Source organism: Pantoea stewartii subsp. stewartii (assembly GCF_008801695.1).
Taxonomy (GTDB): domain Bacteria; phylum Pseudomonadota; class Gammaproteobacteria; order Enterobacterales; family Enterobacteriaceae; genus Pantoea; species Pantoea stewartii.
On sequence record NZ_VZPF01000016.1, the window covers coordinates 1 to 57,671 of the forward strand.

General features: G+C 54.8%; 55 protein-coding genes, 2 tRNA genes and 3 pseudogenes (1 of these 60 running past the window's edge). 18 read left to right on the top strand and 42 right to left on the bottom strand.

From position 1 onward, the window contains the following. The 5 genes from F7Q90_RS06155 to zitB all read left to right on the top strand — a co-directional run. A partial coding sequence (locus tag F7Q90_RS06155) for a transposase domain-containing protein (RefSeq protein ID WP_151160719.1) occupies positions 1-97 on the top strand: 97 nt, incomplete at its 5' end. Between the two features lie 112 nt (positions 98-209). Then, positions 210-563 (top strand): YbgS-like family protein, encoded by a 354-nt coding sequence (locus F7Q90_RS06160; RefSeq protein WP_006118479.1) that lies wholly within the window; start codon positions 210-212, stop codon positions 561-563. Between the two features lie 101 nt (positions 564-664). After that, positions 665-1,249, top strand: coding sequence for a LuxR C-terminal-related transcriptional regulator (locus F7Q90_RS06165; RefSeq protein WP_006118477.1), 585 nt, complete (start codon positions 665-667; stop codon positions 1,247-1,249). Next, on the top strand, positions 1,231-4,302 hold the full coding sequence (locus tag F7Q90_RS06170; RefSeq protein WP_006118476.1) for a hybrid sensor histidine kinase/response regulator: 3,072 nt from the start codon (positions 1,231-1,233) through the stop codon (positions 4,300-4,302). Before F7Q90_RS06165 ends, F7Q90_RS06170 begins: the two co-directional genes overlap by 19 nt. Next, entirely contained in the window at positions 4,280-5,302 is a 1,023-nt protein-coding gene (zitB, locus tag F7Q90_RS06175) for a CDF family zinc transporter ZitB (RefSeq protein WP_006118475.1), read from the top strand. The genes F7Q90_RS06170 and zitB overlap by 23 nt, the downstream gene beginning before the upstream one ends. A gap of 13 nt (positions 5,303-5,315) precedes the next feature. Here zitB and pnuC read toward each other — a convergent pair. From pnuC to F7Q90_RS06190, 3 genes and pseudogenes are all read right to left on the bottom strand, one after another. After that, positions 5,316-6,017, bottom strand: a pseudogene (pnuC, locus tag F7Q90_RS06180) (nicotinamide riboside transporter PnuC); the annotation flags it as partial. Between the two features lie 25 nt (positions 6,018-6,042). Next, a complete protein-coding gene (gene nadA / locus F7Q90_RS06185) occupies positions 6,043-7,104 on the bottom strand; it encodes a quinolinate synthase NadA (RefSeq protein ID WP_006118473.1) in 1,062 nt (353 codons plus the stop codon). A 130-nt stretch (positions 7,105-7,234) separates the two neighbouring features. Continuing rightward, positions 7,235-7,744, bottom strand: coding sequence for a methylated-DNA--[protein]-cysteine S-methyltransferase (locus tag F7Q90_RS06190; RefSeq protein ID WP_006118472.1), 510 nt, complete (start codon positions 7,742-7,744; stop codon positions 7,235-7,237). A gap of 158 nt (positions 7,745-7,902) precedes the next feature. On the opposite strand from F7Q90_RS06190, the gene F7Q90_RS06195 reads away from it, so the two are divergent. The 3 genes from F7Q90_RS06195 to F7Q90_RS06200 all read left to right on the top strand — a co-directional run bounded on the left by F7Q90_RS06195 (position 7,903) and on the right by F7Q90_RS06200 (position 11,310). After that, entirely contained in the window at positions 7,903-9,363 is a 1,461-nt protein-coding gene (locus F7Q90_RS06195) for an AlkA N-terminal domain-containing protein (RefSeq protein ID WP_006118471.1), read from the top strand. Between the two features lie 111 nt (positions 9,364-9,474). Then, positions 9,475-9,777: a hypothetical protein gene (locus tag F7Q90_RS27810; protein ID WP_377776149.1), complete on the top strand. Its 303-nt coding sequence runs from the start codon at positions 9,475-9,477 to the stop codon at positions 9,775-9,777. Positions 9,778-9,825: 48 nt separating this feature from the next. Next, positions 9,826-11,310, top strand: a complete 1,485-nt coding sequence (locus tag F7Q90_RS06200; protein ID WP_394350272.1) for a methyl-accepting chemotaxis protein — start codon at positions 9,826-9,828, stop codon at positions 11,308-11,310. Between the two features lie 311 nt (positions 11,311-11,621). On the opposite strand, the gene F7Q90_RS06205 is transcribed toward F7Q90_RS06200, so the two are convergent. The 21 genes from F7Q90_RS06205 to sdhC all read right to left on the bottom strand — a co-directional run bounded on the left by F7Q90_RS06205 (position 11,622) and on the right by sdhC (position 31,300). Beyond that, positions 11,622-11,697, bottom strand: a tRNA-Lys gene (locus F7Q90_RS06205). Between the two features lie 54 nt (positions 11,698-11,751). Further along, positions 11,752-11,827, bottom strand: a tRNA-Lys gene (locus F7Q90_RS06210). A 166-nt stretch (positions 11,828-11,993) separates the two neighbouring features. Beyond that, positions 11,994-12,800: a cell division protein CpoB gene (gene cpoB / locus F7Q90_RS06215; RefSeq protein WP_006118470.1), complete on the bottom strand. Its 807-nt coding sequence runs from the start codon at positions 12,798-12,800 to the stop codon at positions 11,994-11,996. A gap of 9 nt (positions 12,801-12,809) precedes the next feature. After that, positions 12,810-13,331, bottom strand: a complete 522-nt coding sequence (gene pal, locus F7Q90_RS06220; protein ID WP_006118469.1) for a peptidoglycan-associated lipoprotein Pal — start codon at positions 13,329-13,331, stop codon at positions 12,810-12,812. Positions 13,332-13,383: 52 nt separating this feature from the next. Then, positions 13,384-14,679 carry a Tol-Pal system beta propeller repeat protein TolB gene (tolB, locus tag F7Q90_RS06225; RefSeq protein ID WP_006118468.1) on the bottom strand — a complete coding sequence of 432 codons (1,296 nt, stop codon included), beginning with the start codon at positions 14,677-14,679 and terminating at the stop codon, positions 13,384-13,386. A 115-nt stretch (positions 14,680-14,794) separates the two neighbouring features. After that, positions 14,795-16,090, bottom strand: coding sequence for a cell envelope integrity protein TolA (gene tolA / locus F7Q90_RS06230; protein WP_006118467.1), 1,296 nt, complete (start codon positions 16,088-16,090; stop codon positions 14,795-14,797). 26 nt (positions 16,091-16,116) lie between these two features. Continuing rightward, positions 16,117-16,545: a colicin uptake protein TolR gene (gene tolR / locus F7Q90_RS06235; RefSeq protein ID WP_006118466.1), complete on the bottom strand. Its 429-nt coding sequence runs from the start codon at positions 16,543-16,545 to the stop codon at positions 16,117-16,119. Positions 16,546-16,558: 13 nt separating this feature from the next. Then, complete coding sequence (gene tolQ / locus F7Q90_RS06240) at positions 16,559-17,245, bottom strand: Tol-Pal system protein TolQ (RefSeq protein WP_006118465.1); 687 nt, start codon at positions 17,243-17,245, stop codon at positions 16,559-16,561. After that, positions 17,242-17,646 (bottom strand): tol-pal system-associated acyl-CoA thioesterase, encoded by a 405-nt coding sequence (gene ybgC / locus F7Q90_RS06245; protein ID WP_006118464.1) that lies wholly within the window; start codon positions 17,644-17,646, stop codon positions 17,242-17,244. Before ybgC ends, tolQ begins: the two co-directional genes overlap by 4 nt. Before the next feature lie 181 nt (positions 17,647-17,827). Then, complete coding sequence (gene ybgE / locus F7Q90_RS06250; protein ID WP_006118463.1) at positions 17,828-18,121, bottom strand: cyd operon protein YbgE; 294 nt, start codon at positions 18,119-18,121, stop codon at positions 17,828-17,830. Beyond that, positions 18,121-18,234: a cytochrome bd-I oxidase subunit CydX gene (gene cydX, locus F7Q90_RS06255; RefSeq protein WP_006118462.1), complete on the bottom strand. Its 114-nt coding sequence runs from the start codon at positions 18,232-18,234 to the stop codon at positions 18,121-18,123. Before cydX ends, ybgE begins: the two co-directional genes overlap by 1 nt. A 15-nt stretch (positions 18,235-18,249) precedes the next feature. After that, entirely contained in the window at positions 18,250-19,389 is a 1,140-nt protein-coding gene (gene cydB, locus F7Q90_RS06260; RefSeq protein ID WP_006118461.1) for a cytochrome d ubiquinol oxidase subunit II, read from the bottom strand. A gap of 11 nt (positions 19,390-19,400) precedes the next feature. Further along, a complete protein-coding gene (gene cydA / locus F7Q90_RS06265) occupies positions 19,401-20,972 on the bottom strand; it encodes a cytochrome ubiquinol oxidase subunit I (protein WP_006118460.1) in 1,572 nt (523 codons plus the stop codon). 742 nt (positions 20,973-21,714) lie between these two features. Then, positions 21,715-22,590 carry a succinate--CoA ligase subunit alpha gene (gene sucD, locus F7Q90_RS06270; protein WP_006118459.1) on the bottom strand — a complete coding sequence of 292 codons (876 nt, stop codon included), beginning with the start codon at positions 22,588-22,590 and terminating at the stop codon, positions 21,715-21,717. Beyond that, the gene (gene sucC / locus F7Q90_RS06275) at positions 22,590-23,756 is read right to left on the bottom strand and encodes an ADP-forming succinate--CoA ligase subunit beta (protein WP_006118458.1); all 1,167 of its coding nucleotides are present in this window, start codon (positions 23,754-23,756) and stop codon (positions 22,590-22,592) included. Before sucC ends, sucD begins: the two co-directional genes overlap by 1 nt. Before the next feature lie 68 nt (positions 23,757-23,824). Continuing rightward, a complete protein-coding gene (odhB, locus tag F7Q90_RS06280; RefSeq protein ID WP_006118457.1) occupies positions 23,825-25,048 on the bottom strand; it encodes a 2-oxoglutarate dehydrogenase complex dihydrolipoyllysine-residue succinyltransferase in 1,224 nt (407 codons plus the stop codon). Positions 25,049-25,063: 15 nt separating this feature from the next. Beyond that, on the bottom strand, positions 25,064-27,871 hold the full coding sequence (gene sucA, locus F7Q90_RS06285) for a 2-oxoglutarate dehydrogenase E1 component (RefSeq protein WP_006118456.1): 2,808 nt from the start codon (positions 27,869-27,871) through the stop codon (positions 25,064-25,066). Positions 27,872-28,071: 200 nt separating this feature from the next. Beyond that, a complete protein-coding gene (locus F7Q90_RS06290) occupies positions 28,072-28,788 on the bottom strand; it encodes a succinate dehydrogenase iron-sulfur subunit (protein ID WP_006118455.1) in 717 nt (238 codons plus the stop codon). Positions 28,789-28,802: 14 nt separating this feature from the next. Further along, a complete protein-coding gene (sdhA, locus tag F7Q90_RS06295; protein WP_006118454.1) occupies positions 28,803-30,569 on the bottom strand; it encodes a succinate dehydrogenase flavoprotein subunit in 1,767 nt (588 codons plus the stop codon). Next, positions 30,570-30,917, bottom strand: a complete 348-nt coding sequence (gene sdhD, locus F7Q90_RS06300) for a succinate dehydrogenase membrane anchor subunit (RefSeq protein WP_006118453.1) — start codon at positions 30,915-30,917, stop codon at positions 30,570-30,572. Continuing rightward, positions 30,911-31,300: a succinate dehydrogenase cytochrome b556 subunit gene (sdhC, locus tag F7Q90_RS06305; protein WP_033739345.1), complete on the bottom strand. Its 390-nt coding sequence runs from the start codon at positions 31,298-31,300 to the stop codon at positions 30,911-30,913. The genes sdhD and sdhC overlap by 7 nt, the downstream gene beginning before the upstream one ends. 625 nt (positions 31,301-31,925) lie before the next feature. On the opposite strand from sdhC, the gene F7Q90_RS06310 reads away from it, so the two are divergent. Beyond that, positions 31,926-33,209, top strand: a complete 1,284-nt coding sequence (locus F7Q90_RS06310; RefSeq protein WP_006118451.1) for a citrate synthase — start codon at positions 31,926-31,928, stop codon at positions 33,207-33,209. Positions 33,210-33,289: 80 nt separating this feature from the next. Here F7Q90_RS06310 and F7Q90_RS06315 read toward each other — a convergent pair whose 3' ends face one another. From F7Q90_RS06315 to F7Q90_RS06370, 12 genes are all read right to left on the bottom strand, one after another. Next, a complete protein-coding gene (locus F7Q90_RS06315; RefSeq protein ID WP_006118450.1) occupies positions 33,290-33,877 on the bottom strand; it encodes a GNAT family N-acetyltransferase in 588 nt (195 codons plus the stop codon). A gap of 94 nt (positions 33,878-33,971) precedes the next feature. Continuing rightward, positions 33,972-34,760, bottom strand: coding sequence for an endonuclease VIII (nei, locus tag F7Q90_RS06320; protein WP_006118449.1), 789 nt, complete (start codon positions 34,758-34,760; stop codon positions 33,972-33,974). A gap of 11 nt (positions 34,761-34,771) precedes the next feature. Then, the gene (gene pcp / locus F7Q90_RS06325) at positions 34,772-35,419 is read right to left on the bottom strand and encodes a pyroglutamyl-peptidase I (RefSeq protein ID WP_006118448.1); all 648 of its coding nucleotides are present in this window, start codon (positions 35,417-35,419) and stop codon (positions 34,772-34,774) included. Positions 35,420-35,425: 6 nt separating this feature from the next. Beyond that, entirely contained in the window at positions 35,426-36,442 is a 1,017-nt protein-coding gene (locus F7Q90_RS06330) for a DUF979 domain-containing protein (protein ID WP_006118447.1), read from the bottom strand. Further along, positions 36,439-37,170: a DUF969 domain-containing protein gene (locus F7Q90_RS06335; RefSeq protein ID WP_006118446.1), complete on the bottom strand. Its 732-nt coding sequence runs from the start codon at positions 37,168-37,170 to the stop codon at positions 36,439-36,441. Before F7Q90_RS06335 ends, F7Q90_RS06330 begins: the two co-directional genes overlap by 4 nt. Positions 37,171-37,227: 57 nt before the next feature. Then, entirely contained in the window at positions 37,228-37,965 is a 738-nt protein-coding gene (gene pxpA / locus F7Q90_RS06340; protein WP_006118445.1) for a 5-oxoprolinase subunit PxpA, read from the bottom strand. Beyond that, a complete protein-coding gene (gene pxpC / locus F7Q90_RS06345) occupies positions 37,955-38,887 on the bottom strand; it encodes a 5-oxoprolinase subunit PxpC (protein ID WP_006118444.1) in 933 nt (310 codons plus the stop codon). Before pxpC ends, pxpA begins: the two co-directional genes overlap by 11 nt. Continuing rightward, complete coding sequence (pxpB, locus tag F7Q90_RS06350) at positions 38,881-39,537, bottom strand: 5-oxoprolinase subunit PxpB (protein WP_006118443.1); 657 nt, start codon at positions 39,535-39,537, stop codon at positions 38,881-38,883. Before pxpB ends, pxpC begins: the two co-directional genes overlap by 7 nt. Positions 39,538-39,692: 155 nt before the next feature. Then, entirely contained in the window at positions 39,693-40,436 is a 744-nt protein-coding gene (locus F7Q90_RS06355; RefSeq protein WP_006118442.1) for a type 2 GTP cyclohydrolase I, read from the bottom strand. A gap of 17 nt (positions 40,437-40,453) precedes the next feature. Further along, on the bottom strand, positions 40,454-41,881 hold the full coding sequence (gene phrB, locus F7Q90_RS06360; RefSeq protein ID WP_006118441.1) for a deoxyribodipyrimidine photo-lyase: 1,428 nt from the start codon (positions 41,879-41,881) through the stop codon (positions 40,454-40,456). A gap of 12 nt (positions 41,882-41,893) precedes the next feature. Continuing rightward, positions 41,894-42,853 carry a YbgA family protein gene (locus F7Q90_RS06365; protein WP_006118440.1) on the bottom strand — a complete coding sequence of 320 codons (960 nt, stop codon included), beginning with the start codon at positions 42,851-42,853 and terminating at the stop codon, positions 41,894-41,896. 133 nt (positions 42,854-42,986) lie between these two features. Continuing rightward, on the bottom strand, positions 42,987-43,457 hold the full coding sequence (locus F7Q90_RS06370; RefSeq protein WP_006118439.1) for a MarR family winged helix-turn-helix transcriptional regulator: 471 nt from the start codon (positions 43,455-43,457) through the stop codon (positions 42,987-42,989). Between the two features lie 58 nt (positions 43,458-43,515). Here F7Q90_RS06370 and F7Q90_RS06375 point away from each other — a divergent pair, with 58 nt between their 5' ends. Next, positions 43,516-43,986, top strand: coding sequence for a carboxymuconolactone decarboxylase family protein (locus tag F7Q90_RS06375; RefSeq protein ID WP_006118438.1), 471 nt, complete (start codon positions 43,516-43,518; stop codon positions 43,984-43,986). 370 nt (positions 43,987-44,356) lie between these two features. Here F7Q90_RS06375 and F7Q90_RS06380 read toward each other — a convergent pair. Further along, positions 44,357-44,557 (bottom strand): annotated as a pseudogene (locus F7Q90_RS06380) (YbfA family protein). Positions 44,558-44,813: 256 nt separating this feature from the next. On the opposite strand from F7Q90_RS06380, the gene kdpE reads away from it, so the two are divergent. Then, positions 44,814-45,488, top strand: a complete 675-nt coding sequence (kdpE, locus tag F7Q90_RS06385; protein ID WP_006118436.1) for a two-component system response regulator KdpE — start codon at positions 44,814-44,816, stop codon at positions 45,486-45,488. Between the two features lie 40 nt (positions 45,489-45,528). Here kdpE and pgm read toward each other — a convergent pair whose 3' ends face one another. Together pgm and seqA are read right to left on the bottom strand one after the other, a co-directional pair. After that, positions 45,529-47,169 carry a phosphoglucomutase (alpha-D-glucose-1,6-bisphosphate-dependent) gene (gene pgm, locus F7Q90_RS06390; RefSeq protein WP_006118435.1) on the bottom strand — a complete coding sequence of 547 codons (1,641 nt, stop codon included), beginning with the start codon at positions 47,167-47,169 and terminating at the stop codon, positions 45,529-45,531. A 25-nt stretch (positions 47,170-47,194) separates the two neighbouring features. Beyond that, the gene (gene seqA, locus F7Q90_RS06395; protein ID WP_006118434.1) at positions 47,195-47,746 is read right to left on the bottom strand and encodes a replication initiation negative regulator SeqA; all 552 of its coding nucleotides are present in this window, start codon (positions 47,744-47,746) and stop codon (positions 47,195-47,197) included. A gap of 250 nt (positions 47,747-47,996) precedes the next feature. Between seqA and ybfF the strand changes: the two genes are divergently transcribed. From ybfF to fur, 4 genes are all read left to right on the top strand, one after another. Next, positions 47,997-48,761, top strand: a complete 765-nt coding sequence (ybfF, locus tag F7Q90_RS06400; RefSeq protein WP_006118433.1) for an esterase — start codon at positions 47,997-47,999, stop codon at positions 48,759-48,761. A 162-nt stretch (positions 48,762-48,923) separates the two neighbouring features. Then, a complete protein-coding gene (gene ybfE, locus F7Q90_RS06405; protein WP_006118432.1) occupies positions 48,924-49,199 on the top strand; it encodes a LexA regulated protein in 276 nt (91 codons plus the stop codon). Between the two features lie 131 nt (positions 49,200-49,330). Further along, on the top strand, positions 49,331-49,861 hold the full coding sequence (fldA, locus tag F7Q90_RS06410) for a flavodoxin FldA (RefSeq protein WP_006118431.1): 531 nt from the start codon (positions 49,331-49,333) through the stop codon (positions 49,859-49,861). A 337-nt stretch (positions 49,862-50,198) separates the two neighbouring features. After that, entirely contained in the window at positions 50,199-50,642 is a 444-nt protein-coding gene (gene fur / locus F7Q90_RS06415; protein ID WP_006118430.1) for a ferric iron uptake transcriptional regulator, read from the top strand. Positions 50,643-50,701: 59 nt separating this feature from the next. Here fur and F7Q90_RS06420 read toward each other — a convergent pair. From F7Q90_RS06420 to nagE, 3 genes and pseudogenes are all read right to left on the bottom strand, one after another. Continuing rightward, a pseudogene (locus F7Q90_RS06420) lies at positions 50,702-51,098 on the bottom strand (hypothetical protein). A 231-nt stretch (positions 51,099-51,329) separates the two neighbouring features. Then, entirely contained in the window at positions 51,330-52,997 is a 1,668-nt protein-coding gene (glnS, locus tag F7Q90_RS06425) for a glutamine--tRNA ligase (protein WP_006118428.1), read from the bottom strand. Between the two features lie 151 nt (positions 52,998-53,148). Then, positions 53,149-55,182 carry an N-acetylglucosamine-specific PTS transporter subunit IIBC gene (gene nagE, locus F7Q90_RS06430; RefSeq protein ID WP_006118427.1) on the bottom strand — a complete coding sequence of 678 codons (2,034 nt, stop codon included), beginning with the start codon at positions 55,180-55,182 and terminating at the stop codon, positions 53,149-53,151. A 317-nt stretch (positions 55,183-55,499) separates the two neighbouring features. Between nagE and nagB the strand changes: the two genes are divergently transcribed. The 3 genes in view from nagB to nagC are tightly spaced (at most 60 nt apart) and all read left to right on the top strand, a layout consistent with a single transcriptional unit that may run on beyond the window. Beyond that, the gene (gene nagB, locus F7Q90_RS06435) at positions 55,500-56,300 is read left to right on the top strand and encodes a glucosamine-6-phosphate deaminase (RefSeq protein ID WP_006118426.1); all 801 of its coding nucleotides are present in this window, start codon (positions 55,500-55,502) and stop codon (positions 56,298-56,300) included. Positions 56,301-56,360: 60 nt separating this feature from the next. After that, entirely contained in the window at positions 56,361-57,509 is a 1,149-nt protein-coding gene (gene nagA / locus F7Q90_RS06440; RefSeq protein WP_006118425.1) for an N-acetylglucosamine-6-phosphate deacetylase, read from the top strand. Positions 57,510-57,516: 7 nt separating this feature from the next. After that, on the top strand, positions 57,517-57,671 hold the 5' end (the start) of the coding sequence (gene nagC / locus F7Q90_RS06445; RefSeq protein ID WP_006118424.1) for a DNA-binding transcriptional regulator NagC. It continues 1,066 nt past the right edge of the window; only the first 155 of its 1,221 coding nucleotides appear in the window; the start codon lies at positions 57,517-57,519; its stop codon lies off the right edge, out of view.

Genomic DNA, 57,671 nt, shown 5'->3' on the forward strand with positions numbered 1-57,671 from the left:
GACGTGGTTGCGTTACGTCATCGGTCATATACAGGACTGGCCGGTGAACCGGGTCCGCGATCTGCTGCCATGGAAGGTCGAGCTTCCCTCTGCCTGAACGTCAATACGGTCTGAATGCGACGCTTACTTTTATTTCGCTCAGGTCGCTTTTTGTCTGAAACCTGACAGCGGGTTAGAGACAGCAAATATCATTGATTAACGGGAGCATAATGATGAATAAGTTTGCACTAATTTTTCTGACGGCAGCGATGACTCTGGGCAGCGGCGCAGCAATGGCTGCCAACGGAAACTCTAACCAGGCTGCAGCAGCAGGTGCCGTTGCGGGCGGGGCGAATGAGAACCTGCCACCGAATAAAGTCGATAACAGCAAAATTAACAATACCGGTACTGAGATGTCGTCTCCAACCCGAGACAGCACCTCCAGCAGCAAGCATATGACCGCGAACGAAATTGATCAGAACAGCCAGTGTAAAGATGGCAAATGTCCTGATATCAACAAAAAAGTGCACACCAAAAAAGGTGGCGGCCACGTCAATACCAAAACTGACGGCACGACGCAGTAAAGTATACTGTGTGCATTATGAGGAGAGCCGCGGCTCTCCTTTATTTTATCCCGCTGCGACTTCCGCTATGCTGAGCCTGTGAAATTTACAGGGAAATGTTCATGGCCTCACTGCTTCTGATTGACGATCATCCACTGGTTGAAGTGGCGCTGGACGCGGCACTCTCGCAATCGCCTGTCCCCATTCAGCTTATTTCGGCCAGCAGCGAGCACGCCGCTCGCCCTTATCTCCAGCTTCCTCCGGATATCATTGTGCTGGATATCGGCCTGCCCGATGGCGACGGACTGGAGATTCTGCGCCGCCTGAAAGTGCACTTACCCGATTGTCCTGTACTGATCTATTCTGCCCAGCAAAGCAGCCACTACATCCGGCGTGCGCAGGCGCTGGGGGCGGCGGGTTATGTGGTGAAAAGCCAGCGGATGGCGCATTTACTCAGTGCCATTCTTGCCGTACTGGGCGGCCAGTCAGCCTTTCCTGAAGGCCACAGCAGCGAACCCGAATTACCGTTAACCAGTAAAGAGCGCCAGGTGCTGGCGTTGCTGGCCAGCGGCCTGTCCAACCTGCAAATTGCCGAACAGTTGCATATCAGTAATAAAACCGTCAGTACGCATAAAAAGAATATTCTGGAAAAAACCGGCGCGCGTTCTGTTGTCGAGCTGGCCGATCTGTGGAAAGCACAGCAGTGATACGCTGGTTACTTCTCCTGCTCCTGCTGGCGCCGTTGGCCCAGGCCGACGTGCGTCCGGTCAGCAGTATCAATCTGCCTATGATGATGCCGGTAAAAGGTGCAGAGCTGATGCAGGGCAAAGTGGTGCGTGTGGGCCTGCTGGATGAGAATACGGCGCCCTGGGCCATGCATGTGGGCAACGATCTGTACGGGATTGACGCCGATTATCTGGCGGCGCTGCACCAGTTAACCGGGGCGCAGTTCTCCCTTCACCTCTATGCCACCCAGCCGGCTCTGCTGAGCGCCCTGCAGGCGGGGCAGATTGATTTTGCGTTAGGCATGCTGGCCCCGCCCTTTCCCGCGGGCGCCGTTGCCAGCGACAGCTGGTTTAGCAGCCCGTTACGTATTTACCGTAATCAGCAGAACCAGCGTGCCGTCATGTTTAACAGTGATAATGCACAACTGGCGATCAGCGAGCAAACCCTGGCACAGCTTCCGCCTGCGCTGGCTGCCCGCCACCACTGGCGCACCTACGGCAGCGATCTTCAGGCGCTCTACACGCTGCTCAATCAGCAAAACGACTATGTGGTCGCCGATGAAACCAGCGCGGGATTTTTGCTGAGTCAGCTACAGCAGGGACAAATTTACCAAATCGCGTCGGGGATTGATGCCGGGCAACTGACTCTGCGCGCGGTTTCCCGCGATCCCGCGCTGATTGCGTGGCTGAATCAGAGCCTGCGCCAGTTACCCGCAGAGTTGATGAGCACGTTACAGGCGCGCTGGAGCAGCAGCCTGCCGCGGTATCAGGACACACAAACGCTGATGCTGAGCGCCAGCGAGCGGGAATGGATAGCAGCCCATCCCCAGGTTACCTACGCCGCTGAAGCCGATAACTATCCCTGGAGCTATCGCGACAGCAACGGCACGCCCCGCGGTTACGGTATCGATCTGCTCAATGCGGTCGCACAGAGCACCGGTTTACGTTTTACGCCGCACTGGGTCAGTAATCCGCAACAGGCGGCCACGCTGCTGGCACAGCATCAGGTGATGTTACAGCTGATGCAACCGCTTAACGGTGAAACCCAAAGCACCAGCCTGCCCGTCTGGCGGGCACTCTGGGGTATTTACAGCCGCCAGCCCGCAGCCGGCTCCCACTGGAGCGATCTGGCAGGCAAACGTATTGGTATCCTGCAGGATGATCTGGCCCAGCGCCTCGTTCCTGACACCATCCCGGTTCAACGCTTTGCGGATCGCAACAGCCTGTACGACGCGCTGGCTACCGGTCAGATTGACGCGCTGGTCGATAACGTCCTGTCTGCGCGCTGGCGCATTGCCAGCCGTAACGATCCCCACATTCATCTGGCTTTCGCGGCCAGCGATATCGCCTGGCCTGTGGCCATCGGAGTGGCACCTGATGAGCCTGTTCTGCGTGGGCTGCTGGATCGCGCGTTACAGCAGATTCCCGTCGATACGCAAAACCAGATGCGCGATCGCTGGTCAATGCCGCCCCAGCCCGGCAGCGTGGGCGCGATGCGCGTGCTGCCCGTCGCGGTGTTGGCGGCGGCAGGCGTTGCCATTGTCGTGTTACTGCTGTTACTGGCCCGGCGTTACTGGCAGCAACGGCGGGATCGCCAACAGCGCGAACAGGCGGAACACGCGAATGCCATGAAGAGCCAGTTTTTAGCGACGGTCAGCCATGAGCTGCGAACGCCGATGCAGGCGATCCTGGGGCTACTGGAGCTGGAAAAACAGCAAAGCAGCCGTGAAAACCTGCAGCTTCTGTACCAGAGCGCGCAGTCCCTGATGACGTTGCTGAATGATTTGCAGGATCACGCGCGCATTGAAAACAACAGTTTCACCCTGTCGCCCCGCCCGCTGGCCCTGGCACCCTGGCTGGCGCAGCAGCGCCATTTCTATCATCCGCTGATGCGGCCGGATGGCCCGCATTTACAGGTAGAGGCCCTGACGCCGCTGCCTGACGCGGTGATGCTGGATGCGGACCGCCTGCAGCAGATCGTCAACAACTTAGTGACCAATGCCTTTAAATTCACCCGGCACGGCCTGATCCGCCTGACGCTGTCGGCTACAGACAAATTGCAGTTAACCGTCAGCGACAACGGCAGCGGGATTCCCCCTGAAGAACAGCCCAGACTGTTCGATCCCTGGTACCAGGCCCCGTCGGGCAAAGCGCTTTCCGTTCAGGGCAGTGGCCTGGGGCTGTTTATTTGTCGGGAAATGGTGCAGCGCATGGGCGGTGAGATTCACCTGCATTCTCAGCCCGGCAAAGGCACCGAGGTCACACTTATCCTGCCGCTGATTCCCTGCAATAGCGTCACTGAGGGCGATCCGGCCACGCTGCCAGGTTTTCCGCAACTGCGCGTGGCCGTAGTGGATGATCATCCGACAAACCTGATCGTGATGCAGCAGCAGCTGGCGCGCTTTGCGATTCAGGCGGACTGTTTTGAGCAGGGCCGTGACCTGTTGCTGGCCGATGCCCGGCGCCCTTACGACCTGCTGTTTATCGATCAGATGATGCCGCGCCCGGACGGTATGCTCCTGCTGCGCGTGTTGCGTCGTCGCCAGCGTCAGCGAGGCGGAAGGCCGTTGCGGGTGCTGTGCTCTGCTGATGCGCAGTTACTGAATGTACAGACTGAGCCGCATGAACGGGTGCTGATTAAACCGGTACAGCTACAGGATATCAGCGACCTGCTGACCGCCTTCCATGACGATCCGCTGGCCGCGCTGGATAACAACCTGTGGACACTGGCGCAGCAAAACGAGAACTATCTTAGCCGACTGGGCAAAACCTTACGTGATACCGTGGAGAAAGACATGGCACAACTGCGCGCGGCCATTGCCAGCGGTGACGAAAGACAGTTAGCCGAGTCCGCGCATCGCCTGAAAGGAAGCTGGCTGCTGATTGGCATTGATGAGGGCGTAGCGCTTTGTCAGCAGTTGTCCGATCGCGCCAGACAGCATCACAACATCTCAGCAGAGTGGCAATTGCTGATATCATTGACCGAAAGATTACTACATAAACTGGACACGTATGGCACACACGCACTCTCATAGCGGTCAGGACACTAACCGTACGCGGCTGATGGCCGCGTTTGCCGTGACGGCACTCTTTATGGTGGCAGAAGTGATTGGCGGCTGGCTGTCGGGCTCGCTGGCGCTGCTGGCCGATGCCGGTCACATGCTGACCGATACCGCCGCCCTGTTAATGGCCTTACTGGCGGTTCAGTTTGCCAAACGCAAACCCAATGAACGTCATACCTTTGGCCTGCTACGTCTGACCACGCTGGCCGCGTTTGTAAACGCCCTCGCCTTAATCGGCATCACAATTTTGATTGTCTGGGAAGCGGTGGAACGGTTTACCCATCCGCAACCCGTCACAGGCGGCCTGATGCTCGGCATTGCGATTGCCGGCTTGCTGGCGAATATCCTGTCTTTCTGGTTGCTGCATCACGGCAGTGAAGAAAAGAACCTGAATGTGCGGGCGGCTGCGCTGCACGTCATGGGGGATTTGCTTGGCTCGGTGGGCGCGATTGTCGCCGCGGTGATTATTCTGTTTACCAACTGGACGCCCATTGACCCCATCTTATCCATCGTCGTGTCGATGCTGGTGCTGCGTAGCGCCTGGTCGCTGCTGCGGGAAAGTTTACATGAGTTGCTGGAAGGCGCGCCTGCGTCGCTGGATGTGAAGAAACTGCGGCGCGATCTGAAGCGAAATATTCCCGAGGTGCGCGATGTTCATCATTTACATGTCTGGCAGGTGGGCGAGCAACCGATCTTAACGCTGCACGTCCAGGTCATTCCACCGCGCGATCATGATGGCCTGCTGCGCCGCATCCACACGTACCTGCATGACCATTATCAGATTGAGCATGCTACGGTACAGATGGAGTTTCAGCCCTGCGTGGGCCCTGACTGTGAGCTGAACGGACAGGTCATTGAAGAGGGCCATCATCATGGCGGGCATTCGGATCATGCTGCTGAAACGTCCCATCAGCACAGTGATCATTCACCTCACCACAGTGACCACGTTCATCATCACAGCCATCATCACTAAGCCGAGAGCGCAGCGAACCCTGTTTGCGTGCGCTGATGATCCACATGCGTGAGCCGTTCAGCGCAATTAACGTCAGAATGGCGTACTCCAGCGACATCGCATACACCCCCTGACGGGCAAACACCATCACACTGATCACGTTGATGACCACCCACAAAAGCCAGTTTTCAACATACTTCCGCGTCATCAGCACCATTGCCACAATCGACAGCACCATCAGGCAGGCATCCCAGAAAGGGAAGGCGTCCGGCTGCAACGCCGGCATCGCCACCGTAAAACCCAGTGCATTCATCAGGGCCACCGCGGTACGGGTGAGAAAGGCAAACACCGGATCGATGTAGATCGTCATCAGCCCCACCGCTATAACGCAAACCGCCGCCCAGCCAATGGCCTTGGGCAGCGGGAGCCAGCGAATCGTTAACGCCGCCTGGTTATCAATGGTTTGTCGGCTCCAGGCGTACCAGCCATAAACGTTGGCCGCAAAAAAGAACAGCTGTAACAGTAGGCTGGCATAGAGCTGAATCTGAAAAAATATCACCGCAAACAGCGTCACGTTTATCAGGCCGAACGCGTAGTTAGCGATTTTCTCCAGGCTGGCCAGCCAGATACATAACAGGCCCGCCAGGGTGCCAACGGCTTCAATCCAGGACAGATCGTACCCGGTCGCGCCCAACGGGATGTGAACTAAAATGTTTTGCGTGCTAAAAAAATCCATATCAGGCACCTGTCAACGACGCGGATTACGCGTTTCCTTTCACGTTATGTTTGAGGTCTGCTGCAAAGGATAGCATACGGTTTAGCGGCACCAGCGCGGCCTCGCGCAGCGCCGCGTCTACGTGGATCTCATGAGCCCGCCCACCCGACGTCAGCGCCTCGGCAATGGCCTGCAGTCCGTTCATCGCCATCCAGGGACAGTGCGCACAGCTTCGGCAGGTTGCGCCCTCACCGGCGGTGGGGGCTTCCAGCAATATTTTGTCAGGAACCGCCTGCTGCATCTTGTAAAAGATGCCGCGATCGGTGGCGACGATCATCTGCGGATGTGGCAAGGTTTTTGCCGCCTGAATCAGCTGGCTGGTTGAGCCTACCGCATCGGCCAGATCCACAATCGCCTGCGGCGATTCGGGATGAACCAGCACTGCCGCATCCGGATACAGCGCTTTCATCCGCTGCAGCGCCTGAGTTTTGAATTCGTCGTGGACGATGCAGGCGCCCTGCCAGCATAACACGTCGGCCCCGCTTTTTTGCGTAACATAGCGCCCGAGATGCCGATCCGGTGCCCAGATGATTTTTTCCCCCAGGCTGTCCAGATGTTCAATCAGTTCGACGGCAATGCTGGAGGTGACAACCCAGTCGGCGCGCGCTTTTACCGCTGCAGAAGTATTGGCGTATACCACCACCGTCCGGTCAGGATGCGCATCACAGAAGGCCGTAAACGCCTCAATCGGGCAGCCCAGATCCAGCGAGCATTCGGCCTCCAGCGTCGGCATCAACACGGTTTTTTCCGGGCTGAGAATTTTGGCGGTTTCGCCCATAAAGCGCACGCCGGCCACCAGCAGCGTAGTGGCGGGATGCTGGCTGCCAAAACGCGCCATTTCGAGCGAGTCAGAGACGCAACCGCCGGTTTCTTCGGCTAAGGCCTGGATGTCCGGATCCGTGTAATAGTGCGCCACCATCACGGCGTTACGGGCTTTCAGCAGGGCTTTAATTTTTTCCCGGTAAAGCGTTTTTTGCTCGTCACTCAGCCGGGCGGGCTTAGGAGGAAAAGGATACACCGCATGTTCAGGATCAAAGATTGCGCTCATGACACCGCTCTCGTTCTGTAAAATTAACGAAAATAGCCATTTCTGGCTTAACAGGACGTAAATACCGCCACCGTGTTTTATATGCTAAACACGATAGCGAAAAAGCAGCAGCCTGTCGCGTTTTATTTGGTCATGACGATGCAGAAAGCCCCACCAGGCCGGGCTGAGGGGCTTCCAGTTGAAGCAAAAAGGCTTTGACCGTCAGGCCACCGGCAAATCCCGTCAGTTTTCCATTGGCCCCAATGACCCGATGACACGGTGCCACAATGGACAACGGATTTCTGCCGTTAGCAGCACCGACGGCACGTACCGCTGCCGGATGCCCAATCTGCTCGGCGATCTGGCGGTAACTGCGGGTTTCGCCAAACGGAATAGAAAGTAGCGCCTGCCAGACTTTTTTCTGAAATGCTGTGCCGTCCATATCCAGCGGTAAGTCAAAAACGCGGCGAGTGCCGGCAAAGTACTCACGTAACTGCGTTTCGGTTTCGCGTAAAACAGGATGATTATCGTCGCGCTCACGCGGCGACAACCGGGGATGTCTGCGCACTTCGTCCTGCCATAAAATGGCCGCCAGACCGCGATCGCTGGCGATCAGCGTTAGTTCGCCCACCGGCGTTATCACAGGTTTGCAGTAATACATGCTGTTCCCTCCATCACATTGCTGTCTGGCATTATCGCATTTTCGCCACGCGAAACTGGCTGTTTTCGGTCATTACAATAAACTGTTGTGCTGTCCGAAAACAGCCAGTCAATACCTCATGCCCGCGCTACGCTGTCGCTCTTTGCCGGAGAAAAACCATGTTTGATTCAGATACCGCTTACCAGGCACTGACCTCGCGTGATACGCGCTTCGATGGTGTGTTTTTTGTCGGCGTGACCTCAACCGGCATTTACTGTCGCCCGATTTGCCCGGTGAAAGCGCCAATGCAGAAAAACTGTCTGTTCTTCAACAGCGCTGAGGCGGCAGAGAAAGCGCATTTTCGCCCTTGTCTGCGCTGTCGTCCGGAGCTGGCACCCGGCAACGCCCCCGTGGACAACGCCCACCGCGTGGCCGACCGACTGGTGCAGCGCATTGAAGAGGGCTTGCTGGAAGCCCACAGCGGCCTGGATGCGATTGCTGCAGAGTTTGGCATCAGCGCCCGTCAGCTGCGGCGCATTGTGCAGCAGGAGCTGGGCGTCACGCCACTGGAGCTTAAACAGATACGTCGTATGCTGCTGGCTAAGCAGCTTCTGACCGAAACCACGCTGCCGGTAACCGAGATCGCTTACGCCAGTGGATTTGGCAGCTTACGGCGCTTCAATGACGTGTTTCAGGCGCGCTATCGCATGACGCCGGGCGCACTGCGCAAAAGCAGCAACCTGTCGCCGCAACCTGCAACGGACACAATGCGGTTACGCCTCAGCTATCGTCCACCTTACGACTGGCAGGCGATGCTGGACTTTTTACGCCTGCGGTTAATGAACGACATTGAAGCCGTTGATGGTGAAACCTACCGCCGGACGGTGGCGCTGGGCGAATACCGGGGTTGGGTCAGCATTTCGCATCTTCCGGCAAAGCAGGCGCTTCAGGTTGAATTCACCCGCTCTCTCACGCCTGTGCTGCCTGCCCTGCTGCGTCGGCTGCGTGACCTGTTTGACCTGAATGCTCAGCCACAGCGCATTGCCGAACACCTGCAACAGGATCCCCTGCTGGCGCAAAGTATTCAGGATTACCCCGGCCTGCGTGTCCCCGGAGCATTTGACAGTGTCGAAATGGGCGTACGCGCCATCCTGGGCCAGCAGGTCACCGTTAAAGCCGCCACGACGCTCAGCAGCCGCTTTGCTCAGGCATTTGGTGAACCCTGCACCACGCCGTTCCCTGATCTGTCGCGCTATTCTGCGCAACCCCAGCGCATTGCCCAGGCTACGGTCGATGAGATTGCCCGCCTGGGCATTGTCAGTGCGCGCGTCAGAGCGATTCTGGCCTTTGCGGCCGCCTGTAACGAGGGCAGCCTGCGTTTCAATGCGACGCTTTCGCCTGACGACATCATGGCGCGCCTGGTGGCCTTACCGGGCATTGGCCCCTGGACCGCCCACTACATTGCCATGCGGGCGCTGCGCTGGCCGGACGCCTTCCCGAAAGAGGATATCGCCGTGCGCAATAATCTGGGGGGATTAACACCCAAAGCGGCAGACGCGCGCTCACAGGTATGGCGTCCCTGGCGCAGCTACGCCGTGATGCATATCTGGAAAAGCCTGTCACCGGCCAGTGCGAAGTAAGCAGCCCGTTGTCCTGAAAAGAAATATCACGCCTCGCCTCTAAACTCCTGGCCTGCTCAACCGATAACCAATTTGGCTTAACATCGTTGACATGGGCAGGAGGCAGAGGTCATGGGGTTGCGGTTAGAAAATACAAAAATTTCGCACAAACTCAGTTTAGGATTTGGACTCGTTTTGCTGTTGGTGGTGGGATCGGGCTCGGTAAGCATCGCGCGTTTTAAAACTATCCATGACGTTTATGAACAGAGCAACCTGATTTACGACATTAATATTGACGTGTTTCAGGCTAAGGTTAACCGGTTGAAACTGCTGTATGGCGATGAGAAAGCGGGTAAAGTGATGGCGGATTATATCGCCCATGCCGCTCAGCTGACGCATGATGCCCAACAGTACCGATGGCTGCCCGAGGAGTAAACACAGCTCCAGGAGATCGCCAGCCAGCTCAGCCACTTTCAGGCCAGCATCAGCGCAATGACCCAGGCCATGCAGTCTCTGGCAGAAACGGGTAAGCAGCTCGATCAGCGCAACATGCAGAGCCAGTCAACGCTGTACGAAGCGTTGATTAAAACCCAGATGACCGATGCCAGTGCACTGTTTCAGCAACTGCTTGCAATCAGCCAGTTGCGCGATCAGCTTCAGTTACTCCGTTATGATCCCGCTCATGCCAGCGCGATTCAGTCTCAGCTCACACCGCAGGTCAACGCCATCCAGACCGCTCTCACCACTCTGTTACCGCAATTACCTCCCGATGCTCAGACGCAGCTCAACGCGCTGTGGAATGCAACCCTTGAGGTTAAGCAACTCAGTGAACGTTACGCGGCAGGCTTTCTGGCCCTCAGTCAGGCGGAGAACGCGGTGAAGGTCGATGGCGATAAGAGCAGTGCTATCCTCAAAACGCTTCTGCAGCAGATGAAGGTAGAAAACAGCGACCTGACCAGGAGTTCTGTTAACCTGACGCTGTTGACGGTTGGCCTTGCTGTGCTGCTGGGCATGTTGATTGCCTGGCTGATTGGCCGACAGATTACTCATCCCGTCAGAAAGAATTTATGGCTGGCGGAGCGCATTGCTAAGGGCGATTTAAGCGCCGATATCAAACCGGCGGGCCGTGATGAGCTGGGCAAACTGGCTGGCGCGATGGGCGCGATGAATCAGCGTCTGCGGACAATGATTCTGGAGGTCCGCGACAGCATGCTCACGCTGTCGCAGGCGGCGAGCAGTATTAACAGCGACAACCACACGCTCTCGTCCCGCACAGAACAGCAGTCCGCCGCCGTGGTGCAGACGGCTGCCAGCATGGAACAGTTAACCGTTACGGTGAAGCACAACGCAGATAACGCGCGCCACGCCAGCCAGATTGCTGCTGAAGCGTCTAAAACGGCGGAGCAAGGCGGTGCCGCCGTCACGGAAGTCGTGCAAACCATGGGCGATATTTCTGCCAGCTCGAAGAAAATCGCCGAGATCACGGCCGTTATCGACAGTATTGCTTTCCAGACCAATATCCTGGCTCTGAATGCCGCCGTGGAAGCGGCACGCGCTGGCGAGCATGGCCGGGGGTTTGCGGTCGTCGCCAGCGAAGTACGTAGCCTTTCGCAGCGCAGTGCGCAGGCGGCGAAGGATATCGATCAACTGATCAGCGCATCGGTCAGCCAAATCGCGGAAGGCAATAACCGCGTTGCGCGCGCGGGCGAGAGAATGGGACAGGTGGTTCAGGCGATTTCCCGTGTGAATGACATCGTGGGTGAGATCTCTTCCGCCTCGGATGAGCAAAGCCGTGGCATTGAGCAGATTGCGCGTGCGGTCTCAGAACTGGACAGCACCACCCAGCAAAACGCCTCGCTGGTCTCTGCCTCTGCCCTTTCAGCCACCGCGCTGGAAGATCAGGCGCGCCGACTTGAAACGCTGGTCAAACAGTTTAGCCTGGAACCCGGTCAGACAGCCGCACGCTAATCCGGCTGACGTATTACGCCCTATAAGCGCCTGTCGGGCGCTTTTTTTATGGCAGATGATTAGATCCGCCTGCGTGACGCCCGCTCGACGGCACGCTGCCGGACAGGAACAGTGCGGACGCGGGGTGTTGGGCCCTGACGGGAGTACGACAGATTTTGCGGGCCCCGTGGGCCTCGCCCTGCGGGTGATGCTGACGCATCAGCCTGAATCGCAACGCGATTCAGTCGAACCTGCTGCAGGTTCTCATCATGCACGCTTGACTGTACTGCCCCATAAACGAAAAGCGCGCCCGTGGGCGCGCTTTTCTGTATTGGTGGGTCGTGCAGGATTCGAACCTGCGACCAATTGATTAAAAGTCAACTGCTCTACCAACTGAGCTAACGACCCGCTCGGGGCTTACAACCGCTCAAACACATGTATGCATGCTGCCTGAGAATAAGATGGTGGGTCGTGCAGGATTCGAACCTGCGACCAATTGATTAAAAGTCAACTGCTCTACCAACTGAGCTAACGACCCATCTTCAGGCTTGCCAGACACATTTGCAATGTGTCCCGGCAACGGCGGCATATATTACTGATTTACCGAGGTAGCGCAACCCTTATTTTCTGTTAAGGGGTTCAATTGCCTACCTTTCATGCGGCAAGACCAGAAATCCATCGATATCCGGTCAAACCTGCACAAATTACATACCAGACAAGCGTTTTTGTGCCTGCTTAGCAGATTCGGTGTTCGGGTAAAGTTTGATCACCTGCTGATAAACGGCTTTGGCTTTTGCCGTGTCGTTTTTCTCTTGCATGATCACGCCAACCTTAAACAACGCTTCAGCCGCCTTGGGGGATTTTGGATACTGCTTCACCACCGTGGCGTAATAATACGCTGCGTCGTCTTTTTTACCTTTGTTATAAAACAGCTGCCCCAGCCAGTAATTGGCATTCGGCTGATACGTCGAGTCCGGGTAACGCTTCACCCACGCCTGCAGCGCAGTGATGGCCTGATCGTACTGTTTTTTCTCCAGAATGAGCGCAACAGCAGCATTGTAATCGCTGTTAGCATCGCCACTCTGAACAGGCGCACTGCTGCCGGCCGCGGCCGCACCTGCATCGTTGCCCGCTGTCGCAGCGCCCGTAGCCGCATTGTCACCGGCACCCGCGGCAGGCTGACTGGCATTGCTGCTGTTATTGCTGCTCAGACTGTCGATCTGTTGATAGATCTGCTTCTGGCGCTCAATAACCTGATTCAGCTGATAGGTATTTTGCTGGATTTCCCCACGCAATGAGTCGATATCCCGCTGGTTATCACTCATCTGCTGCTGCAGTTGCTGCATCAGCTGTGCCTGGGCATTGGAGATTCTTTCGAGACTGGTGACACGGTCTTCGACCGAGCCGGAGCCAACGCTACTGATTGACGCTTGGGCATGAGCGGCCCAGGGGGCCGCTACGCCAATCAGTAACGACAGACTCAACAGGTGATGTCTGAAGTTACTAACCATGTGATTCTCTTAGTAGACCAGTACGGCACGACGGTTTTTAGCGTAAGCCGCTTCGTCGTGGCCCAGAACAGCTGGTTTCTCTTTACCGTAAGATACGATAGACATCTGATCCGCAGACACGCCTTTACCTTGCAGGTACATCTTAACGGCGTTAGCACGACGCTCGCCCAGGGCGATGTTGTACTCTGGCGTACCGCGCTCATCCGCATGACCTTCAATGGTCACTTTGTAAGACGGGTTGCTACGCAGGAAGTTAGCGTGCTGATCCAGCATCTGAGCGTAGTCAGGCTGAACATCGTATTTGTCCAGACCGAAGTAAACGATGTTGTTCTGTTGCAGCTGTTGCATCTGCAGACGCGCCTGCTCATCAGAAGACATGTTGCCGTTGTTCATACCAGAGTTAGCACCGTAAGCGCCGTCAGCACCTGCGCCAGACTGGTCGTTGTTGTTATTTTTGTGTGAGCTACACGCCGCAACTGCCATGATTGGCAGAGCCAGCATTAAACCCTTCAGTACTTTGTTCAGTTGCATTTGAAAATTCCCATTATTGTTTATTTTTTTGTAATGTCAGAAAGCTCAGACATTACAGGTACGGCGACCAGGCAGGAAATTTGACCTGTCCATCAGTTGCCGGAAGACGCGCTTTGAAACGACCGTCGGTTGAAACCAACTGCAACACAGAACCCATGCCCTGAGTCGAGCTGTAGATTACCATGGTGCCGTTTGGAGCCAGGCTCGGCGTTTCATCCAGGAACGTGTCCGTTAACGTTTGAACGGCTCCCGTTACCAGATCCTGTTTGGCGACGTGTTGAGCACCGCCACTGGTGCTAATCATCACCATTGATTTTCCATCACTGGCTACATCCGCATCCTGGTTCTGAGCGCCTTCCCAGGTAATGCGCTGTGATGCACCACCATTGATGCTGATTTTGTAGATCTGCGGCGCACCGGCCTGGTCAGAGGTATACGCCAGCGTCTGGCTGTCCGGGAACCAGGTTGGTTCAGTGCTGTTATAGCGACCATCTGTAATCTGACGAATCTGCCCGGAGGCCAGGTCCATAACATAGAGATTCAGACTACCGGTTTTAGACAGGGCGAAGGCCAGCTTGGTGCCGTCCGGTGAGAAGGCTGGCGCACCATTGTGACGCGGGAATGAAGCGACCTGACGAACAGAGCCGTTAGACAAGGTCTGAATCACCAGCGCTGACTTGCCGCTTTCAAAGGTTACATACGCCAGTTTGCTGCCATCGGGCGACCAGGCAGGCGACATCAGCGGTTGCGGTGAACGGTGCACGACAAACTGGTTGTAACCGTCGTAATCGGCAACGCGCAGTTCATACGGGAACTGACCGCCGTTGGTCTGTACCACATAGGCGATACGGGTACGGAACGCCCCTTTAATGCCAGTCAGTTTCTGGAACGCCTCATCACTGACGGTGTGCGCCGCATAGCGCAGCCACTGTTTTGTAATTTTATAGGAGTTTTGCGCCAGCACGGTGCCTGGTGCACCTGCGGTATCCACCAGCTGGTAGGACACCTGATAGCTGCCATCAGCATTCGGCTGAATCTGTCCAACAACCACGGCATCAATACCCAGTGCGCTCCATGCAGCAGGCTGCACTTCCTGAGCACTGGTCGGCTGCTGCGGCAGACGTGAACGATCAAGCGGGTTAAATTTACCGCTGTTACGCAGGTCAGCTGCGACGATACCACCGATATCTTCCGGTGCCGCGCCTGGGCCAGACCATTTAAACGGAATCACACCGATAGGGCGCGCGCTGTTGACGCCCTGGGTGATTTCAATGCGAACCTCTGCATGCAGCACCGCTGCCCACAGCAGGATAAAAAAGCCTAACGTTACGCGAAGAGCTTGCTTCATTTTATCTCCCTTATCTGAACCTGAGTCCGCGATAATTGGCACTGTTCCTGAAAACCACGAGTACAACTAGAGTACGGCAAGCTAACCATAGATCAACCTGCCGCAGGTTACTGCATTATTGCGGTCTGAAACGCATCGGGGCGTTTTTAAACACTTCGTACACCGCTTGTGAAGGCGGTTTCGGAATATGTGCCTGCTTCGCCGCCGCAATGGCGGCCTGGCACAGCGCCGGATCGCCGCCTTCTGATTTAACGTCAATCAGCATGCCATCAGGAGCAAGTTTAATACGTAAGTCACAGCTTTTGCCGCTATACAGGTCCGCATCGTAGAAACGGCTCTGAATTGCGCTGGTGATCTGCCCAAGATACGCATTCACATCTGCGCCAGAAGCACCCGCCTTCTTCTGATTACCCTGCCCTGCTGCTCCACCCGACGCGCCGCTTTTCGGTGCATTCTTACCGGACGCTAAGCCGCCCAGCAGGTCATCGACGTCGCTGTCATTGGCGGCATCAGCGGCCGCTTTCGCTTTCGCCTCGGCTTTTGCCTTCGCATCCGCTTTTGCTTTGGCAGCAGCTTCCGCTTTCGCTTTGGCGGCGGCGTCCGCTTTTTCTTTGGCGGCCTTTTCTTTCGCTGCGGCGGCTGCTTTCTCTTTCGCTTCCTGGGCGGCTGCGGCTTTCGCTTCCGCTGCGGCTTTGGCTTCAGCCGCTTTCGCTTCTTTCGCGGCTTCCGCTTTAGCCTGTTTCGCCGCTTCGGCCTTAGCTTGTTTTGCGGCTTCGGCAGCCTCAGCTTTCGCCTGCTGCTCGGCCTGCTTCTTCGCTTCTGCGGCTGCGGCTTTCGCCTCTTGCTCAGCCTGCTTCTTCGCCTCTGCTGCGGCCTTCTTCGCCTCTTCCTGCGCCTTCATCTTTGCGTCTGCCGCGGCTTTCGCCTGTGCATCCGCTTCCGCTTTCGCATCGGCTTTGGCTTTCGCCGCGGCCGCTTCGGCGGCTTTCTGTTGCGCCTCGGCCTGTTTCGCTGCGGCTTCGGCTGCCTTCTGCTGTTCAGCCTGCGCTTTCGCCTGCTGTTTCGCGTCTTCCTGTGCCTGCAGTCGCTCTTTTTCCAGCTCTTTCAGCCGCTGCTGTTCAGCCGCTTGTTTCTGCTGAAGCTCTTCGGCCTGCTGCTGGGCCTGTTTCTGGCGCTGCTGCTCCGCACGCTGACTGTCGCTTTGCTGATTCTGCTGACGGTTATACTGTTCAACCACCGCACCGGGATCGACCATGACCGCTTCTATATCGCTACCGCCACCGCCGCCGCTGGCCTCAATGTGCTCATTAAACGAGCTCCATATCAGCAGGGCGATCAGCACGATATGCAGAATCACCGAAATGATTATCGCGCGCTTTAACTTTTCGTTTTGCTCGGTTGCCTTCGACACACTCGTTTCCCAAAAACGGTTCGACTTTAAATCGGCTGCGTCATCAAACCGACAGATTTAACCCCTGCCTGATGCAGCAGGTTCAGCGCCTTGATGATTTCATCATAAGGTACCTCTTTGGCACCACCGATCAAAAAGACGGTTTTCGGATTGGCTTCCAGACGACGTTGCGCTTCGCTAATCACCTGTTCTGGCGGCAACTGCGGCAAACGATCGTGATCGACGACCATGCTGTATTGTCCCACGCCGGACACTTCAACAATCACGGGTGGGTTATCATCACTGGAAACCGTCTTAGAATCTGTTGCATCGGGCAAATCCACTTCCACGCTTTGCGTGATGATGGGGGCCGTTGCCATAAAGATCAGCAGCAGCACCAGCAAAACGTCCAGCAGTGGAACGATGTTAATTTCCGACTTTAGCTCGCGGCGACCGCGACCACGCACTCGGGCCATCATTTACCTCTGTTTACTTAGCGCTGTCGCTGGAGAAAGCCTGACGATGCAGGATAGCCGTAAACTCTTCCATAAAGTTGTCGTAGCCCTGCTCCAGTTTATTGACGCGCTGGTTCAGTCGGTTGTACGCCATTACGGCAGGAATCGCAGCAAACAGACCGATCGCGGTGGCGATCAATGCTTCTGCAATCCCCGGTGCCACCATCTGCAGGGTGGCCTGTTTGACCGCCCCCAGGGCAATAAACGCATGCATAATCCCCCAGACCGTACCAAACAGACCGATATAAGGACTGATTGAGCCCACCGTGCCCAGGAAAGGAATGTGGTTTTCCAGCGCTTCAAGTTCGCGATTCATGGAAATGCGCATGGCCCTGCTCGCGCCTTCAACAGCCGCTTCAGGCGCATGATTATTCGCGCGATGTAAACGGGCAAACTCTTTGAAGCCGGCGTAGAAGATTTGCTCGGCACCCGCCAGCTCTTCACGACGTCCCTGACTTTCCTGATAGAGGCGAGACAGTTCAACGCCGGACCAGAATTTGTCTTCAAAGGCTTCAGCTTCCCTTCCCGCCGCATTCAGAATTCGCGTGCGCTGGATGATGATTGCCCAGGAGGCAATCGAAAAGCCGATCAAAATCAACATGATAAGTTTGACCAGAAGGCTCGCCTTCAGGAACAAATCAAGAACGTTCATGTCAGTCACTGCTTGAACTCCGCGACAATAGACTTGGGAAGCGCAATCGGCTTCATTAGGTGTGGGTTGATGCAGGCAATCAGGACCTCTGCCTCATTGAGCACTTTGCCTTCTGCGTTCACGATACGCTGGGAGAATGTCATCGTCGCCCGCGTCATTGATGTCACTTCGCTCTGGATCTCCAGAAGGTCATCAAGACGTGCCGCCGAAAGATAGTCCACCGTCATGCGCCGTACCACAAAAGCAACCTGCTGTTCTAACAGCGCCTGCTGATTGAAATGGTGCTGACGCAGCATTTCGGTACGTGCTCGTTCATAAAAAGCGATATAGCTGGCGTGATAAACCACACCACCGGCATCGGTATCTTCATAGTAGACCCGAACCGGCCAGCGAAACAGCGTTGTACTCACTCTACATCCCGGCCTCGTTTTAAACGTTGCTACTATACGCAAGACAATTAGGGTTGGGAATGGGCTGTCAGAGCCAGGAGAAAATAATTATCAGTTGGTTACAACCGGACGTCATTAATGGAGGTTTCTTGACCAGACGCTGAAGTAAACTCACGCGCCTGGGGTGAAGGGTGACAGGTCGTCAGCGATAAAAATGACTCAGCGCCCAGAAGAGTACCAGTAAGGCGGGCAATGGCGCAAAGAACGCACGCCAGCGTAAACGGCGCGGACGGAATCCGCTGCCGTGAATAACCCCCGTGCAGACCGCCCAAATCAGTACGATGCCCTGCCATAGCAGGATGCCTTCCGGGCGGGTTGCATAGCGCGCGGGGTCCCATAACAGGCAGCCGGCCAGCCATAAGGCGAGTATCAGAGAAAGGGCCCGGAGCGGGCCCTTATCCATCAGGCGATAACCTGTCTGAATGCCTGTGCGCATTACGACTGGCGTTCCGCGTCGGCGCTGTCTTCGATATGTTCTATCGCCAGCGCGGTGATGATGCCAAAGGCACAGGCCAGCAGGGTGCCGAGAATCCAGGCAAAATACCACATATGTCGTCTCCTTTATTAATAGAGTGCGTTACTGTTGCGCTCAACATGTTCTTTAGTGATACGACCAAACATTTTCCAGTAACACCAACTGGTATAGAGCAGAATAACCGGCACAAAAATTATCGCCGCGAAGGTCATTATTTCCAGCGTCAGCAAACTGGAGGTGGCGTCCCACATGGTCAGGCTGGTGCCGGGAACGGTACTGGACGGCATAATGAACGGAAACATCGCGATGCCGGCGGTCATAATGACGCAGGCCAGCGTCAGCGATGAGCAGAGAAACGCCAAGCCGCCCTTCTCTCCGCGCGAACACATTACGGTCAGTAAGGGCAACACCACGCCCAGAAGCGGGAATAACCACAACACAGGATGCTGCTGGAAATTCACCATCCAGGCCCCCGCTTCGCGCACCACGGTTTTCCCCAGGGGATTAGAAGCAGCGAAGTGATCAAGCGTGCTGGTCACCACATAGCCGTCAATACCGTACCTTACCCAGACGCCAGCCAGCGCGAAACACGCCATCATCACTAGCGCGGCAATCTGCGCCGTGATGCGTGAACGCAGGTGCAGTTCGCCCGTGGTGCGCATTTGCAGATAGGTCGCACCCTGCGTCAGTATCATGGCAACGCTCACCACACCGGCCAGTAGCGCAAAGGGGTTCAGCAACTGGAAAAAGTTTCCGGTGTAATACAGCCGCATGTACTCGTCGGCATGAAAAGGCACGCCCTGCAGCAGATTGCCAAAGGCGACGCCGATCACCAGCGGCGGGACAAAGCTGCCGATAAAAATGCCCCAGTCCCAGGCACCGCGCCAGCGTGCATCTTCGATTTTTGAGCGATAGTCAAAGCCTACCGGACGGAAGTACAACGAGGCCAGCACCAGAATCATCGCCACGTAGAAGCCGGAAAACGCGGCGGCGTACACCATCGGCCAGGCGGCAAACAGTGCGCCACCGGCGGTGATCAACCAGACCTGATTGCCGTCCCAGTGCGGCGCGATAGAATTGATCATCACACGACGCTCGGTATCGGTCCGGCCTAATACGTGCGTCAGCATCCCGACGCCCATATCGAAACCATCGGTGACGGCAAAGCCCACCAGCAGAATGCCGATTAGCAGCCACCAGACAAAGCGCAGAACTTCATAATCAAACATGGGGCTTCTCCTTATCCACGCACCGGCTGAGCGTTTTTAACGATCTGTTCATGGTGATAGCGCCCTGTTTTCAGGCTGCTGGGCCCCAGACGCGCGAACTTAAACATCAGGTACATCTCGGCCACCAGAAACAGGGTATACAGTCCGCAAATCAGTATCATTGAGAACAGGACATCGCCCACGGTCAGCGTGGAGTTCGCAATCGCGGTGGGCAGGACTTCCCCAATCGCCCAGGGCTGACGACCGTACTCCGCCACAAACCAGCCCGCTTCTACCGCAATCCACGGCAGCGGAATGCCGTACAGTGCGGCTTTGAGTAACCAGCGCTGTTGACCAATGCGATTTCGAATCACACTCCAGAATGACAGTGCAATGACGCCGAGCAGCAGCACGCCGCAAAGCACCATGATACGGAACGCAAAGTAGAGCGGTGCGACGCGAGGAATCGAATCCTGCGTGGCCTGTTTAATCTGCGCTTCACTGGCATCCGACACGTTCGCGGTATAGCGTTTTAACAGCAGACCATAACCCAGGTCTTTTTTGCTGTGGTTAAAGGCATCGCGGACGGCCGGATCGGTATTGCCCTGTCGCAGTTCATCCAGCAGCGCGTAAGCCTTCATACCGTTACGAATTCGCACTTCGTGTTGCGCCAGCAGTTCTTTTAGTCCGGTCACCGGCGTATCGGTCGACCGCGTGGCAATGAGCCCTAAGAGATAAGGGATCTGGATCGCATACTTGTTGTGCTGTGCTGACTGATCGGGCACGCCAAAGAGCGTAAAGGCGGCCGGTGCCGGTTGGGTTTCCCATTCCGCTTCAATAGCGGCCAGCTTGGTTTTCTGTACGTCGCCCATCTCGTAACCGGATTCGTCACCCAGCACAATCACCGACAGCACCGCCGCCATGCCGAAACTGGCCGCGATAGCAAAAGAGCGTTTTGCAAACGCCATGTCACGGCCTTTCAGTAAATACCAGGCGCTGATCCCTAAAATAAACATGGCTCCTGTGGTATAGCCTGCCGCCACGGTATGCACGAATTTCACCTGCGCAACCGGGTTTAATACCAGCTCAGAGAAGCTCACCATCTCCATGCGCATGGTTTCAAAGTTAAACTCAGAGGCGATGGGGTTTTGCATCCAGCCATTCGCTACCAGAATCCACAGTGCCGACATATTCGAACCGATTGCGACCAGCCAGGTCACCGCCAGATGCTGCACTTTACCCAAGCGATCCCAGCCGAAAAAGAACAGGCCCACAAAGGTGGATTCCAGGAAGAAAGCCATTAAGCCTTCAATAGCGAGCGGCGCACCAAAAATATCGCCAACATAATGAGAATAATAAGACCAGTTGGTGCCGAACTGAAATTCCATTGTCAGTCCGGTGGCCACGCCCAGGGCAAAGTTAATACCAAACAACTTGCCCCAGAACTTCGTCATATCTTTATAGATTTGTTTACCACTCAGGACGTATACCGTTTCCATGATGGCCAGTAAAAACGCCATACCGAGCGTTAATGGCACAAACAGGAAATGGTACATCGCCGTTAAGGCAAACTGTAAACGCGACAGTTCGACGATATCTAGCATAAAAACTCCTTGCTCCTCGCATGAACGCCTGAGCCGTGTGGGCCGAATAAGCGTCAGGAACGACTGATTATTGATTCCAGTTTTATCATCGGCAGGTCATAACGCTGTGCGGCCTGAGATGAGGGAGTAGCGGTTAATCTAACCTGGTTAAACATCAACGCAGCGGCGTGGTTCAAACGCTTAACGGGGGATAAATAAAAATTGATGCTTTCCCGTATTTGAACAAACGTTTGTTTATTTTTTTAAAAGGCTGGATTGATGCAGCGCAATTTAAGCGCTTAACGGTAGGCTTTGCTAGCGGTAAAGTTTGTTATATATAAGGGGAAGTTGATCTGGAATAATGAAGCAAAGATAGAAATATGTTCTTAAGCGTTCTTTGTTAAAAAATTGTCTCTTATTAATTTTTAATTATAAAGAAATTTAACTTTGCTCCCTTTTTAATAACTTAACGATCCGCGACGACGATGCGGTGGGCTGAATTCATCATAGCAAATAAACGGGGCAATACTTAAATTAATTTAATGGTTATTTTACGTTCTTATTCAATATCTAAAAACGGGCCTGAGGGCAGCGTATTTTTTAAGTGAGTGACAGGCAATCATCCTGCCTGCAATCCGCCCTGCCCGTCCGGCCAGCGCCCTTTTTTCACTACCCACGTTCGTGACCGGCCTTGTGGCTGTGCGGCAATGTTTTGCCAGCCATAAAAAAAGCCACCCGAAGGTGGCTTTTTCAGTGGATGCGATTACTTCGCTGGCAGAACGGCTTTAACAGCATCACCGATGTCAGCCAGGCTGCGTACGGTTTTCACGCCCGCCGCTTCCAGTGCAGCAAACTTCTCGTCTGCCGTACCTTTACCGCCGGCGATGATGGCGCCTGCATGGCCCATACGTTTGCCTTTCGGCGCGGTCACGCCTGCGATGTAGCCCACAACCGGCTTGGTCACGTGATCTTTGATAAAGGCAGCCGCTTCTTCTTCCGCGCTGCCCCCGATTTCACCGATCATAACGATCGCTTCAGTCTGTGGATCGTCCTGGAACATTTTCAGGATGTCGATGAAGTTAGAACCCGGGATCGGGTCACCACCAATACCGACACAGGTAGACTGGCCGTAACCGATATCGGTAGTCTGCTTAACGGCTTCATACGTCAGCGTACCTGAACGCGATACGATACCGACGCGGCCTGGCTGATGAATGTGGCCCGGCATGATACCGATCTTACATTCGCCTGGGGTGATCACACCCGGGCAGTTTGGCCCGATCATGCGAACGCCCGCTTCATCCAGCTTCATTTTCACGGTCAGCATATCCAGCGTCGGGATGCCTTCGGTGATGGTGATGATCAGCTTGATGCCGGCATCGATCGCTTCCAGGATACCGTCTTTACAGAACGGAGCCGGAACGTAGATGACGGTTGCCGTTGCGCCAGTGGCTTCAACCGCTTCACGCACGGTGTTAAACACCGGCAGGCCCAGATGAGTGGTGCCGCCTTTGCCTGGCGTCACACCGCCGACCAGCTGCGTGCCGTAAGCCAGCGCCTGCTCAGAGTGGAACGTCCCTTGTCCGCCGGTGAAACCCTGGCAAATGACTTTGGTGTTTTTGTCGATCAAAATGGACATTATTTACCCTCCGCAGCAGCAACAACACGCTGTGCCGCGTCTGTCAGACTGGTTGCTGCAATGATGTTCAGACCACTGTCCGCCAGTTTCTTAGCGCCCAGCTCAGCGTTGTTACCTTCCAGACGTACCACAACCGGTACGTTCACACCCACTTCTGCCACTGCACCGATGATGCCGTCTGCGATCAGGTCGCAACGCACGATGCCGCCGAAGATGTTAACGAAAACCGCTTTCACGGCATCGTCAGACAGGATGATTTTGAAGGCTTCCGTTACGCGCTCTTTAGTCGCGCCACCTCCGACATCCAGGAAGTTTGCTGGCTGACCGCCGTGGTGCTTAACGATGTCCATGGTGCCCATCGCCAGGCCTGCGCCGTTAACCATACAACCGATGTTGCCTTCCAGCGCAACATAGTTCAGTTCCCACTGCGTTGCGTGTGCTTCACGTGGGTCTTCCTGGCTTGGATCGCGCATTTCACGCAGCTCTGGCTGACGGAACAGGGCATTGCCATCGGCACCCAGTTTGCCATCCAGACAGATCAGATCGCCCTGTTTGGTGATGACCAGCGGGTTGATCTCAACCATCGCCAGGTCACGTTCCAGGAACATGGTCGCCAGACCCATGAAAATTTTGGTGAACTGGCTGACTTGCTTGCCGGTCAGGCCCAGTTTGAACGCCAACTCACGGCCCTGATAAGGCTGAGGACCGGTCAGCGGATCAAGCGCCATTTTGTGGATCAGGTGCGGGGTTTCTTCCGCCACTTTCTCGATTTCCACGCCACCTTCGGTTGACGCCATGAAGATCACGCGACGCGTTGCACGGTCTACCACGGCACCCAGATACAGCTCCTGATCGATGTCGGTCGCCGCTTCAACCAGAATCTGGTTTACCGGCTGGCCATTGGCGTCAGTTTGGTAGGTCACCAGACGTTTACCCAGCCAGTTTTCAGCGAAAGCACGGATGTCTTCTTTACTGTTAACTACCTTCACACCGCCCGCTTTACCGCGGCCACCGGCATGAACCTGACATTTAACTACCCACGGGCCTGCACCGATTTTCGATGCCGCTTCTTCTGCTTCACGTGGTGTAGTACAGGCGTAGCCGGTCGGTGCTGGCATGCCATACCGTGCAAACAGCTGTTTAGCCTGGTATTCGTGTAAGTTCATGATGTTCTATCCATTCAGATCTGAAAAGAGTATTGAGGTTGGGCACGCAGCGCGTGCCCAGTGATGAATCAGACATCCAGCAGCAGACGCGCCGGATCTTCCAGCATCTCTTTCACTGCGACCAGATAGCCGACAGATTCACGACCATCGATCAAACGGTGATCATAAGAGAGCGCCAGGTACATCATTGGCAGGATCACAACCTGACCATTCACCGCCATAGGACGATCTTTAATGGCGTGCATGCCCAGGATTGCGCTCTGTGGCGGGTTGATGATTGGCGTTGACATCAGTGAACCAAACACACCACCGTTGGTGATGGTGAAGTTACCGCCCGTCAGATCGTCAACCGTCAGCTTGCCGTCACGGCCTTTTACTGCCAGTTCTTTAATTTTCTTCTCGATGTCAGCCATGCTCAGCGCATCCACATCACGCAGAACAGGGGTCACCAGGCCGCGTGGGGTAGAAACGGCGATGCTGACATCAAAGTAGTTGTGGTAAACCACGTCTTCGCCATCAATTGAGGCGTTGACTTCAGGGTAACGCTTCAGCGCTTCCACCACGGCTTTAATGTAGAACGACATAAAGCCCAGACGCACACCGTGACGCTTCTCGAACGCTTCGCCGTACTGCTTACGCAGATCCATAATCGGCTTCATGTTGATTTCGTTGAAGGTTGTCAACATGGCGGTGCTGTTCTTGGCTTCCAGCAGACGTTCCGCCACGCGCTTACGCAGGCGCGTCATTGGCACACGTTTTTCGCTGCGGTTAGCCACAGGCTGCTGGGCAGGCTGCGCGTCAGATGCCGGTGCCGCGGCTTTGTCTGCCTGCGGTTTGTTCGCCAGATGTTTTTCAACATCTTCGCGCGTTAAACGTCCACCCACGCCGGTGCCTTTGATCTGTGAGGCATCAAGGTTGTGTTCGGCAATCAGACGACGAATCGCCGGGCTCAGCGCATCGTTGCTCTCTTCTTCCAGAGAAGCGGTCTGACGCTGGGCTGGTGTGGATTCGTTGCTGTCGACTTTCGCACTGCTTTCTTTGCCAGCGCTGTTGCCTTCTTTCAGGCGGCCGAGAATCTGACGAGAGGTAACGGTTGCCCCTTCCTCTTCCAGTACGGCTTCCAGCACGCCGTCCGCAGACGCCGGCACTTCCAGAACCACTTTGTCGGTTTCAATTTCGACGATGACTTCATCGCGACTGACTGCATCGCCTGGTTTCTTGTGCCAGGTTGCTACTGTGGCATCTGCAACCGATTCAGGCAGGTCGGGAACGAGAATATCTACGCTACTCATTATCTTTCCTTTTAATTAATTGACGTTCAGTGCGTCATTAACCAGGTCTTGCTGCTGTTGTTGATGTACGGACATATAACCCACGGCCGGTGAAGCCGATGCCGGGCGACCTGCATAACGCAGCGTTGCACCAAACGGTACCACATCACGGAAATGGTGCTGGCTACAGTACCAGGCACCCTGGTTCAGTGGCTCTTCCTGACACCAGACAAAATCCTGTACGTGGGAATACGCTTTTAACGCTTCCTGTACCGCCTGATGCGGGAACGGGTAAAGTTGTTCGATACGCACGATAGCGACATCGGTTTTTTCGTCTTTACGACGCTGTTCCAGCAGATCGTAGTAGACCTTACCGGAGCACAGCACGACGCGCTTGATGCCTTGCGGATCCAGATCGTCAATTTCGCCAATCGCTGGCTGGAAGCTGCCGTTTGCCAGTTCATCCAGCGAGGAAATCGCCAGAGGATGACGCAACAGCGACTTCGGTGACATCACTACCAGCGGACGGCGCATACCGCGCAGCGCCTGACGACGCAGCATGTGGTAAACCTGAGCCGGTGTTGAGGGTACGCAGACCTGCATGTTCTGCTCAGCGCAGAGCTGCAGATAACGTTCCAGACGGGCGGAGGAGTGCTCAGGGCCCTGACCTTCATAGCCGTGTGGCAGCAGCATCACCAGGCCACACATACGGCCCCATTTTTGCTCGCCGGAGCTGATGAACTGGTCAATCACCACCTGCGCACCGTTAGCAAAATCGCCGAACTGCGCTTCCCAAATGGTCAGCACGCGCGGCTCTGCGGTGGCATAACCGTATTCAAAGGCCAGCACGGCTTCTTCAGACAGGACGGAGTCCCAGACTTTGAATTCACCTTGACTGTTATGAATATGGTGTAGTGGCGTGTAGGTTGAACCGTTGGTCTGATTGTGGATTACGGCATGACGGTGGAAGAAGGTGCCACGGCCGGAGTCTTCACCCGACAAACGTACCGGAATGCCTTCATCGACCAGCGTGGCGTACGCCAGATTTTCAGCCCCGCCCCAGTCAAACGCTTTCTCGCCTTCGGCCATTAGCTTACGATCATTATAGATCTTGGCGACGCGAGACTGGACTTCAATCTCTTCAGGGATCTGGCTGATACGCAGCGCCAGCTCCTTCAGACGCTTCATGTCCACCTGAGCCGGATAGGGTTCATCCCACTCGTGATTCAGATACGGTGACCACGTGAAGGAGTGCAGGCTCATCGGACGCCATTCTGGCACCACGCATTCGCCGGCATCCAGCGCATCACGGTACAGATTGACCATCTCGGTGGCATCTTCCTGCGACGCGACACCTTCGCTTTCCAGACGATCGGCGTAGATTTTACGCGGTGTGGGATGCTTTTTGATTTTCTGGTACATCAACGGCTGCGTGGCGCTTGGCTCATCCGCTTCGTTGTGACCATGGCGGCGATAGCACACCAAATCGATAAACACATCGCGTTTAAAGGTATTGCGATAGTCCAGCGCCAGTCGGGTCACAAAGGCCACCGCTTCCGGATCGTCCGCATTGACGTGGAAAATCGGTGCCAGCACCATTTTACCAATGTCAGTACAGTACGGTGTAGAACGCGCGTCTTTCGGATTCGAGGTGGTGAAACCCACCTGGTTGTTGATCACGATACGCACGGTGCCACCGACTTCATAGCCGCGGGCCTGAGACATGTTCAGGGTTTCCTGCACCACGCCCTGACCAATGACCGCCGCATCACCGTGAATAGTGATGGGCAGCACTTTGTTGCTGACCGGTTCAGCCAGACGATCCAGACGGGCACGCACCGACCCCATGACCACCGGGCTGACAATTTCCAGGTGAGACGGGTTAAAGGCCAGCGCCAGGTGTACCAGACCGCCTTCGGTTTCGATATCCGATGAGAAGCCCATGTGATATTTCACATCACCGGTGCCCAGGTGTTCTTTATGTTTGCCTGAGAACTCGTCGAACAGATCCTGTGGCTTTTTACCCAGCACGTTAATCAGAACGTTGAGACGGCCACGGTGCGCCATCCCCAGCACCACTTCGCGGGTGCCGCTTTTACCTGCATGACGAATCATCTCACGCAGCATAGGCACCAGTGCATCACCGCCTTCCAGCGAGAAGCGTTTGGCACCCGGGAATTTTGCGCCCAGATATTTTTCAAGGCCTTCTGCCGCAGTCAGCTCTTTCAGGAAACCTTTTTTCTCTTCACCGCTGAACGAACAGTGGCCAGCACCGGATTCGAGACGCTGCTGAATCCAGCGTTTCTCTTCGGTGTTGTTGATGTGCATGTACTCTGCACCAATCGAACCACAGTAAGTCTGCTTCAGCGCCTCGAACAGATCGGCCAGCTTCATGGTTTCTTTGCCAATAGCAAAAGAACCTACGTTAAAGCTTTCCTGAAAATCGGCGTCGGTCAGATCGTGAAAAGCAGGGTCGAGATCGGCAACACGGTCCTGTTTCCACAGGCCAAGCGGATCCAGGTTTGCTTCCTGATGGCCGCGAAAACGAAACGCGTTGATCAGTTGCAGCACTTTCACTTGCTTGGAGTTGGTTGCCGGATCGGTGACTGAGGAGGTGTAACGAGATGCGTCTTTCGCCAGGCGACGGAAATATTCGCGGGTCGCGGAGTGGAACTGCTCGGGTTTCACTCCCGTGCCTGGTAACTGTTGGAACATCGAGCGCCACACTGCATCCACAGAGTCAGGATCGGTCAGGAAATCCTCATAGAGTTGCTCTATGTAAGACTGATTCGCGCCGGCCAGCCAGGAGGAGTCCAGCCAGGGCTTCATCGCGCTGTTCTGCATTGTGATCCCTTAAGCAATGTTATGCTTTATTGAGGTTTCATTTGTTGCCGCTTTCGCGGTTTGCCGTAGTGAGTTCAGCGATACGAGCACTGTGCGCAGCGCGCGCCCGGCCCGTAAGGGAACCTTTGTAAACGTGGTCGGAACCGCGTTTAAAGAGGCTTCCGTAAAACACCGGGAACCTGAGGTTCCCGGCTGTATCACTATGCCCCACGTTGCAGCAGCATCGACTTGATATGGCCGATGGCGCGCGTGGGGTTAAGACCTTTAGGACACACGCTGACACAGTTCATGATGCTGTGGCAGCGGAACACGCTGAATGCATCGCTCAGATTATCCAGACGCGCATCGGTTTCGGTGTCGCGACTGTCAATAATGAAGCGGTATGCCGCCAGCAGACCCGCAGGCCCGATGAACTTATCGGGATTCCACCAGAACGACGGGCATGAGGTTGAGCAACAGGCGCAGAGAATACACTCATACAGGCCGTCCAGATGCTCACGCTCGCCCGGCGTCTGCAGATGCTCACGCGCAGGTGGGTTTTCACCGTTGTTTAACAAGAAAGGCTTAATTTTCTCATACTGAGTATAAAACTGACTCATGTCTACCACGAGGTCGCGCACCACAGGCAGGCCAGGCAGAGGACGAATCACAATCTTCTGCTTACCGTTGCCTAAGGCGGAAACCGGCGTAATGCAGGCCAGGCCGTTTTTACCGTTCATGTTCAGGCCATCTGATCCGCACACGCCTTCACGGCACGAGCGACGGAAAGCCAGCGTAGGATCCTTTTCTTTTAAACGGATCAACGCGTCCAGCAGCATCATGTCACGGCCATCTTCCGCTTCCAGGCTGTAATCCTGCATGCGCGGTTTATCATCGACGTCCGGGTTATAACGATAGATCGAAAATTCTAGTCTCATGATGATCTCCGCAATTAATAGGTACGCGCTTTTGGCGGGAAGGCCGCACGCAGTTTCGGTTGCATGTTCACCTCACGGCGCGTCATGCTTTCCGTTTGCGGAACATAGAGGCTATGGCACAGCCAGTTCGCATCATCACGTTCCGGATAGTCGAAGCGGCTGTGTGCACCACGGCTTTCTGTACGGAAGTTAGCCGCAACCGCTGTGGCATAGGCGGTTTCCATCAGGTTATCCAGCTCAAGGCACTCGATACGCTGTGTATTGAAGTCGGGTGAACGGTCATCCAGACGCGCAGACTTCAGGCGCTCACGAATCACTTTCAGCTCTTCAAGACCTTCACGCATGGCATCACCTTCGCGGAAGACCGAGAAGTTGTTCTGCATGCAGCGTTGCAACGCTTTACGGATTTCAACCGGATCTTCACCCGTGGTGTTGTTCTCCCAGCGATTGAAGCGCGCCATGGCAGCATCGATGTTTTCCTGACTGGCTTCGCGCAGTTCACCCTGCTCTTCCAGACATTCAAGCAGATGAACACCCGCCGCGCGACCAAAGACCACCAGGTCCAGCAATGAGTTTCCGCCCAGACGGTTCGCGCCGTGAACAGATACGCAGGCGATTTCACCCACAGCGAACAGGCCCGGAATCACTTCATCTTCGCCCTGCGCATTCACGCGCAGCGCCTGGCCGGTCACTTTGGTCGGTACGCCGCCCATCATGTAGTGACAGGTTGGGATAACAGGAATCGGCTCTTTAATCGGGTCAACGTGCGCAAAGGTACGGGACAGTTCCAGGATTCCCGGCAGACGTGACTCCAGCACTTCGGCACCCAGATGGTCAAGTTTCAGCTTGATGTGCGGGCCCCATGGACCATCACAGCCTCGGCCTTCACGAATTTCCACCATCATAGAACGGGCCACCACGTCACGACCTGCCAGGTCTTTGGCGTTTGGCGCATAGCGCTCCATGAAGCGTTCACCGTGTTTGTTCAGCAGATAGCCGCCTTCACCGCGGCAGCCCTCGGTGACCAGCACACCCGCACCTGCGATACCGGTTGGGTGGAACTGCCACATTTCCATGTCCTGCACCGGTACACCTGCGCGCAGCGCCATGCCAACACCGTCGCCAGTGTTAATGTGGGCATTGGTCGTCGACTGATAGATACGTCCTGCACCACCGGTCGCCAGAATGGTCGCCTTGGCTTTGAAGTAGACGGTTTCACCGGTTTCCATGCATATAGCGGTACAACCCACAATCGCATCGTCGTCATTCTTGACCAGATCCAGTGCATACCATTCGGAGAAGATGGTGGTTTTGTTTTTCAGGTTCTGCTGATACAGCGTATGCAGCAGGGCATGGCCAGTACGGTCAGCTGCCGCGGCAGTACGCGCCGCCTGCTCACCACCGAAGTTTTTTGACTGACCACCAAACGGACGCTGATAAACGCGGCCGTCATCAAGACGGGAGAAAGGTAAGCCCATGTGTTCCAGTTCCAGAATCGCTTCCGGACCGACGTGGCACATGTATTCAATCGCGTCCTGGTCGCCGATATAGTCGGAGCCTTTGACGGTGTCATACATATGCCATTCCCAGTTATCGTCATGGGTATTGCCCAGCGCAACGGTAATACCGCCCTGCGCGGATACCGTATGAGAACGGGTTGGGAACACTTTGGACAGCAGGGCGCACGTCTGGCCCGACTGGGAGATTTGCAGTGCCGCGCGCATACCCGCGCCACCTGCGCCGATCACCACGGCATCAAATTCTCTGACTGGTAACTTCATTTACACACCCCACACCACAACAAACCCATAAATTGCATATGACAACAGTGCCACCACGATAACCAGCTGTAACAGCAAACGCGCCGCCAGCGATTTCACGTAGTCCGTTAAGACCTGCCACATACCAATCCAGCCGTGGATCAGGATGGAAAACAGCGTCAGGAGCGTGAACACTTTTGTAAATGCTGAGGCAAAGAAGCCACGCCAGATGTCATACGTCAGCGTGTCTGTCATCACCACGAAACCGAGCATGTAGATGATGTAAAGCGTAATAAGGATTGCCGACGCGCGCAGCAACAGCCAGTCCTGAATGCCATTGCGACCCAACGCGGATGCATTGCTTACCATACGAGGACTCCTGCTAAGATTGAAAGCACGACAGTAATACCAAATGTCACCTGCGCAGAACGCTTACCTGCTTCGAGCGTTTCCGCCAGATAACCAAAATCCATTAACATATGACGTATCCCGCCCACCGTATGATAGGCCAACGCGGTCAGAATGCCCCACATGATAAACTTCACAAAGAAGCCGCTCATGATAGATGCCGCGTGCTGAAAACCTTCAGGAGAGGAGAGAGAAAGACCGAGAAGCCACAACAGGATGCCGAGAGCAACCAGAGTGATGACGCCGGAGACACGGTGGAGAATGGACGATATTGCAGTAACGGGAAACCGGATCGTCGAGAGATCCAAGTTGACAGGTCTTTGTTTTTTCACGGTTTTGCCCACACAGCTCTTTTTTATTTTGCTTCCTCCGGAAGACAGGCCCAAACCCGAAAAAAAGGTTCAGTCTTAATCCGTCACCAAAATAGCAACATCCAGTGTTAAATGACGTGGTACAAACGCTGGGTGGCTCCTGGTGTCAGGGTGTTCCGGAGACCTGGCCGGAAGTATAGGACGATCACATTCTGATTACAATTCCCCTACAAACTCTTTGGAGAATTTTCGATGGAACAGTGATCCCACTCACGTTTTTCACAATTCATACAAATTTAATTATCTGATTTGACAATAGTTCAACAATTCAGTTACAAACTAGTCCGATAAAATCCTATGATGCACAAAAGTTATGGGGATACACTTTCTCCTAAGCTGAAGTTATGTAACATTGTCGGTAACCGCTTTAAATACCATCAGGTTATTGGTTACAAAGAAGTTATGTCCTGACCGGATCTTTAACAACCGCGATATGCACATGTCACGGCTTTACATTTCCAGTGGAACGCGCCTCTCACTCTGTACCCTTCACTGCTTATAATGCAGAGTGACACCGTGAAGTACTGCCAAATTGCAACATGCACGCGTTTCAGGTGTCGAAAGATCCTTACCTGCCTAAGGCGCTATGGAGACGAAAATGACAGATAAAAAAGTGACGCTAACCCTATCAGATGAAACGTCCATTGAACTGGGTGTACTGCAAGGCACGCTGGGCCAGGATGTCGTCGATGTCCGTCAACTGGGTTCCAACGGCCTGTTTACCTTCGATCCTGGTTTCACGTCTACAGCGTCCTGCGAATCAAAAATCACCTTTATCGATGGTGATGAAGGCATTCTGCTTCACCGCGGCTTCCCTATTGACCAACTGGCTACCCACTCTAACTACCTGGAAGTGTGCTACATCCTGTTAAATGGTGAAGCCCCCACGAAAGCCCAGTTTGAAGAGTTTAAACAAACGGTTACGCGCCACACGATGATTCATGAGCAGATTACCCGTCTGTTCCACGGTTTCCGTCGTGATTCACACCCGATGGCGGTGATGTGCGGCGTGACCGGCGCACTGGCTGCGTTTTATCACGATTCGCTGGATGTAAACATCGAGCGCCACCGTGAAATCGCCGCTTTCCGTCTGCTGTCGAAAATGCCTACCATGGCAGCGATGTGTTACAAGTATTCAATCGGTCAGCCGTTCGTCTATCCCCGTAACGACCTCTCCTATGCCGGTAACTTCCTGCACATGATGTTTGCAACACCGTGTGAAGAATACAAGGTTAACCCTGTGCTTGAACGCGCCATGGATCGCATTCTGATTCTGCACGCCGATCATGAACAGAACGCCTCGACCTCTACCGTACGTACCGCTGGCTCGTCAGGCGCTAACCCGTTTGCCTGTATCGCGGCCGGTATTGCCTCCCTGTGGGGACCCGCACACGGCGGCGCGAACGAAGCCTGTCTGCGTATGCTGGAAGAGATCAGCACCGTCGAGCACATTCCTGAGTTTGTGCGCCGTGCTAAAGACAAAAATGACTCTTTCCGCCTGATGGGCTTTGGTCACCGTGTTTATAAAAACTATGACCCGCGCGCGACCGTTATGCGTGAAACCTGCCATGAAGTGCTGAACGAACTGGGCATGAAAGACGATCTGCTGGAAGTGGCGCTGGAACTGGAACACATTGCGCTGAACGACCCGTACTTCATCGAGCGCAAACTCTATCCAAACGTGGATTTCTACTCCGGTATCATCCTGAAAGCCATGGGCATCCCTTCGTCCATGTTTACCGTGATTTTCGCCATGGCGCGTACCGTTGGCTGGATCGCGCACTGGAAAGAAATGCACGACGAAGGCATGAAAATTGCCCGTCCGCGTCAGCTGTATACCGGTTACACCGAACGCGAGTTCAGCTCGAAGCTGGATAAATAAGCTGTCCGGCAACGGGCGGTAAGGCGAAAAGCGGTGGTGTCCTTACGGGCACCGCCGCTTTTTTTTACTGACGCCGCCGGTCAGCGTGAGCGAATCTTAGTGAGAGGATGAACGGCGGACGTTTGAGATGCCCGAAAGGCCTGCCATTCTTCTCGCGTCACTTCCCATAATTGCGAGTCATGTGTGCCTGAAACGTACTGTTTTTTCTCGGTGCGGATACAGCGCATCCCACTGTTGACAGAAATATTCACAGATCGCTGATTCAGTGCCGCTTTTGGCGTTCTCAGCAGCGGTTTTTTCAGATCGGTAAACCAGTAATCCGTCACGGCCAGGCAGGCTTCTGTCATATAGCCCTGCCCCTGCCACTCCGGTACCAACCAGAAGCCCCGGTTATTATCCGGCGTCTCCATCAGGCAAATAACGCCAATCAGTTGCTGTTCCGCCGTTTTAGGCCGCAATGTCCAGTACCAGCCCGTCCCGGCCGCGACCGCCGGTAAGGCGACATTGGCAATATAGTCTCGTGCCCCGCCCTCGGGATAAGGCCAGGGCACCGAATCGATCAGGTAGCGTACAATTTCCCAGCGCGGAAACGCGATCTGCATGGCATCGGCATCCTTTAGCGACAGGGGTTTTAAGCGCAGCCTTTCCGTCACAATCTCAGGTGTCATGATGATTCCTTATGCTGTGAAGAAAACCGGGTGACGATATCCTTCGTTGACGAGTGACATTGCCCGCGTGCAACGGCGGGACAGGCCAGCGTTTTTATCTCTGACAGCCAGGGCACCAGTAAAACGGTCGGGCGGACAGGACGCCCTTTTCGATTACTTCACCGCAGCGGCGACATGTCTTGCCCTGGCGGTGGAACACTTCAAACCGAAATGCCGCTTCGCTGTGGTATTTTTTCATGGTGCCGCGCATGCGATAGGCATGACGCGGCACAGACAACAGCGCTTCGCAGAAAGCCGTCAGTTGCGCCTCACTCAGCGACTGTGCGTTATGCCGGGGAAGCAACTGGGCCAGCCAGAGGATCTCAGCACGTAAATAGTTGCCCAGTCCGGCCAGAAAAGCCTGATCCAGTAACAGTCCGCTGAACCGGCGGCGACAGAAACGCGGCGAGCACAGCCGTTCCCTGACCGCGTCTACGGTCAACTCCGCATTCAGTACATCCGGCCCGATGCGGTTGAGAAACGGATGACGGGCAAGCGTTTCCGCATTCAGGAGTTCAATATCCGACGCGCTGTAAAGCAATATCGCCTGATTGGCCGTCGCGAGACGCACACGTAACTGCCGTTTTGTCTCGGGCTGCATGTCTGGCGGGACGATGCGCCAGACGCCGTACAGCTGATTGTGCGAATACAGCGTCAGGCCGTTACTGAAATGGGTCAGCAACGCTTTACCGCGCGTCTCCATCGACGCCACCTGTTCTCCCAGCAATGCGGGCTCATAGGTCTTCAATTCTGGAAACGCAAACCAGACGTCGGTCAGGGGCTGGCCGACGACGGCCACTTCAAGCTGATCCGCCACGCGGCGAATCTCCGGTCCTTCAGGCATCACTCGTCCTCTTAATGCGTTGCGCCACCCACTTCCTTCACATCCTGAGCGGTGGTCAGGGTCGTTTGTACGGCAATTTTCAGCGCCTCAATAACGGTTGCGGCGGTCATACTGGGTGCACCTGGGTGATGCACCGCCTGTTCAGGCAGGTAGGGAATATGGATGAAACCGCCCCGTGCCGGGCTGCCGTTGCTTTCAAGCCAGTGCAACAGGCCATACATTACCCGGTTACAGGTAAAGGTCCCTGCGGTTTGCGACACCGATGCCGGAATGCCCGCTTCCCGCACCGCGGCCACAATGGCTTTGATCGGCAGGCGTGAAAAATATCCGGCCGGGCCATCCTGAACGATGGGTTCGTCCACGGGTTGCCTGCCCGCATTATCCGGGATGCGCGCATCATCCACATTAATACCAATTCGCTCTACCGTGATATCGCTGCGACCGCCTGCCTGCCCGACAGCGATAACGGCATCGGGCCTGATCGTTTCCAGCGCCTGATACAGCACGTCCAGCACCTCGCTGAATACGACGGGCAACTGGCGCGTCACGATGCGTGCGCCAGCAATAGTCTGGCCTTCAAGGGCACTGACCGCCTGCCAGGAGGGATTAATGGATTCGCCGCCAAAGGGCTCAAATGCCGTCATTAATACCGTTTTCATGCTGCCTCACAAAAACATCAGGAAGTAGAGTAAGAAAATGTTAACAATTAACAGTAGCACACCGGTTGGCACCTGAGCTTTGATGACCGCGTTGCGATCCGGTAACTCCAGCAAGGCAGCAGGCACAATGTTGAAGTTTGCTGCCATCGGCGTCATTAACGTACCGCAGTAGCCGGAAAACATCCCGATTGCCGCCATGACCGCCGGGTTACCGCCATGCTGTAACACCAGAATGGGAATGCCGATGCCCGCGGTAATAATCGGGAACGCCGCGAACGCATTCCCCATCACCATGGTGAGCAGCGCCATCCCTGCCGCGTAAACCGTGACCGCAATGAAGCGGTTATCCACGGCAAGATAATGTTCGGTGAGATGAGAGATCGCGCCACCGACGCCCGCGGCCGTAAACAGTAGCCCCAGGGTTGCCAGGATTTGCGGCAGGAGAAACGCCCAGCCGATGCAGTCCAGCAAACGTCGGGTTTCCTGCATCGACTGCACTGGGGTTTCACGCGTCATTTTCATGGCGATCAGCCAGCCCAGCAGACAGCCTACGGCCATGGAGAACAGCGTAATCAGGGTGGAATGGTTGCCCGCGCCGAACACCCACGTTTGCAGACCGGGAAGGTTATTAAACGCTAACACACCGATCACTGTCACGACGGGGATCGCCAGGGCTGGCAGGAAAAGTTTGTTGCCCAGACGCTGGGCACTGGCCTGTTTTTCCGCCTCACTGCGCTGGTGATAGCGGCCCATTTTTACCCCACCACAACCGGCAAGGCTCCCCATGATAACCACCGCTAAGCCCACGCTAATTTGCAACGTACGTGTGCCGCTTTCGGCAGAGCCCATCAGTTGGGTCATCAGAGCGGTTGTCCAGTCACCCACCAGAAAAATCAGGCCATAGAGTCCCCAAAATAAGCCAGTGGTGAAACGGCGCGGATTTGCGCTGTCGCGCCAGGATAAAACCGCGACAACCAGCAGAATCAGGCCAGCCAGCCACATCAGATACTGTTGCTGAATCATGACGGCTCTCCTTTGGCTTTCATGGCCTCGCTGTTGATGACGCGCAGTTCTCGTGCCAGCTGGCGGTCCAGCCTGATCAGGCGGGCAGAATGAATCAGAAAGGCTGAGAGCGCCGTGGGAATACCCCACAGGGCAATATGCAGTGGCTCAGTCTGGATACCGGCGGACTCCTGCATAAAATTATGCATAAAAATAATGGCGCCAAAGGCGACAAAGATATCCTCGCCAAAGAACAGCCCGACGTTGTCGGTGGCAGCGGACATGGCACGCAGGCGATGACGGACCTCGGGCGGTAGGGCCCCGTAGCGGTTTTCGCTGGCCCCCTCGGCCATCGGCGCAAGTAGCGGGCGCACCATTTGCGGATGACCGCCGAGACTGGTCAGCCCGAGGGCCGCAGTCACCTCACGCACAAACAGATAGACAATGAGCAACCGTCCCGCCGTCGCCGTTTTGATCTGGGCAATCCACGCCTGCGCGCGCTGTTTCAGACCATGGCGTTCCAGTAAGCCAATAACCGCCAGCGGCAGCAGCAGGATCAACGGCAGGTTGCGGGTATTCAGAAATCCCTCACCCAGCTTTTGTAAAATATCGCCCAACGGCATCAGGGCAGCGATACCGGTGACGAAGCCTGAAACAATGACCACCAGCACCGGATTAAAACGCAAAACGAAGCCAACGACGATGGCAGCAATGCCCAGCAGCGGCCAGAGATTTACTACGCTGTCCATACTTTTCCCCTCGTGAAATAGTAAGCCCGAGACGTTCAGGCTGGTTATGCCGTTTTTTTATTGACTGGTGACGGTGATAGCATGGCTGGCAAAGCTGGCACGCAGACGTTGCGCAAACGTCAGTGCATGCGCCCCGTCACCATGCAGGCAGACGGTTTCTGCGTTCACCTGAACCGCCTCACCGGTCACACTGATGACCTGCCCCTGTCGCACCATCATCAGGGTTTGCTGAATCGCCTGGTCTTCCTCTTCAATCAATGCGCCGGGCTGGCCACGGGGCACCAGCGCGCCGCTGCTGAGATAGCCGCGATCGGCAAACACCTCCTCCCGGGTTTTCAGGCCGTGATGGGCCGCCGCGCGAATCAACTCACTGTTAGCCAGCCCCACCATGATCAGCCGGGCATCGACGGCTTTGACGGCTCGCGCAATCGCCTCGGCCAGCGTGGCATCCGCCGCCGCCTGGTTATACAACATACCGTGAGGCTTAACGTGAACAAGCGACTGCCCTTCGCTCTCCGCCAGACTTTTGAGCGCACCAACCTGATAGATGATGTGCGCATAGACAGTTTCCGGCGGCAGTTGCATCGCACTGCGGCCAAAGTTTTCACGATCGGGAAAGCTGGGATGCGCGCCAATCGCCACGCCAAATTCGCTGGCCCAGCGAATGGCCTGCAACATCATCTGCGCGTCGCCTGCGTGAAAGCCGCAGGCGATGTTGGCGGAACTCACCAACTGCAACAGGGCACGATCGCTGCTGCTCCCCTCGCCCAGATCGGCGTTTAAATCAATTTTCATTTGCCAGTCCCCAGGCCATTTGCCCCAATACATGCTGCTGCTGTCGCGTTGCCGCCAGCGCCTCTTCGGGCGTACAGGGCATAAAATGAATCGGCTCGCCCAAGCGAATCTGCGCCAGATGATAAAGATCGCATTCAATGACGCAGGCGATACGTGGATAGCCGCCGGTGGTCTGTGCATCCGCCAGCAGGACGATAGGCTGACCGTTTCCAGGCACCTGAATGACGCCGGGCACCAGACCATGCGATAACAACTCGCGCGGCACGTCGCGTTGCAAAGCAGGGCCCTGCAAACGGTAGCCCATGCGATTACTTTGAGGGTTCAGCTTCCAGGCTGCTCGCCAGAACGCCTGTTGTGACGCTTCGCTGAATTCGTGGTATTCCGGTCCGGGTAACGCCCGAATACGATTACCCCAGAGCAACTGGCGCACGCCTTTTTTGCTCGTGAAGTGCTGTTGCGGTTTGCCCAGCGGAATGCCGTCGCCGTCCTGCAGCGTCCGCCCCTCAAAGCCGCCAAAACCGGCCTTAATGTCGGTGCTGCATGAGCCCAGCACTGGCGGAATAGCGAATCCACCGTGCACAGCCAGGTAGCTGCGCATGCCGTGAATCGGTTTCTTCAACACCAGGACCTGCCCTTTTTTTACCGGTAAACGCCAGCCTGTCCAGACAGGCTTGCCATCCAGTTCGGCCTGACAACCCGCTCCCGTTAGTGCAAACCACCCATCCCGACGGAATTCCGCTTTGAACTGTCCGAGGACAATTTCCAGCACGGCGCTGCCCGGCGGATTGCCTGCCAGCAGATTGGCTGTGATCATGGCGGGTTGATCCAGGACACCACTGACGCCGATGCCATACTGTCGCCAGTGATAGCGTCCGAAATCCTGAATGCTGGTTGCCAGACCCGCGCGAAGAATGTTTAACATATCCCTTCCTTTTGCGGCACAAACCGGACATTGTCACCCGGACGAAGTAAGGTTGGCGGCTGCTGGCTGGATGTGAAAAGCGCGACCTGCGTCCTGCCAATCAACTGCCAGCCGCCTGGTGAGACCAGCGGATAAACACCGGTCTGGCTGCCGCCGATGCCCACCGATCCAGCCGGAACCGCAACGCGCGGTTCGGCGCGGCGCGGCATATGCAGGCGCGCATCCAGGCCGGCCAGGTAAGGAAAGCCGGGCTGAAAACCAATAAAGAAAACCGCGTAATCCGTGCTGCTGTGTAACGCGACGACCTGCTTTTCCGTCATGCCGGCGTGGTCGGCCACCTGACGCAAATCCGGCCCCGCCTCGCCCCCATAGATGACCGGTATGGTCACAAGGCGCGACTCTGTGTCCTGCGCCTCACTTTCCTGCCACCACTGTTCAAGTTGCGCCGTCGCCTGTCGGGCATCTCTGGGCGGCTCCCGTAACAGCAGCGTCAGGTTGTTCATGCCGGGAATCACTTCCCGGGTCGCGTCGTGTGACTGCAAACGCTGGCACAGATGCCAGATTCGCTGCTGACTGGCCAGCGAAACGGGCGGAGACAACTCCAGTACCACCGCGCGCTCGCCCAGCATATAGCATCGTGTTTTTTGCAACACGTACCTCCTGGTAAACAGCTTTGCGGCGCTCAGACAGGATTCTGGCGCGCAAAAGCCAAATGTGTTTTACAACCCAGGAAGGTAGTTATGCGAAAGTGACGGTAATGTGTCAACAGGTTTGGGTTCTGCGCAGATGGCAGAACCCAGGGGGATCAGGCGGGATTGGGAATATCAATAAACGTGACATCCAGGCCATGATGCTCCGCCAGCCATTCACCCAACGCCCGAATACCCGCGCGTTCGGTGGCATGGTGGCCTGCGGCGAAAAAGTGCAGGCCTTGTTCACGGGCGCTGTGAATGGTTTGCTCAGAGACCTCGCCCGTAATAAAGGCATCTACGCCAAAGGCGGCCGCATTATCTATAAATCCCTGACCGCCGCCACTGCACCAGGCAACACGACGGATCGCTGCTGGCGCATTATCACCACAGTGAAGCGGCTCCCGTCCCAGCACATCAGTAATACGCTGTGCCAACGCATGGCCGCTCACAGGCTGAGTCAGTCCGCCCCAGGGTACCAGCGGCATAATCTCGCCCATCACGTTAATACCCAGCAGCTTAGCCAACTGCGCGTTATTGCCCAGCTCAGGGTGCGCATCCAGCGGCAGGTGCCAGCCGTAGAGGTTAATATCGTTTGCCAGTAGCGTGCGCAGACGCTGACGTTTCATGCCTTTAATCACCGCCGGTTCACTTTTCCAGAAATAACCGTGATGTACCAGCACCGCATCGGCTTTGCGCGCCACCGCTTCATCCAGCAGCGCCTGGCAGGCGGTCACGCCGGTAACGATCGTTTTCACTTCAGGTCGGCCTTCGACCTGTAGCCCGTTTGGCGCATAATCGCTGAAGGTATGGGTTGCCAGCTGATCGTTAACGATTTTTTCTAACGCATAGTGATTCATTTCTGCTCCTTGCCACCTCAGGCCGCATTTTTTGCGCGCTCGAAGGCGTCGAGTGTCTTTTTACGTGCGTCCTTATGTTCCACGATCGGTGTTGGATAATCGAGTGTCTTGTTGTTTTTCCGCGCCCATTCGTGCGGCTGATGAATCGCACTGTCCGGCACGTCTTTCAGTTCGGGCAGGTAGTGACGAATAAAATCACCCTGTTCATCGAAACGCTCACTTTGCGTCGTAGGGTTAAAAATGCGGAAATACGGTGCGGCATCGGTCCCCGTGGACGCCGCCCACTGCCAGCCGCCGTTATTGGCGGCCAGGTCGCCATCGATAAGCTGCTGCATGAAATAGCGCTCGCCTTGGCGCCAGTCGATTAACAGATCCTTTACCAGAAAACTGGCCGTGATCATGCGAAGCCGGTTATGCATCCAGCCGGTCTGCAGCATCTGTCGCATGGCGGCATCGACGATGGGATAACCGGTTTTCCCGGCTTTCCAGGCGTCAAAATGCGCCTCGTTTCGTTGCCACGCGACATGACGCGTCCAGTGGACAAAAGGCTGATGCTTACACAGTCGGGGAAACGCAACGATGAGATGGCGATAGAACTCACGCCAGATGAGTTCATTGATCCAGACGGCCGCCGGGCTGCCTTCCAGCGCCCCCGGATGTTCATGCAACACCCGATGCAGACACTGGCGCGGTGAAAGCACGCCGATGGTCAGGTAAGCCGATAACCGGCTGGTGCTGTCGCGCGCAGGCAGGTCACGCTGCTTTGGGTAATCCAGCACGGCATGTTGCGCAAACGCACGTAGCCGCTTAATCGCCGCCTGTTCACCGGCCGGAAACAGCGCATCATCAACCTCAGCATGGTCGTAATCAAACGGCGAAATCGCTTCTGGTGTGTTCAGGGGCGCGCCATCCCGGGCTTTAGGCGCCGGGACACACTCAGGCAACCCCTGCTGCAGGCGACGAATAAAGGCTTTTCTGAACGGAGTAAACACTTTGTACATCTCACCATCGCCGGTCTGGATACTGCCGGGCGACAAAAGTACGCTGTCATCAAACCCCTGACAGATCACGTCCGCTTCATCTAACCGCTTTTCCGCCTGCGCATCGCGCTGACGTTCGTTAAATTCGTACTGGTAGTTATAAAACAGTTGATCAACGTTTTGCTGTTCACAAAACGTGACGAGAAAATCCACGCTGGCAGCGAAATCATCATACTGATGAACATGCAGCGGGATGCCTTTTTCGGCCAGTGATGCCTGCAGGCTGCAGAGATTCTGGTGAATAAACGCGGCCTGCCGGGGGGCCATATCGTGTTGCTGCCACTGTCCCGGCGTGGCAATAAACAGTGCTATGACACGGGCATCTGACTTGCTGCAGGCGGCATGCAGCGCAAGGTTATCATTGATGCGCAGGTCATTACGGAACCAGACAAGATGGGTCGTCATCATGCTCCCGACTCATTGTCCGTAGCGCAGGCGCAGCGCTTCCGGGTAAGGATCGAAGTAGCGCTGCTGCGTCAGCCACGGATGAGGATATTCAGCCATGTAGTGCTTAAGAATCGTAATCGGCGCCAGTAACGGTTGCGTGCCCTGACGGTAACAATCAATCAGTGACGTCAGTTCTCTACGTTGCGGCGAACTCAGTTGACTGCGGAAATAACCCTGAACATGCATCAACACATTGGTGTGGTTAGTGCGCGAGGCCGGTTGTGACATCAGATCCATAAGGCGGTTGCGGTACTCGAAGGCAAACGCCTCCAGTGACTCCCACTGGTTCATCGAGGCAACAAAGGGGCCCAGTTCACGGTATTTTTTTTGCGAATGCGCCAGCAGTAACAATTTATACTGGCTGTGGAAGGCAATCAGGCCATGACGGGTCAGCCCCTTTTTCCACATTTCATGAAACTCGTGCAGCGCGCAAATCCGGCCGATAAAGTTTTCACGTAATGTCGGATCGTTCAGACGCCCGTCTTCTTCGAGCGGTAACCAGGGCATTTCACGTTGCAGAAAACGGGTAAATATACCGGTTCCCGCTTTACGGTTATTATTGGTAGCGGGCTCGTAGATACGCACGCGCTCCATCCCGCAACTGGGTGATTTTGCACACAGTATGTAGCCGCACAGGTGATGCAGCGATTTCACGCGTTTTTCGGACCAGTCGCGCATCTTATCGGTGATGTCATCGCCGCCCTCTTTGCTGAAGCAAAGGTGCAGTTCATCGTCGTCGCTCTGCTTAACTAAGCGCAGCGCCGGGCGCGGCGTGGGCAGCCCAATCGCCATTTCAGGGCAAACGGGTTCGAAACGAACAAAAGGCGTCAGTTGCTCAGTGGCGAACGCGAGCCGCTTGTGGCCGCCATCAAATCTGACGCTCTCACCAAGCAGGCAAGCGCTGATCCCAACGGGAATTTTTTCGCTCATACTTGTACAACCTCCGAAAACTTGTAGAGGTTTAAGTGTAGCGTAAAACGACCGGGATGGTACAGATTCTGTGTAGCAAAAGTGAACGCCGCGAAGCCTTTCAGATGACCAGCCCGTGGTCTTTTTTAACGGTTTATTCTCCCACTGCCACGCTGACCAGCCAGCGCCGAATCACCTTTTCATCCTCAGGCGTGACACCCGAAAGCAGGCTGGCCTCAACCGACTGAACCGCTACTTTGCACTGCGCGAGAACCTCACGCCCGGCGTCAGCAATCTCAATCACCTGAATTCTGCCGTGCACCGCATGCGGACGACGACAAATCATTCCGGCCCGCTCCAGATTCGCCACAATGACGCTCATCGTCTGTGGCGTCAGCAGCGACAGACGCGCAAGGTCGGCACCCGATGCGCCGGGATAGGCCGCAAGCATGGTCAGCACCGAAAATTGCGGCAACGTGACGCCTTTATCCTTCAGCGCATTTTCCATTCTGATTTTATGAGCCGCATGGGCCTGCCGCAGCAGATAACCAATATGGCCTGACTCACCGCGTTTTCCTTCACCGGGTTCGGGGATGGTGGTGCTCTGCAGATCTGACTTGCGCATAATATAAGAGTTCCATATATTGTTGTTCGAATTCTTATATTAACAGATGAGGTATATCGTGACATCACTTAATCACCGTCGCAGCGACTGGTCTTCGTTCGAACATACCGCACCCGATGTGGTGGCAGCCTTAGCGATGCTGGGCAAAGCCGTTGACGATTCCGGGCTGGAAAAATCGCTCACTGAGCTGATCAAACTGCGCGCTTCACAGCTGAATGCGTGCGCTTTTTGCCTCCAGTACCATCTCAATCTGGCGCGTAAGACCGATTTGAGCCCGGTAAAAATGGATCTGGTCGCAGTATGGCGCGAAGCCGGTATCTATTCGGAGCGGGAATGTGCGGCGCTGGCCTGGACAGAGGCCCTGACCTTAATGGCGCAGCAGCCGGTTTCTGATGCGGTGTATGCTGAGGTCAGCCGCGTCTTCGATAAACAGGAAATCGCGTTTCTTACCTCGGCTGTTGCCCCGATCAATGCCTGGAACTGTATCGCAGGCGCGCTGCAGTTTGCCCCGCCGGTGCCTAAACGCTAGCGGTCTGCCGTCAGTGCTTCTGCCTGTGGGCGATATTGCAGCGGGTTCTGAAGCGCGTAAAGTGCGGTGCCCGTCGGGGCCGCCGGTCAGATAATAAGGAAGGGTTGCCCGTGAACGGGCACTGGCGGACGGGGCGGCTTGCCCGGACACTGAGAAGGTTTCCTGCTTCACTGGCGCAAAGCTAAGGCGCAACTAAGCTGCGTGACGGAACGAACAGGGAAAAAAGAGGCGCTGTGTCGCCCTTAACACCGTGCCACAGCACACTGCAGGTGAAAAACAGATAAGCACGTCTGAGAAAACGCTGGCAATCCCCGCTGTAGGGATGTGTCCCCAGGCCTGCGCGGCGTAAAATCAACCGCACAGCAGGGACTTACCAGAAAATACCCGCCGCTGCTTCAGACTGCGCCAGCCAGACCGGTTTGGCGCTGGTTTTGCACCACATCCGATGCAGGTAGCTTTAGAAGCGCGCCCGATCCTGACGAAACAGCATAACCGGCAGAGCGAGCAGACCTGAGAGGATGACCAGCGTTCGGCGCAAAATAATTTTGTGAAGTGGATAGGTGCGGTACATAGCAGCCTCCTGAGTAAAAAAACGTCATAAATGTGATCTGTGTCTAATATTACGCCGGGTTGGATGATTTTACTACTCATCTGACCACTAAATTTGCGTCTTTTTTGTTCTGCACGGGTAAGTTTACCTGGCCGTTATACCCAGGTTAATTATGAGTTACAGAGGTGATCCTTCAACGGATTTCATGGCAACACGGACGAACGCCAGAAAAGTTGATACAGTGTGTTTTCCCTTTTCAGGCAATGGCAGGATTGGTGTGACCACGGTTTTAATCATTGAAGATGAGAAAGAAATTCGCCGCTTCGTGCGCCTCGCGCTGGAAAGTGAAGGCCTGAAGGTTTTCGATGCTGAGACGCTGCAACGTGGGCTGATCGAAGCCGCCACGCGAAAGCCCGATTTAGTCATCCTTGATCTGGGTTTACCTGATGGCGACGGCAAGACGTTTATTGGTGAACTCCGCCAGTGGAGCACGCTGCCAGTTATTGTTCTCTCTGCCCGTACTGACGAGCAGGACAAAATTGACGCACTGGATGCTGGTGCCGATGATTACCTGACTAAACCTTTTGGGATTGGTGAACTGCTGGCGCGTGTTCGGGTCGCCCTGCGGCGTCATGCCGGGAAGCACCCCGATCCGAAGGTCAGCTTCGCCGACGTGGTCGTCGATATTGCCGCACGCCGCGTGCTGCGCGCGGGCGAAGAGGTTCACCTTACGCCCATCGAGTTTCGTTTGCTGACCACATTACTGAATAACGCGGGGAAAGTTCTGACGCAGCGTCAGCTGCTGAATCAGGTCTGGGGACCCAACGCTGTCGAACACAGCCATTATCTGCGCATTTATATGGGCCATCTGCGGCAAAAGCTTGAAGCCAATCCGACCCAACCCGTTCACCTGCTGACGGAAACCGGTATCGGCTACCGGTTCATGCCATAAAAAAAAGCGCCAGCGGCGCTTTTTTTATTTAACAGATTTATCAGGCGTTTTTCAGCACTTCACTGACAATCTCGACGGCTTCTTTCTCGATCTGCGCACGGTGCTCTGCGCCCAGGAAGCTTTCACAGTAGATCTTATACGCGTCTTCGGTGCCCGATGGACGCGCAGCGAACCAGCCGTTTTCCGTCATGACTTTCAGTCCACCGATAGACGCGCCGTTACCGGGAGCGGCCGTTAAGCGTGCGGTAATCGGATCGCCCGCCAGCGTATCTGCACTGACCATTTCAGGTGACAGCTTCGACAATGCGGCTTTCTGCGCCGATGTTGCCGGTGCCTGCAGACGGTTGTAGCTTGGCGCACCGAAGCGTGCAGCCAGTTCATCATAGTGTTGCTGCGGGTTCTTACCCGTTACGGCCGTAATTTCTGCCGCCAGCAGACACAGGATGATCCCGTCTTTGTCGGTTGACCAGGGTGTGCCGTCGAAGCGCAGGAATGACGCACCCGCACTTTCTTCGCCGCCAAAACCAAAGCTGCCATCAAACAGGCCATCCACGAACCATTTAAAGCCCACCGGGACTTCTACCAGCTTGCGGCCAATATCGTCTACGACCCGGTCAATCATCGCACTGGACACGAGGGTTTTACCCACGGCAACGTCCTGACCCCACTGCGGACGGTGCTGGAACAAATAGTTGATCGCAACGGCCAGATAATGGTTCGGATTCATGAGCCCGGCAGGGGTAACAATGCCGTGACGGTCATAATCCGGATCGTTTCCGAAGGCCAGATCGAATTTGTCTTTGTAGGCCAGCAGCCCCGCCATGGCGCATTCGGACGAACAGTCCATGCGCACCACACCATCTTTATCAAGGTGCATAAAGCGGAAAGTCTGGTCGACAGCGTCATTCACCAGCGTCAGATCCAGCTTGTAGTGCTCAGCGATACGCTGCCAGTAAGCGATCCCGGAACCGCCAAGCGGATCGACACCAATCTTCAGACCCGCTTTCTGAATCGCAGGAATGTCGATGATCTGTGACAGACCTTCCACGTAAGGCTGAATCAGATCTTTTTCATGGATGTGTCCGCTGGCCCAGGCCTGATCCAGTGACAGACGTTTAACGTCTTTAAGGCCGTCTTTCAACAGCTGATTCGCGCGGTCTTCCACCACTTTGGTGACGTTGGTATCTGCCGGCCCACCGTTTGGCGGATTGTATTTAATGCCGCCATCTTCCGGGGGATTGTGCGACGGCGTAATCACAATGCCATCCGCCAGTGGGCCGCCGGATTTGTTGTGTTCAAGGATAGCGTTCGAAATCGCAGGCGTTGGCGTATAACCGTTATCCTGCTGAACAATCACATCAACCCCGTTTGCGGTCAGCACGGACAGCACGGACAGCAGCGCGGGCTCAGACAGCGCGTGCGTATCTTTACCCACATAGCACGGGCCGGTAATATCGTTCTTTTTACGCTCTTCCGCAATCGCCTGCGCAATCGCCAGAATGTGCTTTTCGTTAAAGCTGTGACGTCCTGCGCTACCGCGATGGCCTGATGTGCCAAATTTCACCGCATGTTCTGGATTCGCCACATCGGGCTGCAGGACATAATATTGTGAAGTTAATTGTGCAACGTTAATCAAATCGCTCTGCTGGGCAGGCTGCCCGGCACGGGGGTGATTGGCCATTGGCGCTTCTCCCTGACGCTTCAGTTTAAATGGTGCCGCAAACTTTCTCAGCCAGTTCCGATGGGAACTGCATCGACAGCATAATGTGTTCGATCATGCTGCGTTTACGACCGGTATTGGTATTCGTAATGACCCAGTACGGCGTGCCGGGCACATGCTTCGGCTTGGTATGGGTGCCGCTTTGCAGCAGCGTGTGCTCATCGCCTGCAAAATAGATGCGCGTACGGCCCTGCATGGAGGTGGTCGCCTCAGCAAACGCGGCCGTATCCAGACGATAGAGCGTTGACAAGATTAGCATAAAGCGATTTACCGCCCGCTTCTGCTCTGCATATTCATCAGAAAGCAGCAACTCGCGCACCGCACGAACACGATCCTGAGGGCGTGACTCATTCCCTGCCGACTGTGCCGTTTTAGACGGCTGCGAGGCGGCAACAGGCTGTGTTTCGGTCGCGGTGGCTGTCTGACCCGCAGTAAACTTCAGCATACGGCGCAGAATATCGGATGCGCTTTCGCCAATATGTTGCGTGTGGCTGGCAATATAACGGTAGAGCTCTTCGTCAACTTCGATCGTTTTCATCTTATTCCGTACGGTTTTGACTCACGACAGAACCCGCGATTTTCTGAAAATCCAGAGGTAAACACCGGGGTTTCAGGCCGTGTGCAGGTTCTAACATGAAGATTATAAAGTTAAATTCAGACAGGCTGATAGCATTCAAACGGTTTAGGGGCAAAAGTCAGAATATGTCCTAATGCCACCGGAAGCAGCGCACCTGAAAAGGTGAAACCATGATAACCTAAGCGCAGGTCTCACACTTAAGAACTTTGCTATGATTTTGAATGCCCGTCTGCAAACTGAACAATCTTCTGCTGATTCCACACCCGTTCTGCTCATTCACGGTTTGTTTGGCAGTCTTGATAACCTCGGCGTTCTGGCGCGCGGTCTGAAAGATGACCATCCGCTTATCCAGGTTGATGTGCGTAATCATGGCTTATCTCCGCGCGCTGACGAGATGACCTACCAGGTTATGGCCCAGGATATGCTGGACACGCTTGATGCGCAGGGCATTGAGCGCCTTTCCGTCATTGGTCACTCCATGGGCGGTAAAATTGCCATGACGATGAGCGCCCTGGCCCCTGAGCGGATAGAACAGATGGTGATGATCGACATTGCGCCCGTCGACTATCAGACGCGCCGCCACGACGAAATTTTTGCCGCGATCCGAGCCGTCACCGACGCGGGCGTGACGCTGCGCAGTGAGGCGGCCGAAATTATGCGTCTTCATCTTAATGAAGAAGGTGTGATTCAGTTCATCCTGAAATCGTTCAGTAGCGGTGAATGGCGCTTTAACGTTCCAGCGCTCTGGGACAACTATGCGTATATCACGGGTTGGGAAACGGTGCCCGCGTGGCCGCACCCGGCGTTGTTCATTCGCGGTGGTGACTCCCCTTATCTGGACAATCAGTACCGTGATGCGATACTGCAACAGTTTCCCGCCGCGCAGGCGCACGTGATTGGCGGTGCAGGTCACTGGGTCCACGCCGAAAAACCTGATGCTGTTTTACGCAGCATTCGCCGGTTTTTTGCACGATAAATCCGCTTAACTGGCTGTAAAAGTTTAGGATTGGCGTCCATGGTTAGCCTGGAGTATGATGGCGCGCTAAATTTTTGCCGTGGGCGCGTATCCACGGTAAAGCCAGTAATTTAATCTGCGCAGCGGAACGATCCGTGTGCGCCCATTCAGTTGTACTAAGCCATGGCAAAAGAAAACACTGACCGCACGACGCTCGATCTGTTCGCTAACGAGCGTCGCCCTGGTCGCCCTAAAACCAGTCCGCTTACGCGTGATGAACAGCTGCGTATCAATAAACGCAATCAACTGAAACGTGACAAAGGGCGCGGGCTTCGCCGTGTCGAACTCAAAATGAACAGCCAGGCTGTAGAAGCGCTTAATACGCTGGCTGAACAGCGTAATCTCAGCCGCAGTGAATTAATTGAACAAATGCTGCTGGCGCAACTCAAACTGGACTAACGCACGTAAACCGCACACAGAAACAAATGTCGCGGCTTTACAAGTTCCGCCCTTTTGCGTGGTCTGCTATCATTTGCTGAATATGCTCAGGCATTCATTCTATCATCAGGATTTAAGAGGTTATTTTGCCCATGGCAATCGTAGGCATCTTCTTTGGCAGCGATACCGGTAACACCGAAAACATTGCAAAAATGATCCAGAAACAACTGGGCAAAGACGTTGCAGAGGTTCACGACATCGCGAAAAGCACTAAAGAAGATCTGGAAGCCTTTGACATCCTGCTGCTGGGTATTCCGACCTGGTACTATGGTGAAGCACAGTGCGACTGGGATGACTTTTTCCCGACGCTGGAAGAGATCGACTTCAACGGTAAGCTGGTGGCGCTGTTCGGTTGTGGCGATCAGGAAGACTACGCCGAGTACTTCTGTGACGCGATGGGCACCATTCGTGACATCATCGAACCTAACGGTGCCATTATCGTGGGCCACTGGCCAACCGAGGGCTACCACTTCGAGGCCTCAAAAGGTCTGGCAGACGATAACCACTTCCTGGGCCTGGCGATTGATGAAGATCGCCAGCCAGAACTGACGAACGAACGCGTCGACAAATGGGTTAAGCAGATCTTCGATGAACTGCAACTCAAAGAAATTATCGAAGCGTGATAGCCGTGAGCGCAGTGTGGGCGCTGGTCCACACTGCATCAATGGCTTTTCCTATAAAAATAATAGCTACATTTTTGTAACTTTCCGCATTTAGTCTGTAGAATACCCGCATCGATCATCTGCTTATTTCCCTGGAATTGAGATGACACAACGCGAAATGGTAGCCAGCCCGCCCTCCATGCTTTGTACCGCGAACATCGCCACGGTTTCATCGCAGGCAGCATCGGTTTTCATTTCAGCGCATCAGTTCTATAATGAGACGCAAATGAGAATGGCGGTCGATCGACATACAGGCTACATGCCACAAGAGTGACCAAAGTAACAGGACAATATCCGCATGACTGACAACAACACCGCATTAAAGAAGGCTGGCCTGAAAGTCACCCTGCCCAGACTCAAAATTCTGGAAGTGCTTCAGGAACCTGCATGCCATCACGTCAGCGCGGAAGATCTGTATAAACGCCTGATTGATATGGGCGAAGAGATTGGACTGGCCACGGTTTACCGTGTACTGAACCAGTTCGACGATGCCGGCATTGTGACCCGCCACAACTTTGAAGGCGGTAAATCGGTGTTTGAGCTGACGCAGCAGCACCATCACGATCACCTGATCTGTCTGGATTGCGGTAAAGTCATTGAATTTAGTGATGAGTCTATTGAAACGCGTCAGCGTGATATCGCGACACGTCACGGTATTAAGCTCACCAACCACAGCCTGTACCTGTATGGTCACTGTGCCCTGGGCGATTGCCACGAAGACGAAACACTGCACGACAAGTAACGTTTGTCAGACGGTAAAGAAAAAGCCGATGCCTGCATCGGCTTTTTTGTGCCTGTCAGTCACGCCACCAGCGTTTCCTGCAGGTAGCGCCAGCGGGGCACCGAGGTGTGAGCAGTCCAGAATCGCAACGGAAATGCGGCTTTTATTTTCCCCATTCATCATCTGCACTTCCCGATACTGAATGGTGACCTCGTTAGCGTGCTCTGACAGGATCACATGTTCGCTGGTCGCGATGCGCATCCCTTCCCGTGCGCCCTGTAAGCGGCGAAAGAGTTCTTCAACCTCATTGAGGTTCAGCATCTTGCCCTGTGGCGTGACCATCTGGAAGTCGGGATGAAAATGAGAAAGCAGCAGATGAAAGCTGTCACCACTGTCACGGCTGTGGTTAAAAATATGTTCAATGAGTTGATGTAAGACGACAACGCTGTGTTTGGCTTCATGTGCGAAAACTGTCATTTTTTTCCTTTTTAACCCCAAACAAAGACTACAGAGGGTTAGCGTACCTGAAAAAAAATAATTCACACTGGGAAAGTTATTAAAAAAATTAAACTGAGAGCGATTCCACAGAAGTAAAATTAATCGAATTAAACGGGTTCAGGACAAATGTCGGCGCTAAAAAAAATCCACCCAATAAAAAAGGGCGATTGCTCGCCCTTTACCGATCATCTGATGACCATGCGGCGTAAATTATTCGCCGTTTTTCGCCCAGGTATCGCGCAGACCAACAGTACGGTTAAACACTAACTGCGACGGTGTTGAATACACACTGTCAGCGCAGAAATAGCCTTCACGTTCGAACTGATAAGGCGCACTGGCTTCTGCGTCACGCAGACCGGGTTCAACGAAGCCGTGTTTAATCGCCAGCGAATCCGGATTGATTGTCGTCAGAAAATCATCCGCCGCACCCGGATTCGGGACGCTGAACAGACGGTCATACAGACGGAATTCTGCCGGTAGCGCATGTTCAGCAGAGACCCAGTGGATAACCCCTTTGACTTTACGGCCATCAGCGGGATCTTTACTCAGCGTATCGACGTCACAGGTGCAGTAGATGCAGGTGATATTGCCTTCTTCATCTTTCGCGGTCCGTTCCGCACGGATGACATAGGCATTACGCAGACGCACTTCTTTACCCAGCACCAGGCGCTTATATTGCTTATTCGCCTCTTCGCGGAAGTCGGCACGATCGATCCAGATCTCGCGGCTAAAGGGAACATCGCGTGTGCCCATTTCCGGTTTGTTAGGATGATTTGGCATGCTGAGCACTTCATTGTGCCCGGCAGGCAGGTTTTCCAGCACAATTTTCACCGGATCCAGCACCGCCATCGCCCGCGGCGCATTTTCGTTGAGATCGTCGCGGATACAGGATTCCAGCGAAGCCATTTCAACGATGTTGTCCTGCTTCGTGATACCAATGCGGCGGCAGAACTCACGAATGGAGGCCGCGGTGTAACCACGACGACGCAAACCCGACACGGTTAACATGCGCGGATCGTCCCAGCCTTCAACATGCTTCTCGCTGACCAACTGCGTCAGTTTGCGTTTTGACATCACCGCATACTCCAGATTCAGGCGCGAAAACTCATACTGACGCGGATGAACAGGAATAGTAATGTTATCCAGCACCCAGTCATACAGGCGGCGGTTGTCCTGGAATTCCAGCGTGCAAAGGGAGTGCGTAATGCCTTCCAGCGCATCCGAAATGCAGTGAGTAAAGTCGTACATCGGGTAGATGCACCACTTATTGCCGGTTTGATGATGCTCGGCAAACTTGATGCGGTACAGCACCGGATCGCGCATGACGATAAAGCTGGAGGCCATGTCGATTTTCGCGCGCAGACAGGCTTTGCCCTCTGCGAACTCGCCATTGCGCATTTTTTCAAACAGCGCGAGGTTCTCTTCCACACTGCGGTCGCGGTAAGGGCTGTTTTTACCCGGTGCCGTTAAGGTACCGCGGTATTCACGAATTTCGTCTGGCGTCAGTTCATCAACGTAGGCCAGGCCTTTGTTGATCAGTTCAACGGCATAGTGATAAAGCTGGTCGAAATAGTCAGATGAATAACGAACCTCGCCGCTCCAGGTAAAACCCAGCCACTGCACGTCACGCTTAATGGATTCGACGAACTCCATATCCTCTTTGACCGGATTGGTATCGTCAAAACGCAGATTGCACTCGCCCTGATAATCTTGTGCAATACCGAAATTCAGGCAGATTGATTTAGCATGGCCGATATGCAGATAACCATTTGGCTCTGGCGGAAAACGGGTATGCACACTGCTGTGCTTACCGCTCGCCAAATCCTCGTCAATAATCTGACGAATAAAGTTCGTTGGGCGGGCTTCAGCCTCACTCATCTCAAAATCCTCAACGCATAGAATGGGTGGTTTATACCACGTAATATCCGGGTATGATCCACAAAGCGTTGCAGAGAAACAACCGTTTGTTGGGCGATTAAAATAAAAAAGGCAGGAATCGCTTCCTGCCTTTTGTTGAGGATATAGGGAATTAGCCTTTTACTTCATACAGCGGGGTTTCACCGGCGATGACCTGGCCCTGCGCCAGCAGCGTTAAACCGGCGAAGTCTTCAATATTGCTGACCACCACCGGACTGATCATTGAGCGGGCATGGGCGTTAAGATAGTCCAGATCCATCTCCAGCACCGGCTGGCCTGCTGTGACCTGTGCACCATCTTCCACTAAACGGGTAAAGCCCTGACCGTCCAGCGCCACGGTATCCAGCCCCATGTGCACGACGATCTCTACCCCGTTTTCACTTTCCAGACAGAAAGCATGGTTCGTGTTGAAAATTTTCACCACCGTACCGGCAACAGGCGCAACGACGCGCTTGTCGCTCGGCTTAATCGCCACGCCATCACCCACGGCTTTACTGGCGAAAGCCTCATCCGGCACCGCATCCAGTGCGATAACCTCACCGCTCACTGGGGCCATCAGCGTTGCGATAACGCGTTTTTCACTGTTCAGGACGGCCTGGGGTTTGGCCTCGTTAGCGGGGGCTGGCGCACTGCCACTGCTGGCTGCGCCAGCAACCGGGCCTTTCACCAGCACTTTTTTCATGGCCGTGGCGATACTTTCCGCCTGGGTACCCACGATAATCTGGACACTTTGCTTGTTGAGGCGAATCACACCCGACGCGCCCAGCCGTTTTGCCACACCTTCGTTAACCTGGCCCGCATCTTTCACGTTCAGACGTAAACGGGTAATACAGGCATCAATGGCGGTAAGGTTGTCTGAACCGCCCACCGCGCCGATGTAGCGGCGTGCCAGTGATTCCGTGGCGCTTTCACCATTATCAGTGGTATCAACGTTCACGTCATAACCGTCCGCTTCATCCCCCGCTACCGCCAGTTCACGACCTGGGGTCATCAGGTTGAATTTTTTGATGGTAAAGCGGAAGACCAGATAATAAATCACGAAGAACACCAGGCCCTGCGGAATCAGCATGTACCAGTGCGTCGCCAGGGGATTACGGGTAGAGAGCACCATATCCACTAATCCCGCACTGAAGCCAAAGCCGGCAATCCAGTGCATGCTGGCAGCGATAAAGACCGAGATGCCGGTCAGTACAGCATGGATGACATACAGTACCGGTGCCACGAACATAAAGGAGAATTCCAGCGGTTCGGTGATACCGGTAAAGAATGCTGCGAAAGCGGCCGCCAGCATGATACCGCCCACTTTTGCCCGGTTTTCAGGGCGAGCGCAATGGTAAATTGCCAGCGCCGCGCCCGGCAAACCGAACATCATAATTGGGAAGAAACCCGCCTGATAGCGGCCAGTGATGCCCGGGATAGCAGTGCCATTTGCCAGCGACTGCGCACCGCCGAGGAATTTAGGGATATCGTTAATGCCTGCTACGTCGAACCAGAAAACGGAGTTCAGCGCATGATGTAAGCCAACCGGAATAAGCAAACGGTTAAAGAAGGCGTAAACACCCGCACCAACCGATCCCAGTTTCTGAATATGCTCACCGAAGCTCACCAGACCATTAAAGATGACAGGCCAGATGTACATCAGGATAAATGCCACCAGAATCATCAGGAAGGACACCAGAATAGGCACCAGCCGACGCCCGCTAAAGAATGAGAACGCTTTGGGCAGTTCTACATGGCTAAAACGGTTATAGACTTCTGCGGACAGCACGCCTACCAGAATACCGACAAACTGGTTGCTGATTTTTCCAAACGCCGCCGGCACGTCCGCCACCGGGATCTTCTGGATCATGGCTACAGCAGCCGGTGAACACAGCGTAGTGACGACCAGGAAGCCCACAAAGCCGGTCAGTGCAGCCGCACCGTCTTTATCTTTTGACATGCCGTATGCAACGCCAATGGCGAACAGCACCGACATATTTTCGATGATCGCGCCACCGGATTTAATTAACAACGCGGCAAAGGCATTGCCTGCACCCCAGCTGTCAGGATCGATCCAGTACCCTATTCCCATTAAAATTGCTGCTGCGGGCAGCGTAGCGACCGGCACCATCAGGGCCCGCCCCACACGTTGTAAGTAACTTAACATTGACCTTTTCCCCATTGAAACTGACTTATTGCATGGCTGCCGCTTAATGTTGTTATGTCAGAAGCCCGCTTCTGACGGCATTACACTCAGTGCTGAGGAGTGTAATAACAAATTAATTCGCTCTACAAATTAATAGCAGCCATTTGTGACAAAAATCACCAAAAATTGATTTTTAACGTCGACATGACTGGCTATGAACGCCCACTTATTTTATGATGCGAAATATCGAGACGCGCGTTTCCTTCCCGTTCGCCTGTCCTCACCGGCAACATGGCTTTGCTGCGCGTCGAATCCTTCACTCACATTTGAGGTGCAACATGAGACTGATTCCTTTATCTACTCCCACTCAGGTCGGCAAATGGGCAGCGCGCCATATAGTGAACCGTATTAATGCGTTTAATCCCAGCGCTGACAAGCCCTTTATTCTGGGACTGCCTACGGGCGGTACGCCTCTGGAAGCGTACAAGCACCTGATCGATATGCACAAAGCGGGCCAGGTTAGCTTCAGACATGTCATTACCTTCAACATGGATGAATATGTCGGGCTGCCGAAAGAGCATCCGGAAAGCTACCACAGCTTTATGCATCGTAATTTCTTTGACCACGTTGATATTCAACCCGAAAACATCAATTTGCTGAATGGTAATGCGCCCGATATTGACGCAGAATGTCGCCGTTATGAAGATAAAATTCGGTCTCTGGGCAAAATCCACCTGTTCATGGGCGGCGTCGGTAATGATGGCCATATCGCCTTTAACGAACCCGCGTCGTCATTATCTTCACGCACTCGTATCAAAACGCTGACTCACGACACACGTGTGGCAAATTCACGCTTTTTTAACGGTGATGTTGATCAGGTGCCGAAATATGCCCTGACCGTTGGCGTGGGCACACTGCTGGACGCTGAAGAAGTGATGATTCTGGTTACTGGTCACGTTAAAGCACAGGCGTTGCAGGCTGCCGTGGAAGGAAACGTGAACCACATGTGGACAATTAGTTGCCTGCAACTCCATCCTAAATCCGTGGTGGTCTGCGACGAGCCCGCGACCATGGAGTTGAAAGTTAAAACGGTGAAGTACTTCCGTGAAATGGAAGCGGAAAATATGCAGGGCGTTTAATACCGTTATTACGTCACCTGCTGTCAGATGCACGAGCGGCAGGTAAGCCGGGAGAAGAAGATGTACGCATTAGTCAATGGCCGAATCTACAGCGGCTACGAAATTCTGGATCACCATGCCGTGGTGATCGCTGACGGACGCATTGAACGGGTTTGCCCTGTTACTGCCTTGCCGTCAGGCATTGAACAGCAGGACGTAAGCGGCGCCATTATCGCGCCCGGCTTTATCGACCTGCAGCTTAACGGCTGTGGCGGCGTCCAGTTTAATGACGATATAGACGCCATCAGCGTGGAAACGCTGGAAACCATGCATCGCGCCAATGTGAAATCGGGCTGTACCAGCTTTCTGCCTACGCTGATTACCAGCAGTGACGCACTGATGGTGCGCGCGGTGGAAACAATGCGCGCCTTTTTGCAGAAGTATCCTCACGTTATGCTGGGCTTACATCTGGAAGGCCCCTGGCTGAGTGTGGCGAAAAAGGGCACACATAACCCTGCCCTGATCCGTGAGCCCGATGCGCAGATGGTGCAATTCCTTTGCGACAACGCAGACGTGATCAGCAAAGTTACGCTGGCACCCGAAGTGGTGGGCAGCGCGGTGATTCGCCAACTGAGCGAAGCGGGTATCGTGGTCTCAGCCGGACATTCCAGTGCCACTTATGAAGAGGCAAAAGCGGGGTTTGCGGCGGGCATTACGTTCGCCACGCACCTCTATAATGCGATGCCTGCCTTTGCCGGACGTGAGCCCGGCCTCATCGGTGCGCTGTTTGATGCGCCTGATGTATACTGCGGCATTATTGCAGATGGTTTACATGTCCATTACGCTAACGTCCGCAATGCTAAACGCATCAAAGGTGACAAACTGGTGTTGGTCACCGACGCGACAGCACCGGCGGGCGCTGCTATCGATAAGTTTATTTTTGCTGGTAAAACAATCTATTATTGTAACGGGTTGTGCGTGGATGAGCAGGGCACGCTAAGCGGTTCAGCACTGACAATGATTGAAGCCGTACAAAACTGCGTTGAGCATGCGGGCATTGCGTTGGATGAAGCCCTGCGCATGGCATCACTTTATCCCGCACAGGCAATGGGCGTTGAAAAACAGTCAGGTACGATTCAGGCAGGGAAACTCGCCAACCTGACGGTTTTTACACGCGACTTTAAAATTATTAAGACGTTAGTCAATGGAGATAACGTCCTGAGCGAGTAAGCACTGAATGACCACTGGCGGCCAGACTCAAATTGGAAATGTCGATCTTGTCAAACAACTGAATAGCGCGGCCGTCTACCGGTTAATCGACCAGCAAGGGCCGATTTCACGTATTCAGATTGCGGATTTAAGCCAACTTGCTCCCGCCAGTGTCACCAAAAT

What these genes read in the sequence shown, in the direction of transcription:
- pal (WP_006118469.1), bottom strand. Translation starts at nt 13,331, where the DNA reads ATGCAACTGAACAAAGTACTGAAGGGTTTAATGCTGGCTCTGCCAATC.
- ybgE (WP_006118463.1), bottom strand. Translation starts at nt 18,121, where the DNA reads ATGCGCACAGGCATTCAGACAGGTTATCGCCTGATGGATAAGGGCCCG.
- F7Q90_RS06335 (WP_006118446.1), bottom strand. Translation starts at nt 37,170, where the DNA reads ATGGACAGCGTAGTAAATCTCTGGCCGCTGCTGGGCATTGCTGCCATC.
- F7Q90_RS06160 (WP_006118479.1), top strand. Translation starts at nt 210, where the DNA reads ATGATGAATAAGTTTGCACTAATTTTTCTGACGGCAGCGATGACTCTG.
- ybfE (WP_006118432.1), top strand. Translation starts at nt 48,924, where the DNA reads ATGGCAAAAGAAAACACTGACCGCACGACGCTCGATCTGTTCGCTAAC.
- cpoB (WP_006118470.1), bottom strand. Translation starts at nt 12,800, where the DNA reads ATGGTTAGTAACTTCAGACATCACCTGTTGAGTCTGTCGTTACTGATT.
- nadA (WP_006118473.1), bottom strand. Translation starts at nt 7,104, where the DNA reads ATGAGCGCAATCTTTGATCCTGAACATGCGGTGTATCCTTTTCCTCCT.
- sucD (WP_006118459.1), bottom strand. Translation starts at nt 22,590, where the DNA reads ATGTCCATTTTGATCGACAAAAACACCAAAGTCATTTGCCAGGGTTTC.
- odhB (WP_006118457.1), bottom strand. Translation starts at nt 25,048, where the DNA reads ATGAGTAGCGTAGATATTCTCGTTCCCGACCTGCCTGAATCGGTTGCA.
- fur (WP_006118430.1), top strand. Translation starts at nt 50,199, where the DNA reads ATGACTGACAACAACACCGCATTAAAGAAGGCTGGCCTGAAAGTCACC.
- zitB (WP_006118475.1), top strand. Translation starts at nt 4,280, where the DNA reads ATGGCACACACGCACTCTCATAGCGGTCAGGACACTAACCGTACGCGG.
- sdhA (WP_006118454.1), bottom strand. Translation starts at nt 30,569, where the DNA reads ATGAAGTTACCAGTCAGAGAATTTGATGCCGTGGTGATCGGCGCAGGT.
- F7Q90_RS06370 (WP_006118439.1), bottom strand. Translation starts at nt 43,457, where the DNA reads ATGCGCAAGTCAGATCTGCAGAGCACCACCATCCCCGAACCCGGTGAA.
- tolB (WP_006118468.1), bottom strand. Translation starts at nt 14,679, where the DNA reads ATGAAGCAAGCTCTTCGCGTAACGTTAGGCTTTTTTATCCTGCTGTGG.
- F7Q90_RS06165 (WP_006118477.1), top strand. Translation starts at nt 665, where the DNA reads ATGGCCTCACTGCTTCTGATTGACGATCATCCACTGGTTGAAGTGGCG.
- F7Q90_RS06190 (WP_006118472.1), bottom strand. Translation starts at nt 7,744, where the DNA reads ATGTATTACTGCAAACCTGTGATAACGCCGGTGGGCGAACTAACGCTG.
- nagA (WP_006118425.1), top strand. Translation starts at nt 56,361, where the DNA reads ATGTACGCATTAGTCAATGGCCGAATCTACAGCGGCTACGAAATTCTG.
- F7Q90_RS06290 (WP_006118455.1), bottom strand. Translation starts at nt 28,788, where the DNA reads ATGAGACTAGAATTTTCGATCTATCGTTATAACCCGGACGTCGATGAT.
- F7Q90_RS06365 (WP_006118440.1), bottom strand. Translation starts at nt 42,853, where the DNA reads ATGAGCGAAAAAATTCCCGTTGGGATCAGCGCTTGCCTGCTTGGTGAG.
- sucA (WP_006118456.1), bottom strand. Translation starts at nt 27,871, where the DNA reads ATGCAGAACAGCGCGATGAAGCCCTGGCTGGACTCCTCCTGGCTGGCC.
- cydB (WP_006118461.1), bottom strand. Translation starts at nt 19,389, where the DNA reads ATGTTTGATTATGAAGTTCTGCGCTTTGTCTGGTGGCTGCTAATCGGC.
- ybfF (WP_006118433.1), top strand. Translation starts at nt 47,997, where the DNA reads ATGATTTTGAATGCCCGTCTGCAAACTGAACAATCTTCTGCTGATTCC.
- nagB (WP_006118426.1), top strand. Translation starts at nt 55,500, where the DNA reads ATGAGACTGATTCCTTTATCTACTCCCACTCAGGTCGGCAAATGGGCA.
- seqA (WP_006118434.1), bottom strand. Translation starts at nt 47,746, where the DNA reads ATGAAAACGATCGAAGTTGACGAAGAGCTCTACCGTTATATTGCCAGC.
- F7Q90_RS06195 (WP_006118471.1), top strand. Translation starts at nt 7,903, where the DNA reads ATGTTTGATTCAGATACCGCTTACCAGGCACTGACCTCGCGTGATACG.
- nagE (WP_006118427.1), bottom strand. Translation starts at nt 55,182, where the DNA reads ATGTTAAGTTACTTACAACGTGTGGGGCGGGCCCTGATGGTGCCGGTC.
- F7Q90_RS06315 (WP_006118450.1), bottom strand. Translation starts at nt 33,877, where the DNA reads ATGACACCTGAGATTGTGACGGAAAGGCTGCGCTTAAAACCCCTGTCG.
- pxpA (WP_006118445.1), bottom strand. Translation starts at nt 37,965, where the DNA reads ATGAAAATTGATTTAAACGCCGATCTGGGCGAGGGGAGCAGCAGCGAT.
- sdhD (WP_006118453.1), bottom strand. Translation starts at nt 30,917, where the DNA reads ATGGTAAGCAATGCATCCGCGTTGGGTCGCAATGGCATTCAGGACTGG.
- tolR (WP_006118466.1), bottom strand. Translation starts at nt 16,545, where the DNA reads ATGGCCCGAGTGCGTGGTCGCGGTCGCCGCGAGCTAAAGTCGGAAATT.
- sucC (WP_006118458.1), bottom strand. Translation starts at nt 23,756, where the DNA reads ATGAACTTACACGAATACCAGGCTAAACAGCTGTTTGCACGGTATGGC.
- F7Q90_RS06355 (WP_006118442.1), bottom strand. Translation starts at nt 40,436, where the DNA reads ATGAATCACTATGCGTTAGAAAAAATCGTTAACGATCAGCTGGCAACC.
- glnS (WP_006118428.1), bottom strand. Translation starts at nt 52,997, where the DNA reads ATGAGTGAGGCTGAAGCCCGCCCAACGAACTTTATTCGTCAGATTATT.
- cydX (WP_006118462.1), bottom strand. Translation starts at nt 18,234, where the DNA reads ATGTGGTATTTTGCCTGGATTCTCGGCACCCTGCTGGCCTGTGCCTTT.
- cydA (WP_006118460.1), bottom strand. Translation starts at nt 20,972, where the DNA reads ATGCTAGATATCGTCGAACTGTCGCGTTTACAGTTTGCCTTAACGGCG.
- F7Q90_RS06310 (WP_006118451.1), top strand. Translation starts at nt 31,926, where the DNA reads ATGACAGATAAAAAAGTGACGCTAACCCTATCAGATGAAACGTCCATT.
- fldA (WP_006118431.1), top strand. Translation starts at nt 49,331, where the DNA reads ATGGCAATCGTAGGCATCTTCTTTGGCAGCGATACCGGTAACACCGAA.
- pxpC (WP_006118444.1), bottom strand. Translation starts at nt 38,887, where the DNA reads ATGTTAAACATTCTTCGCGCGGGTCTGGCAACCAGCATTCAGGATTTC.
- F7Q90_RS06330 (WP_006118447.1), bottom strand. Translation starts at nt 36,442, where the DNA reads ATGATTCAGCAACAGTATCTGATGTGGCTGGCTGGCCTGATTCTGCTG.
- nei (WP_006118449.1), bottom strand. Translation starts at nt 34,760, where the DNA reads ATGCCTGAAGGACCGGAGATTCGCCGCGTGGCGGATCAGCTTGAAGTG.
- F7Q90_RS27810 (WP_377776149.1), top strand. Translation starts at nt 9,475, where the DNA reads ATGGGGTTGCGGTTAGAAAATACAAAAATTTCGCACAAACTCAGTTTA.
- phrB (WP_006118441.1), bottom strand. Translation starts at nt 41,881, where the DNA reads ATGACGACCCATCTTGTCTGGTTCCGTAATGACCTGCGCATCAATGAT.
- pcp (WP_006118448.1), bottom strand. Translation starts at nt 35,419, where the DNA reads ATGAAAACGGTATTAATGACGGCATTTGAGCCCTTTGGCGGCGAATCC.
- pgm (WP_006118435.1), bottom strand. Translation starts at nt 47,169, where the DNA reads ATGGCCAATCACCCCCGTGCCGGGCAGCCTGCCCAGCAGAGCGATTTG.